This is a genomic window from Acinetobacter sp. YH12120 (genome assembly GCF_013418795.1).
GTDB classification, from domain to species: domain Bacteria; phylum Pseudomonadota; class Gammaproteobacteria; order Pseudomonadales; family Moraxellaceae; genus Acinetobacter; species Acinetobacter towneri.
The window spans coordinates 288,358-346,028 of record NZ_VPBI01000001.1; the positions used below are offsets into that span (position 1 = coordinate 288,358).

Annotated in this window: 48 protein-coding genes, 1 tRNA gene and 2 pseudogenes (2 of these 51 only partly in view); 33 read left to right on the forward strand and 18 right to left on the reverse strand. The window is 41.2% G+C overall.

The genetic code is table 11. The features are described 5' to 3' along the window. Nucleotides 1–1,027: the 5' portion of a tRNA 2-thiouridine(34) synthase MnmA gene (gene mnmA, locus FTU58_RS01420; RefSeq protein ID WP_004971657.1), read on the reverse strand. Its footprint begins 107 nt before the window's first position; the window shows 1,027 of its 1,134 coding nt (coding positions 1–1,027); it begins with the start codon at nucleotides 1,025–1,027; its stop codon lies off the left edge, out of view. A 4-nt stretch (nucleotides 1,028–1,031) separates the two neighbouring features. Next, on the reverse strand, nucleotides 1,032–1,517 hold the full coding sequence (locus tag FTU58_RS01425; protein ID WP_096901080.1) for an NUDIX hydrolase: 486 nt from the start codon (nucleotides 1,515–1,517) through the stop codon (nucleotides 1,032–1,034). A 133-nt stretch (nucleotides 1,518–1,650) separates the two neighbouring features. On the opposite strand from FTU58_RS01425, the gene FTU58_RS01430 reads away from it, so the two are divergent. After that, a complete protein-coding gene (locus FTU58_RS01430) occupies nucleotides 1,651–1,857 on the forward strand; it encodes a DNA-binding protein (protein ID WP_104851773.1) in 207 nt (68 codons plus the stop codon). Nucleotides 1,858–1,899: 42 nt separating this feature from the next. Here the strand turns inward: FTU58_RS01430 and FTU58_RS01435 are convergent, their stop codons facing one another. From FTU58_RS01435 to FTU58_RS01450, 4 genes are all read right to left on the reverse strand, one after another. Continuing rightward, nucleotides 1,900–2,430 carry a gamma carbonic anhydrase family protein gene (locus tag FTU58_RS01435; protein WP_004971648.1) on the reverse strand — a complete coding sequence of 177 codons (531 nt, stop codon included), beginning with the start codon at nucleotides 2,428–2,430 and terminating at the stop codon, nucleotides 1,900–1,902. Between the two features lie 106 nt (nucleotides 2,431–2,536). After that, complete coding sequence (dacC, locus tag FTU58_RS01440; RefSeq protein ID WP_004971646.1) at nucleotides 2,537–3,685, reverse strand: D-alanyl-D-alanine carboxypeptidase PBP5/6; 1,149 nt, start codon at nucleotides 3,683–3,685, stop codon at nucleotides 2,537–2,539. Nucleotides 3,686–3,802: 117 nt separating this feature from the next. After that, complete coding sequence (locus tag FTU58_RS01445) at nucleotides 3,803–4,195, reverse strand: MCR_0457 family protein (RefSeq protein ID WP_004971644.1); 393 nt, start codon at nucleotides 4,193–4,195, stop codon at nucleotides 3,803–3,805. Nucleotides 4,196–4,512: 317 nt separating this feature from the next. Continuing rightward, entirely contained in the window at nucleotides 4,513–4,884 is a 372-nt protein-coding gene (locus tag FTU58_RS01450; RefSeq protein WP_026438310.1) for an MCR_0457 family protein, read from the reverse strand. 211 nt (nucleotides 4,885–5,095) lie between these two features. On the opposite strand from FTU58_RS01450, the gene surE reads away from it, so the two are divergent. The 3 genes from surE (at nucleotide 5,096) to FTU58_RS01465 (ending at nucleotide 7,831) form a co-directional block, all read left to right on the forward strand. After that, nucleotides 5,096–5,872 (forward strand): 5'/3'-nucleotidase SurE, encoded by a 777-nt coding sequence (gene surE, locus FTU58_RS01455; RefSeq protein WP_096901077.1) that lies wholly within the window; start codon nucleotides 5,096–5,098, stop codon nucleotides 5,870–5,872. A gap of 106 nt (nucleotides 5,873–5,978) precedes the next feature. Further along, on the forward strand, nucleotides 5,979–6,806 hold the full coding sequence (locus FTU58_RS01460; RefSeq protein WP_096901076.1) for a peptidoglycan DD-metalloendopeptidase family protein: 828 nt from the start codon (nucleotides 5,979–5,981) through the stop codon (nucleotides 6,804–6,806). Nucleotides 6,807–6,901: 95 nt separating this feature from the next. After that, nucleotides 6,902–7,831 carry a LysR family transcriptional regulator gene (locus FTU58_RS01465; RefSeq protein ID WP_131261144.1) on the forward strand — a complete coding sequence of 310 codons (930 nt, stop codon included), beginning with the start codon at nucleotides 6,902–6,904 and terminating at the stop codon, nucleotides 7,829–7,831. Nucleotides 7,832–7,913: 82 nt separating this feature from the next. Here the strand turns inward: FTU58_RS01465 and FTU58_RS01470 are convergent, their stop codons facing one another. Beyond that, nucleotides 7,914–9,125, reverse strand: a complete 1,212-nt coding sequence (locus FTU58_RS01470) for an aspartate aminotransferase family protein (RefSeq protein WP_131261143.1) — start codon at nucleotides 9,123–9,125, stop codon at nucleotides 7,914–7,916. Nucleotides 9,126–9,286: 161 nt separating this feature from the next. Between FTU58_RS01470 and grxD the strand changes: the two genes are divergently transcribed. Then, on the forward strand, nucleotides 9,287–9,628 hold the full coding sequence (gene grxD / locus FTU58_RS01475; protein WP_019837647.1) for a Grx4 family monothiol glutaredoxin: 342 nt from the start codon (nucleotides 9,287–9,289) through the stop codon (nucleotides 9,626–9,628). 123 nt (nucleotides 9,629–9,751) lie between these two features. Here grxD and FTU58_RS01480 read toward each other — a convergent pair whose 3' ends face one another. Beyond that, a complete protein-coding gene (locus FTU58_RS01480; protein WP_180061946.1) occupies nucleotides 9,752–12,445 on the reverse strand; it encodes an ATP-binding protein in 2,694 nt (897 codons plus the stop codon). Between the two features lie 194 nt (nucleotides 12,446–12,639). Here FTU58_RS01480 and FTU58_RS01485 point away from each other — a divergent pair, with 194 nt between their 5' ends. From FTU58_RS01485 to rpmE, 4 genes are all read left to right on the forward strand, one after another. Continuing rightward, complete coding sequence (locus FTU58_RS01485; protein WP_180061947.1) at nucleotides 12,640–14,838, forward strand: MFS transporter; 2,199 nt, start codon at nucleotides 12,640–12,642, stop codon at nucleotides 14,836–14,838. 1 nt (nucleotide 14,839) lies between these two features. Beyond that, entirely contained in the window at nucleotides 14,840–15,241 is a 402-nt protein-coding gene (gloA, locus tag FTU58_RS01490; protein WP_004971627.1) for a lactoylglutathione lyase, read from the forward strand. Between the two features lie 190 nt (nucleotides 15,242–15,431). Further along, nucleotides 15,432–16,430 carry a bile acid:sodium symporter family protein gene (locus tag FTU58_RS01495; RefSeq protein ID WP_180061948.1) on the forward strand — a complete coding sequence of 333 codons (999 nt, stop codon included), beginning with the start codon at nucleotides 15,432–15,434 and terminating at the stop codon, nucleotides 16,428–16,430. A 203-nt stretch (nucleotides 16,431–16,633) separates the two neighbouring features. Next, complete coding sequence (rpmE, locus tag FTU58_RS01500) at nucleotides 16,634–16,858, forward strand: 50S ribosomal protein L31 (RefSeq protein WP_004971624.1); 225 nt, start codon at nucleotides 16,634–16,636, stop codon at nucleotides 16,856–16,858. Nucleotides 16,859–16,944: 86 nt separating this feature from the next. On the opposite strand, the gene FTU58_RS01505 is transcribed toward rpmE, so the two are convergent. The 3 genes from FTU58_RS01505 to epmB are packed head-to-tail and all read right to left on the reverse strand — an operon-like array spanning nucleotide 16,945 to nucleotide 21,826. After that, nucleotides 16,945–19,068, reverse strand: coding sequence for an EAL domain-containing protein (locus FTU58_RS01505; RefSeq protein ID WP_004971622.1), 2,124 nt, complete (start codon nucleotides 19,066–19,068; stop codon nucleotides 16,945–16,947). Then, nucleotides 19,050–20,795 (reverse strand): hypothetical protein, encoded by a 1,746-nt coding sequence (locus FTU58_RS01510; RefSeq protein ID WP_004971620.1) that lies wholly within the window; start codon nucleotides 20,793–20,795, stop codon nucleotides 19,050–19,052. Before FTU58_RS01510 ends, FTU58_RS01505 begins: the two co-directional genes overlap by 19 nt. A gap of 14 nt (nucleotides 20,796–20,809) precedes the next feature. Further along, entirely contained in the window at nucleotides 20,810–21,826 is a 1,017-nt protein-coding gene (epmB, locus tag FTU58_RS01515; RefSeq protein WP_096901068.1) for an EF-P beta-lysylation protein EpmB, read from the reverse strand. A 312-nt stretch (nucleotides 21,827–22,138) separates the two neighbouring features. Here epmB and efp point away from each other — a divergent pair, with 312 nt between their 5' ends. The 11 genes and pseudogenes from efp to FTU58_RS01570 all read left to right on the forward strand — a co-directional run bounded on the left by efp (nucleotide 22,139) and on the right by FTU58_RS01570 (nucleotide 33,464). Further along, nucleotides 22,139–22,708 carry an elongation factor P gene (gene efp / locus FTU58_RS01520; protein WP_004971615.1) on the forward strand — a complete coding sequence of 190 codons (570 nt, stop codon included), beginning with the start codon at nucleotides 22,139–22,141 and terminating at the stop codon, nucleotides 22,706–22,708. A gap of 266 nt (nucleotides 22,709–22,974) precedes the next feature. Next, nucleotides 22,975–25,074 carry a carbon starvation CstA family protein gene (locus FTU58_RS01525; RefSeq protein WP_180061949.1) on the forward strand — a complete coding sequence of 700 codons (2,100 nt, stop codon included), beginning with the start codon at nucleotides 22,975–22,977 and terminating at the stop codon, nucleotides 25,072–25,074. Nucleotides 25,075–25,084: 10 nt separating this feature from the next. Beyond that, complete coding sequence (locus FTU58_RS01530) at nucleotides 25,085–25,390, forward strand: YbdD/YjiX family protein (protein WP_004971610.1); 306 nt, start codon at nucleotides 25,085–25,087, stop codon at nucleotides 25,388–25,390. A gap of 157 nt (nucleotides 25,391–25,547) precedes the next feature. Then, the gene (locus FTU58_RS01535) at nucleotides 25,548–26,507 is read left to right on the forward strand and encodes a MoxR family ATPase (RefSeq protein ID WP_096901148.1); all 960 of its coding nucleotides are present in this window, start codon (nucleotides 25,548–25,550) and stop codon (nucleotides 26,505–26,507) included. 7 nt (nucleotides 26,508–26,514) lie between these two features. Further along, complete coding sequence (locus FTU58_RS01540; protein WP_004971606.1) at nucleotides 26,515–27,423, forward strand: DUF58 domain-containing protein; 909 nt, start codon at nucleotides 26,515–26,517, stop codon at nucleotides 27,421–27,423. 5 nt (nucleotides 27,424–27,428) lie between these two features. Further along, nucleotides 27,429–29,456, forward strand: coding sequence for a DUF3488 and transglutaminase-like domain-containing protein (locus FTU58_RS01545; protein ID WP_180061950.1), 2,028 nt, complete (start codon nucleotides 27,429–27,431; stop codon nucleotides 29,454–29,456). 32 nt (nucleotides 29,457–29,488) lie between these two features. After that, nucleotides 29,489–29,565: transfer RNA gene (locus tag FTU58_RS01550), tRNA-Val, on the forward strand. Nucleotides 29,566–29,790: 225 nt separating this feature from the next. After that, nucleotides 29,791–30,327 (forward strand): annotated as a pseudogene (locus FTU58_RS01555) (ABC transporter permease); the annotation flags it as partial. 116 nt (nucleotides 30,328–30,443) lie between these two features. Then, entirely contained in the window at nucleotides 30,444–30,623 is a 180-nt protein-coding gene (locus FTU58_RS01560) for a hypothetical protein (RefSeq protein ID WP_179989774.1), read from the forward strand. Nucleotides 30,624–31,040: 417 nt separating this feature from the next. After that, a complete protein-coding gene (locus FTU58_RS01565; protein ID WP_180061951.1) occupies nucleotides 31,041–32,363 on the forward strand; it encodes an NCS2 family permease in 1,323 nt (440 codons plus the stop codon). 99 nt (nucleotides 32,364–32,462) lie between these two features. Continuing rightward, nucleotides 32,463–33,464 (forward strand): adenosine deaminase, encoded by a 1,002-nt coding sequence (locus FTU58_RS01570; RefSeq protein ID WP_180061952.1) that lies wholly within the window; start codon nucleotides 32,463–32,465, stop codon nucleotides 33,462–33,464. 105 nt (nucleotides 33,465–33,569) lie between these two features. Here FTU58_RS01570 and FTU58_RS01575 read toward each other — a convergent pair. Further along, nucleotides 33,570–34,005: pseudogene (locus tag FTU58_RS01575) on the reverse strand (cytochrome b). A gap of 542 nt (nucleotides 34,006–34,547) precedes the next feature. On the opposite strand from FTU58_RS01575, the gene FTU58_RS01580 reads away from it, so the two are divergent. Further along, the gene (locus tag FTU58_RS01580) at nucleotides 34,548–34,934 is read left to right on the forward strand and encodes a hypothetical protein (protein ID WP_004971594.1); all 387 of its coding nucleotides are present in this window, start codon (nucleotides 34,548–34,550) and stop codon (nucleotides 34,932–34,934) included. 94 nt (nucleotides 34,935–35,028) lie between these two features. Beyond that, on the forward strand, nucleotides 35,029–35,610 hold the full coding sequence (gene rnhB, locus FTU58_RS01585; protein WP_004971591.1) for a ribonuclease HII: 582 nt from the start codon (nucleotides 35,029–35,031) through the stop codon (nucleotides 35,608–35,610). 138 nt (nucleotides 35,611–35,748) lie between these two features. On the opposite strand, the gene csrA is transcribed toward rnhB, so the two are convergent. From csrA to alaS, 3 genes are all read right to left on the reverse strand, one after another. Continuing rightward, nucleotides 35,749–36,003, reverse strand: a complete 255-nt coding sequence (csrA, locus tag FTU58_RS01590; RefSeq protein ID WP_004971589.1) for a carbon storage regulator CsrA — start codon at nucleotides 36,001–36,003, stop codon at nucleotides 35,749–35,751. A gap of 250 nt (nucleotides 36,004–36,253) precedes the next feature. Continuing rightward, entirely contained in the window at nucleotides 36,254–37,534 is a 1,281-nt protein-coding gene (locus FTU58_RS01595) for an aspartate kinase (RefSeq protein ID WP_004971586.1), read from the reverse strand. A 65-nt stretch (nucleotides 37,535–37,599) separates the two neighbouring features. Continuing rightward, on the reverse strand, nucleotides 37,600–40,293 hold the full coding sequence (alaS, locus tag FTU58_RS01600; RefSeq protein WP_179989323.1) for an alanine--tRNA ligase: 2,694 nt from the start codon (nucleotides 40,291–40,293) through the stop codon (nucleotides 37,600–37,602). A 462-nt stretch (nucleotides 40,294–40,755) separates the two neighbouring features. Here alaS and FTU58_RS01605 point away from each other — a divergent pair, with 462 nt between their 5' ends. The 6 genes from FTU58_RS01605 (at nucleotide 40,756) to FTU58_RS01630 (ending at nucleotide 46,442) form a co-directional block, all read left to right on the forward strand. Beyond that, nucleotides 40,756–41,790, forward strand: a complete 1,035-nt coding sequence (locus FTU58_RS01605) for a type I glyceraldehyde-3-phosphate dehydrogenase (protein ID WP_096901062.1) — start codon at nucleotides 40,756–40,758, stop codon at nucleotides 41,788–41,790. Between the two features lie 135 nt (nucleotides 41,791–41,925). Continuing rightward, nucleotides 41,926–42,240: a hypothetical protein gene (locus FTU58_RS01610; protein ID WP_004971580.1), complete on the forward strand. Its 315-nt coding sequence runs from the start codon at nucleotides 41,926–41,928 to the stop codon at nucleotides 42,238–42,240. A gap of 164 nt (nucleotides 42,241–42,404) precedes the next feature. Beyond that, the gene (locus FTU58_RS01615; protein ID WP_096901061.1) at nucleotides 42,405–43,571 is read left to right on the forward strand and encodes an ATP phosphoribosyltransferase regulatory subunit; all 1,167 of its coding nucleotides are present in this window, start codon (nucleotides 42,405–42,407) and stop codon (nucleotides 43,569–43,571) included. A gap of 69 nt (nucleotides 43,572–43,640) precedes the next feature. Continuing rightward, nucleotides 43,641–44,960 carry an adenylosuccinate synthase gene (locus FTU58_RS01620; protein ID WP_004971574.1) on the forward strand — a complete coding sequence of 440 codons (1,320 nt, stop codon included), beginning with the start codon at nucleotides 43,641–43,643 and terminating at the stop codon, nucleotides 44,958–44,960. Nucleotides 44,961–45,194: 234 nt separating this feature from the next. Continuing rightward, on the forward strand, nucleotides 45,195–45,503 hold the full coding sequence (locus tag FTU58_RS01625; protein ID WP_004971573.1) for a hypothetical protein: 309 nt from the start codon (nucleotides 45,195–45,197) through the stop codon (nucleotides 45,501–45,503). 156 nt (nucleotides 45,504–45,659) lie between these two features. Next, nucleotides 45,660–46,442, forward strand: a complete 783-nt coding sequence (locus tag FTU58_RS01630; protein ID WP_004971571.1) for a M48 family metallopeptidase — start codon at nucleotides 45,660–45,662, stop codon at nucleotides 46,440–46,442. 169 nt (nucleotides 46,443–46,611) lie between these two features. Here FTU58_RS01630 and FTU58_RS01635 read toward each other — a convergent pair whose 3' ends face one another. Both FTU58_RS01635 and crp read right to left on the reverse strand, forming a co-directional pair. Continuing rightward, complete coding sequence (locus FTU58_RS01635; protein ID WP_179995347.1) at nucleotides 46,612–47,661, reverse strand: NADP(H)-dependent aldo-keto reductase; 1,050 nt, start codon at nucleotides 47,659–47,661, stop codon at nucleotides 46,612–46,614. Between the two features lie 204 nt (nucleotides 47,662–47,865). Beyond that, nucleotides 47,866–48,570 carry a cAMP-activated global transcriptional regulator CRP gene (gene crp / locus FTU58_RS01640; protein WP_004971566.1) on the reverse strand — a complete coding sequence of 235 codons (705 nt, stop codon included), beginning with the start codon at nucleotides 48,568–48,570 and terminating at the stop codon, nucleotides 47,866–47,868. A 148-nt stretch (nucleotides 48,571–48,718) separates the two neighbouring features. Between crp and FTU58_RS01645 the strand changes: the two genes are divergently transcribed. From FTU58_RS01645 to FTU58_RS01655, 3 genes are all read left to right on the forward strand, one after another. Next, complete coding sequence (locus FTU58_RS01645) at nucleotides 48,719–49,141, forward strand: OsmC family protein (protein WP_004971563.1); 423 nt, start codon at nucleotides 48,719–48,721, stop codon at nucleotides 49,139–49,141. 312 nt (nucleotides 49,142–49,453) lie between these two features. Further along, on the forward strand, nucleotides 49,454–52,033 hold the full coding sequence (clpB, locus tag FTU58_RS01650) for an ATP-dependent chaperone ClpB (protein ID WP_004971561.1): 2,580 nt from the start codon (nucleotides 49,454–49,456) through the stop codon (nucleotides 52,031–52,033). 229 nt (nucleotides 52,034–52,262) lie between these two features. Continuing rightward, complete coding sequence (locus FTU58_RS01655; RefSeq protein WP_179995349.1) at nucleotides 52,263–53,546, forward strand: DUF945 family protein; 1,284 nt, start codon at nucleotides 52,263–52,265, stop codon at nucleotides 53,544–53,546. Between the two features lie 73 nt (nucleotides 53,547–53,619). Here the strand turns inward: FTU58_RS01655 and rlmKL are convergent, their stop codons facing one another. Continuing rightward, nucleotides 53,620–55,824, reverse strand: a complete 2,205-nt coding sequence (gene rlmKL, locus FTU58_RS01660) for a bifunctional 23S rRNA (guanine(2069)-N(7))-methyltransferase RlmK/23S rRNA (guanine(2445)-N(2))-methyltransferase RlmL (RefSeq protein ID WP_167845927.1) — start codon at nucleotides 55,822–55,824, stop codon at nucleotides 53,620–53,622. A gap of 327 nt (nucleotides 55,825–56,151) precedes the next feature. On the opposite strand from rlmKL, the gene FTU58_RS01665 reads away from it, so the two are divergent. Together FTU58_RS01665 and FTU58_RS01670 are read left to right on the forward strand one after the other, a co-directional pair. After that, the gene (locus FTU58_RS01665) at nucleotides 56,152–56,559 is read left to right on the forward strand and encodes a hypothetical protein (RefSeq protein WP_180061953.1); all 408 of its coding nucleotides are present in this window, start codon (nucleotides 56,152–56,154) and stop codon (nucleotides 56,557–56,559) included. Between the two features lie 305 nt (nucleotides 56,560–56,864). After that, nucleotides 56,865–57,671: the 5' portion of an aspartate carbamoyltransferase catalytic subunit gene (locus FTU58_RS01670; protein ID WP_004971550.1), read on the forward strand. 210 nt of this gene lie beyond the right edge of the window; only the first 807 of its 1,017 coding nucleotides appear in the window; its start codon is at nucleotides 56,865–56,867; its stop codon lies off the right edge, out of view.

Genomic DNA, 57,671 nt, shown 5'->3' on the forward strand with positions numbered 1-57,671 from the left:
GTGGCTCATCAAATTCCACACGTACACCGCCAGGCATGCTGTCATCATTGAAAATTACACAGTCCTGATCATCTTGGCGATAGCGAGTGCGACAAGTACAACGGAAGCCTGACGCTGGAATTTCTTGTTCACCTGCCACCCAATCAATTGCTTCGCTCCATAAAATAGTGCTTTGCATGAGTGGATGTTCATGACCTTGACCAATCACTAAACGATTGTTTTCAATATCTTTATGCAGGACAAACCATGCACCTTCAGCAACACCTTTTAAGCCGCCAATACCAATCCCGCCACGCTGACCGAGCGTATAGTACATTAAGCCGTGATGTTCACCAACCTCTTTGCCATCGTCTAAAACAATTTTTCCAGCTTGAGCAGGCAAATATTGTTTTAAGAAATCATTAAAGCGACGTTCACCAATAAAGCAAATCCCTGTCGAGTCTTTTTTCTTGGCAGTGACTAAATCTAGTTCTTCGGCAATTTTTCGGACTTGCGGCTTTTCAATTTCGCCCACAGGGAACAAGGTTTTATTGATTTCACGACCATGCACTGCATGTAAGAAATAGGTTTGATCTTTATTTTTATCTAAACCACGTAACAGTGGAGCGTATGCTTCACCTTTGGAGTTGTACTGCGTTCCACCACGACGAGCGTAGTGACCTGTGGCGATAAAATCTGCGCCTAAATTCATGGCGTGATCTAAAAAGGCACGGAACTTAATTTCTTTATTGCATAAAATATCTGGGTTTGGCGTGCGTCCTGCGGCATATTCGGCAAGAAAATGCTCAAAAACCCGATCCCAATATTCCATCGCAAAGTTGGCTGTATGCAACTTAATGCCTAGCTTGTCGCACACCGCTTGCGCATCGGCAAGATCTTCCATCGCGGTGCAATATTCAGTGCCGTCATCTTCTTCCCAGTTTTTCATGAAAAGCCCTTCAACCTGATAACCTTGTTGAAGTAGAAGTGCAGCAGAAACAGATGAATCTACACCACCTGACATACCGACGATGACACGTTGTTGCATAGGATTAGGCATCCAAACTAGAAATAAGGGGAGAATTTTGGTGCTCGTAAATGAGCGATAAAGGATAAGATTGACCACTGAGCGCATCTTGAACCGCTTTCAGTACCAACGGACTTCGGGCACGTGCTGATTCAGCCAGTTCGTCTGCAGACATCCATACTGTACCAATAATATCGGGATCGAGCTGGGCTTGCGCATCATGTTGCAGCGATTCGGCTAGAAAGCAGAAGCGATAATAGGTGCGGTCAGGAAACATAGGCGGAGTATAGCTATAAATACCGAGTAAGGCATTAATTTTCACCCGATGCCCAGTTTCTTCCATGGTTTCACGTATTGCTGCTTCAATTAAGCTTTCGCCAGCTTCAACATGCCCTGCAGGCTGATTAAACACGCTATGCGTCACACCTTCTGTATGTTCTTCAACAAACAGGAATTTTCCGTTTTTTTCGATAACGGTGGCGACAGTAACGTGAGCAGTCCAAGCGGTCATTGAAAAGCACCATGGGGTAAAACGCATATTCTACAAAATTTAGGGGGATGTGGCTATGTTGAAAGGGGATTTCTTTAAAACTGTAAATGTAGGTTTGTGTAGTTGTGGGAAGATGTGAGGGGTACTTTGTTCTTTGATTCATTTGGTGATGCTGGATGTGATCTCATTTGCGCTAGGTGTTGTTGCCAAAGTCAAAGCTATTGCACAAATAGAAAAAGAGGCAGATATTGACCGTAAAGCTTTGTATAAAACTCTAAGTCAAGATTCAGCCTCTCGATTTGATAAGATTAATCATGTCATTCATACACTGAGTTTAAAATTAACGGTGCAGAACGTGTAATCCCTCAAATTACAACAATCAAAAAGAACTTTGAGGGGTGGATTATTGATAATTCCCCGCCACTTTTACATAGTGCCGTGCAGAATAAGGCAAAAACTCTTTTTCCTTGTCGGTTAAAGGACGAACTTTTTGCACAGGGCTACCCACGTACAAATAGCCACTTTCCAAACGCTTACGCGGTGGCACTAAAGACCCTGCGCCAATCATTACATCATCTTCAATAATGACATCATCCAAAACAATTGTGTTGATGCCCAATAACACCCGATTGCCAATGGTGCAGCCGTGTAAGGTCACACCATGTCCAACTGTGACATCTTCGCCAATAATCAGCGGTGAACCTTCAGGTTTGTCGGCTTTTTTATGGCTAACATGCAGCATGGCATGATCTTGCACATTGGAATTTTGACCAATCCGAATATGGTTAACATCACCACGAATCACGGCAAATGGCCAAACCGATACATTTGCGGCCAAATGCACATCACCAATCACCACCGACAATTCATCTACATAACAGCTTGCGTCAATTTTTGGGGTTTGCTCTAAATAAGCACGCACATTTTTTTTCATGATGGACAAATCTTTAGCTTATAAATTTAGGATTGAGGACAGTATAAAATAAAAAAGCACACATGCGGGCATGTGTGCTTTGCGCTTTAGTCTAAGCTTATGAATCTTAGAATAAGTTGCTAAAGAATTGTTTGATATGGTCTAGCATACGTGCAAAGAAACCCGCTTCTTCCACTTCCTGCAACGCCACCAATGGTTTTTCAGCAATCACTTTACCATCTAAGGTTGCGACATATTTACCAATCACTTGACCTTTTTTCAAAGGAGCAGTCAATTTAGGTTGAACCACCAATTGAGTTTTAATTTGGTTGGCTTTGCCTTTTGGCATGGTCACGTTAAAGTTTTCTGGCAAACCAATTTGTGCTTCTTTGCTTTTACCGTACCATACTTTTGCTTTAGCTAAGACTTGGTTGGCAGGCTGTACACGTACAGTTTCGTAGTTTGCATAACCCCAAGCTAACAATTCACGAGTTTGAGTTGCACGAGCTTGCATGGTTGGCGCACCAAAAATCACCGAAATTAAACGCATTGGGCCACGTTTAGATGAAGTGGTTAAGCAGTAACCCGCTTCGTTGGTATGACCTGTTTTTAAACCATCCACGCTTGGGTCGGTATATAACAGGGCATTACGGTTGCCTTGTTTAATTCCATTAAAAGAAAACTCTTTTTCAGAATAAATTGGGTAGTATTTTGAGCTGTCATGGATGATGTGCTGCGCTAAAGTCGCCATATCTTTTGCGGTAGAAAAGTGACCTTCAGCAGGCATACCCGTAGAGTTCATAAACTGGGTATTGCTCATGCCAATACGTTTGGCTTCTTCATTCATCATGTGAACGAATGTGCCTTCATTACCTGCAATGTGCTCTGCCATGGCTTTAGATGCATCGTTGCCCGATTGCACGATAATTCCGCGTAGCATTTCAAGTACGGTTGCTGTGCCATTTAAAGGAACATACATACATGATTCTGTGCTGCTGCCACGACACCATGCAGACTCATTCATGCGGACTTGTTCATCTTCCGTGAGTTCGCCTTTTAATAACTTTTGTTCAATGATGAAACTAGTCATCATTTTGGTCATTGAGGCAGGGGCGAGTTTTTCGTTTTCATTTTTTGAAGCTAAAATTTGTCCCGTCTCATAATCCATCAAAACGTATGATTTGTTATTGAGTTCTGGTGGTGTAGCTAAGACAGTTGCTGCATAAGAAAAGCTTGGTAATAGTAATAATGCAGCAAGGGCGCTTTTTGGGGTCATTCTAAGAGGTTCCAATACTTGAGGTATGCACAAAAGAGCTAGCATTTTAGGGCAAAGCTCAGCCGACTTCTATGGGAGAAATCGGCTTATTGATAAAAGTATTGTAACCAAATTGTATTATCTGCTATATGCTGTCAATTCTTGGCAAATTGCTTGGTTTTTGGCTGTTCCAGCAGCTTTGGCATCGGCACGGGCTTCTTTTAAAATTGGCTGGAAGCTTTTTTGTTTGCTGAGTTTACTTAAGGCAGTAACAGCGTCTTTTTCTTTAGGCATATATTCTTGGGCAAGTTTTGTATAACCCTGATGAAATTGATCTTGTTCTTTGACTAGTGAAGGGCAAACTTCAGATAACACATAAATAGCGGCTAATTCTTGCTGAGTCACTTGTTGTAATGGCGTCACTTCAATATTTTCTTCTTGCGCAATTGCGGCTTGACTTAAACCCAAACTGAGCGCAACTGCGCCAAAAAAATGAACTGCACGTGAATTTTTTAAGCCAGAAAATTGCATATCAAGTACCTTAAATATTGTTTGAACTGAATCTACCGATTCATTTAAGTGCTTATAAGATGAATCATTTATTTGCGAATTGAAAGAGTGAAAATGTATTAAAGCTGTGTGATCTGAGCGCAAATCATGTATAAAAAGTGAAGATTAAAGTCTGAAATTTGAAAATCAGTGGCTTGATATAAAGCGTAAAATAATAGTGGAAAAATACCAGATATAAAAACTAAGCATAAAATTTAAGGCAAACTTTGAAAGTTTGCCTTAAAGGGTGAGTATGCAAAATTATTTACAGGCTCAAAATAGTATTTAAATCATGTGATTTAAAGTGCTAATTCTAAAGCTTCCTGACACACTACTTTTTGCTCTTCTTTGGCTGTATCTTTTGCTGCTTCACGCGCTTCAGCTAAAACGGATTGATATTCTGCGTCGGCTTGTAGTTTGGCAAGCGTCATGTTCGATTCTGAATAATCTTGTAGATAAGTTTGAATCAGTGCTTGAATATTGGCATCTAATTTTGCATTTTTTCCAATCAGTGCAGGGCACATTTCAGTCATGACTTGTGCCGCTGCAACATCTTCTTTCACAATCGTATTGGCTTCTGCTGCAGTCAAATCTTCTGCAATTACAGACTGCGTTAATACAGCAGCAAAACCTAGACCCAATAAACGACGAAATGACAAAGCTAAAATCATGAGAATCACATATATTTTTGGATGGATGTTAAGCGCTAAATATATATAATCTTTTGTATATTTCAATGAAATGTGCTGATCAGTCATTTTGTTGTCGTGTGCTTATTAAATGTGCTTAGGCATGAATCAGGCACAAACAAGTTTAAGATTGAACCGACGTTGCTATATTTTAGTATATAACCTTTATATTTGTTTTATCTGAGATTTTTCTGTGAATATTTTGATAGCCAATGATGATGGCGTGTTTGCACCTGGTATCCAAGCTTTGGCGAAAGCCTTAAAACCTTTGGGTCGCGTGGTGATTGTTGCACCCGAAAGTGAACGCAGTGGTTTTTCGAGTGCGCTGACTTTAGACCGACCATTACGTCCTGTGCAAATTGCTGAAGATGTCTGGGCAGTGAATGGTACACCTGCAGACTGTGTCTATTTGTCGATGAATGGATTGTTCGATTTCGAATTTGATTTGGTGGTCAGCGGCATTAACAGCGGTGCAAATCTAGGGGATGATGTACTGTACTCAGGCACAGTCGGTGCGGCATTTGAAGGACGTTTGATGAAACAGCCTGCGATTGCGGTATCACTTGCAGGGCATAATGTACGTGCTTATCAGCATCCGCAAGATTATATGCAGGCAGCGCAGTGGGTACATGACTTTATTGCTCAAGGTTTACCAAGTTTACCTGCACGACATATTTTTAATGTGAATATTCCAGATGTGCCAGTGTTGCAGGGCACAAAAATTACCTATCAAGGACAGCGTACCCAATCTAAGCCAATTACTAGTCAGGTCGATCCACGAGGGCGTCAAGTGTATTGGATTGGTTTGTCGGGCGAGGCAGTGGCTGCACCGAAAAAAGGCTTAACTGAAATTGAGTCTGATTTTTTTGCGGTAGCAAATGGCTATGTCAGCGTGACACCAATTCAGATGGATGCCACCAATTATGACGTTTTGCAATCATTGCACAGTCAATTTTCCCAAATTGGCTAACTAATGTTATAACTTTGTGAAAAAGTAGCTTGTAAGCCTCATTACAAGGACTTTTTTGCTACTCTTAGCGCAATAGAAAATATTTAGAATTTGTAGAGAGGAAAGAATGCCTGTGGTGTTTCAGTATCGTTTATTTAGCACACCAACAGCATTGTTGAAAACCTTAGTGTTATCAAGTGCTGTTGTGGCTACCGTCGTGTTGAGTGGTTGTGCCTCTAAACCTCAAGTGAATAATTCTGCGCGTTATGCAACAGCGCCGAATTTTTATACTGTGCGTTCGGGTGATACTTTAAGTGGTATCGCTGCACGTTATGGTTTGAGCTATCTCAGCATTGCAGAAATGAATGATATTGCACCGCCGTATCGTATTTATGTCGGGCAGTCGATTCGTTTGAAAGCGGGCAATGCACCACGTACAACAAGCACTCGCCCTGTAACACAGGCTGCACCAATTCAACGTCAAACAGTCACATTACCAACGACACCTGTGACACCTGCACCGGTAACATCGACTACAACCACGACCACTAGCTCAACCACACCAAGTACACCTGTGCGTAGCAGCACATTGCGCTGGGTGAAACCATCACAAGGTGCTGTGATTGCACAGTTTAATTTGGCAAGTAATATCAAAGGAATTCGTTACGGTGGCAATGTGGGCGATCCAATTTATGCCGCAGCAGATGGGCAGGTGGTTTATGCTGCAGATGGATTAAAAGAATATGGGAACTTGATTTTAATCAAGCACATTGATGGTTATATCACCGCCTATGCACATAACAGTAAGATGAATGTGAGCAGTGGTCAAAATGTCACAGCGGGTCAAAAGATTGCTGAAATGGGTTCTTCTGGTGCAACACGTACCATGTTGGAGTTTCAGGTACGTCTAGATGGCAAGCCAATCAATCCAACTAATGTTTTACCAATAAATTAAATATCACGAATACAAAGCATAAATTTCACCGTATAATACAATAAGTTGCTTTTATCGATAGATGAGGGCAACGATTATAATTTCAGAGGGAATTTATGTTAGATCAACTTCGAGCAATGGGTGTATTTGCTTGTGTTGTTGAAAAAAGCTCGTTTAGCGGTGCAGCACGTGATTTAGGGATCACCACCAGCGCCGTCAGTCAGCAAATCCGTTCACTAGAACAAGATATGGAAGTCACGCTTCTGCATCGTTCTACTAGAAAACTGAGTTTGACTGAAGCAGGACAAGCTTTTTTCCACAGTTGTCAAGAAATGCTCGCCGCTGCTGAGCGTGGTAAAATACGCATTAATGAGTTAAGAGATGATTTGGTCGGTGATTTAAGAATTGCCACCACTCCAGAATTAGCCGCGAACCATGTGATTCCCGCACTTTCTCATTGGCTGTCTGCCCATCGTGGCTTGTCTGTACATCTAGAAACCGACAATCAATACATTGACCTGATTGATGGTCGTATTGATATTGCGCTGCGTATGAGTCCAATAATTGAAGATCAAAACCAGCATGTGATTCCTATTGCACTTATTGACCAAGTTTTAGTCGCATCACCTAGTTATTTAAATCAAACCGCGCCCATTTCACGTCCTGAAGATTTAAAACATCACGAGTTAATTCCATTAACCATTATGAAGAATTTTCAGCAACTCAATTTTAAGCATATCAGCACTGCTGAAAATGTGGATGTAGAGTTGGGCTCGCGTCTATCGACCAATAATGTGTTGGTGTCTAAATCTTTGTGTATGCAAGGGCATGGGCTTGCGCGAATTTTGCATTTGGATATTCAAAAAGATTTGCTTAATGGCAGTTTGGTTGAAATTTTGCCTGAGTGGAAATTACCCGCATTTACCTTGTATGCAATCATTTCCAAACATGAGCAACAACCGATGAAAGTACATCGTTGTTTGGAAGCCTTAAAACAATATTTTTCTCAATTGCCGGGTGGGCGAGTGTTTCAAGAAGCATCTTAATTGAATGTTGATAATATACTGATCGACCATTTAGTTAGCAAAAAGCCGCAGTTCAAACTGCGGCTTTTTGTTAGGGATTTATTTAAGCCAAGAATTTTTTAATCATTGCTACAAGGCGTTCAATCAATTGATCTGCCTGGGCTTGAGTAATATTTAATGTTGGCAATAAACGCACTACAGAACCTGCAGTTACGTTAATAATCATTTTGTATTCATCGCGGGCAATATCGACCAACTCTGCACATGGTTTTGGTAATTCAATACCAATCATCAAGCCAAAACCACGCACGCTTACATTTTGGTCTGCGAGTTGTTGACGCAATTGTTCCACAATGTAGCCACCCATTTTTGCTGCATTTTCTACCAAGTTTTCTTTCTGGATGGTGTCAATAACAGTGTAAACCACGCGTGAACCTAACGCAGTACCACTGTAGGTTGAGCCATGATTACCAGCAGTAAGAACGCCCACACCACGACCTTGAGTCATGACTGCACCAATTGGGAAGCCATTGCCCAAACCTTTCGCTGTAGTCAATACATCAGGCACAATATTGGTGTGCTGATAAGCAAAGAATTTACCTGTACGACCATTTCCTGTTTGTACTTCATCCAGCATCATCAGCCAGTTGTGTTGATTACAAATACGGCGGATGTCTTCTAGGTAGCTAAAGCCTTGTGGTGCAGTATTCACACCGCCTTCACCCTGAATCGGCTCGACTAAAATAGCCACAATATCAGGATGCTGAATCGCAGCTTCTTCAATGGCTTCGACATCACCAAAAGGCACACGAATAAAGCCTTCAACCAAAGGTGCAAAACCTTCCTGAACTTTTTTATTGCCAGTTGCAGACAGGGTAGCCAAAGTACGACCGTGGAAAGAGTGATCTGCAACAATAATTTTAGGATTGGCTACGCCTTGCATATGACCGAATTTACGTGCAATTTTAATTGCACCTTCGTTAGACTCTGCGCCACTGTTTGAAAAAAACACTTCTTCCATGCCAGCAACTTGCGCCAATTTTTGTGCAGCAGCAGTCTGCCACGGCACTTCAAACAAGTTACTGGTGTGAATTAAGGTAGCCGCCTGATCTGCAATGGCTTCGGTAATTGCAGGGTGTGCGTGACCTAAACCACATACGGCAATGCCTGTAAGTGCATCTAAATATTCTGTGCCATCTTCAGTATAAAGATAAGAACCTCGACCGCGGACAAAGCTGATCGGCTGACGGCCAAATACAGGCATCAAATGTGATGGTTGATCAGTTTGCACAGGAGCAAGGGTAATGTTATTCATGACTAACTCTTATCTGTTAGGTTGGAGGGAAAAACTTATATAAGCAAAATCTACTGCAGATGAAAAGCCTAATTGTAAATAAAATTGGATTTATTGCTTTAGACGTACTGTTTTGCTCGGTTTTGGGTATAATGCCACACAGATGAGTTGAGGATTTACCAATGACTGAACAAGTACGCGATACCGAAGCGTTAATTCGTGAACAAATTGCTAAACATGCTGTTCTTCTTTACATGAAAGGCACACCACAATTTCCACAATGCGGTTTTTCTGCGCGCGCAGTAGAAGCACTCAGTCAAATTGGTCGTCCTTTTGCTTATGTGAATATTTTAGAAAATCAGGATATTCGTACCACTTTGCCAAAAATTGCCAACTGGCCAACTTTCCCACAATTGTGGATTAACGGTGAGTTGATTGGTGGTAGCGATATTATGTTGGATATGTTCCAGAAAGGTGAGTTAAAGCCTTTAGTTGAGCAATACAGCCCAGCACCTGAAGCTTAAAGTATTGGACTTGGGTCACACTAGACCAAAGTCATCCATACAAAAAAGTTGATATAAAAAAAGCGCCTTGGCGCTTTTTTTATATCTGGAATTCACTTGAATAGCTGATTTGAATCACTGCACTTAGTTTACCGCAGTACTTTTAGTTGCAAGTTCAGCAGTTTCAGCCGACTCAGCAGTGACTTCATCAGAAGTTGCCGCATCAGATGGTTCAGCCGATTTCTGTTTTTTCTTGGCTTTTTGCGCTTTGTCCTTTTTCTCTGGGTCTTTTTTGTCCTTTTCTTTCTTGGACTTTTTCTTTTTCTTTGGCTCTTCTTCAATTTCAGCACCATCTTCAATGGCTTGCCAATACTCAAGTTGTTCCATCACTGCAGCGTAAATTGAACCTTTACTGTAACGTCCTTTTTTAGTGAGTTTACCCACAGGACGCGCCATTAAAATTTCTAAGGCTTGGTCAATGGTATCAATGGCGTGAATGTGGAACTGACCTTGTTCTACCGCTTCAATCACATCTTTACGCAACATAAGGTGCTGCATATTTTGACGTGGAATAATCACGCCTTGCTTGCCAGTTAAACCTTGCAGTTTGCAGGCATCAAAGAAACCTTCAATTTTTGCATTCACGCCACCAATTGGCTGTACTTGACCAAGTTGGTTCATGGAGCCTGTAATGGCCCAAGATTGGTCAATAGGTAGTTGGCTGATTGCAGAAATCAAAGCAGAAAGCTCTGCCACTGTTGCACTGTCACCATCAACCTGACCATAACTTTGCTCAAAGGCAAGGGCAGCAGAAAAATGTAAAATTTGCTCACGGCCAAAATGTGCTTTGAGGAAACTGGCCATCAACAACACGCCTTTGGCATGTAAAGAACCGCCAAGTTCAACACTGCGTTCAATATCTAAAATATCGCCGCCGCCTTGATAGACTGAGGCGGTTAAGCGCGAAGGTAAGCCAAACTCGACATCGGCATAGTGAATGACCGACAGGGCATTAATTTGCCCTAAACGATGTCCGCGAGTTTCTATTAACTGCGTACCGCGTGATAAATCTTGCCAGTACAGTTCTCTTAAATAGCCTAAGCGATATTTGCGATGATCCAGTGCGGTATTGATATGCTGTTCGGAAACCGTTTTATCGCCCGCCTGTGCCGCATGGTGATGCGATTCACGAATTAAATCCCCCAAGGTGAGGGCATGTAAGGAGAGTGAGCTTTGATCTTCAGCTTGACGACTTGAGTCAGTAAGTAAAGCTGCCAAAGCAGAACGGTCAAATGGTAATAATTTGTCAGATTGCACATAGTCGGCAATCAGCTGCATATATGCCTGCTCGTTTTCGTCATTACGTTGTAATGTATCGGTAAAGTCGGCACGGATTTTAAACACGCTGCCAAGTTCGGGTTCTAGCTCTAAAATTTCATAATAAATTTCAGGCTCTGCCAGTAAAATCACTTTAATATTTAGTGGAATGGCTTGTGGTTCAATTGAAATGCTGCCTGTTAAAGTTAGCATGTGTTCCAAAGATGAAAGTTTCAATTGCCCCGATTTTAAAGCGCGTTTTAGTCCTTGCCATGCATAAGGCTGTTCCAGTAACTGCTCTGCTTCGAGCATCAAAAAGCCGCCATTGGCTTTATGTAAGCTACCTGCACGAATTAAGGTGAAGTCAGTGGTAATGGTGCCGTTTTGCGTGAGTTGTTCTACATGCCCCAATAAATTGTAATGGGTTGGAAAATCTTCAAAAATAACAGGTACACCGCTGTTGGGTTTGTGCGTCACAATAATATTGGCTTGGTAGCGCGCAGGAATACGGCTAAAGGTGCCAGGACGGAAATCATCTTCTTCCTGTTCTAAAACAAACTCGACATTATTAATAATATCTTCGGCATAGTATTGTAAATATTCAGTCAAACCTTCGACACTAGGATATTTATTGTGAATAATATCAATGCGTGGCATTACCACTTGTTTGGCAATATCACGGTTCAGGTCTTGTACTTTGTCACGTGCGTCATCTTCTAAATCGCCTAAATGCAAACCCAAACGCTCCAGTTTTTTATTCATATAACGAATATTGGACGCAATTTCTGCACGGGTTTTGCTGTCCAAGGCGTTAATATCTTCCTTAGACATTTCCTGCATTTTGTCATTTTTCAGATGCACGGGTACAAAGCAATGTTCATCTTCCTGCGCAATCAGTTTTAAATCGAGTTCTTCACCTTCACTGGTCAGCTCAATTAAGGCTTGTTGCTGTTCATCACCCGCTTGCTGACGAATCATTTCAATGCGGTTGTGATAGGTTTCTGCGGTAAAGCGACGTTCGAGTTGCTTTAAAATAGTTTGCCAAGTTTGATGTAACAAACTTTGAAATTTAGGCGCTTGACCTGCAGGCAGTTGCAAGGCAATCGGTTGGCGCGGGTGTTTGAAATTATTGACATAAACCCAGTCATTCGGTGTGGGCATGCTCTTGGCATGTTGCTGCAGCAAACGCTTGACCATGGTACGTTTGCCCAATCCCGCCGTACCCACTGCAAAAATATTGTAGCCAGAATATGGCAGGGAAATACCTGCTTCCACCGAAGCGCGTGCCCGATCTTGTCCTAAAAAATTATTCAGCGGTTTAATGCGTCGGGTCGAAGCGGGAATGTTATCGTAATTTGGAATATGGGTTAGTTGTGTTGCTTTGAGTCGTGTATTTTCTAAAGTCGTTTGTATTTCGCTTTGTTCAAAGGCAGAGCTGAGAAGCGGTTGTTGTTCATCTTGCGCTGCTGTTGTTGTGTTGGTTGTCATTGATGGGGTGATTTGATCAAGTCTTTGGGTCACTGTAGAAATCCAAAACGAAATATTGCAGTTAGAAGTTTAAAGGTATACAGGTTTAAGCGGAAAATTCAAGCTAAGCCGTAATTTTTACTACAAAATGACAAAGCTGTTGTGGATAATTTCATAAATACTGTTGAAACAGAAGCTATTCCGCGATTGAATAACAACAATTTGACTTGATAGAAAATAATAATCGAATGACCACACAACAGACTGGGCAAACTTCAGCACAAAATACAGGGTGGAAAGCTGCATTTACGGCATTTTTAGACCGTCGTGCGCTGATCATGCTGTTTTTGGGCTTCTCTGCAGGTATTCCAATTTTACTGATTTTTTCCAGTCTATCTTTGTGGTTGGGCGAAGCAGGCATTGACAAAAGTGCGGTCACTTTCTTTAGTTGGGCTGCTCTAGGTTATTCCTTTAAATTTGTTTGGGCACCATTGATTGATGAATTACCCGTACCCTATTTAACCAAAAAACTAGGGCGACGTCGGGCATGGCTGCTCATTGCTCAATGTTTAATAGTCTGTGCAATTGCAGTCATGGCATTTTCTGACCCAGCTTTGGGGCAGGCACATTTATATCAAATGGCATTGGGTGCAGTATTACTAGGCTTTTCTGCAGCCACGCAAGACATTGTGATTGATGCTTACCGTATCGAATTGGCTGAAACTCAAATGCAAACCGTGTTGGCATCGACTTATAACGCGGGCTATCGCATTGGGATGATTGTTGCAGGGGCAGGTGCTTTATTTTTGGCTGCATCTTTAGGTACTGCTAAAGGCAACTATATTTATAGTGCATGGAAAATTACTTATTTGGCGATGGCTACGGTGATGCTGATTGGCATTATCACGACTTTGGTGATTCGTGAACCGCAAGTGAATCGGGTCAGCAAGCATTATCAACGACGCGACTATTTTCGTCTGGTTACGGTGTTTTTTGTTGCGGTATTCAGTTTTGTATTGTGCTACGTCTTTTCGGGTAATTTTACCGAAGCCTTAAAACAACAATTCCAACTCAAAGATGCATTTTTATTATTTTCTATAGAAGCTTTACGTTTTATTGCATCGGGTGCGGCTGCTGTAGGCATGGGCACAATTTTGGTCAAATTGGGCGCAGTCAATAAACAGATGGCATTTGAAACATGGGTGCATCCTGTTGCAGATTTCTTTAAACGCTACGGCATGAAACTGGCACTGGTGTTATTACTCTTGATTGGTTTTTATCGAGTTTCAGACATTATTGCAGGTGTAATTTCCAATGTGTTCTATCAGGATTTGAACTTTAGCAAAGAACAAATTGCCGAAGCGGTTAAGGTTTATGGGGTCATTTTCAGTTTAGTGGGTGGCTTCTTGGGCGGTTTACTGGCACAGCGTATGAACATTATGAAATTAATGTTTGTTGGCGCGGTGTTGGCATCATCCACCAATCTTATTTTTATTGGTCTGGTGAAGTCAGGACAGCAACTGAGCGATGTGCAAGTTTCTGTGGGGCAGCAACAATATCAAACCCAGGCCGATGAAGTTGGATATTGGAAAGTGGCTGTGCCTAGTCAGGTTTTAGCAACACAGGATGAAATTCAGGTACGTGCGCAATACCAAACGGGCGATACGCCGTCACGTTTAGTGTCGATGCCGTATTTGCACCAAACTGAGATTGAAACTGCACAACTCCAGTTTTTACCACTGACTTCGGATAATCGTATTAGCGAAAATGAAGCCAGCAACAGTATTGTCGTACGTGGGCAATATGCAGGGCCTGCCTTAACCGAACAGCAAAAAATTGTACTGCAGCTAGATGGTCAAAATTTTGATGCAAAACTAGATGCACAAGGAATTTTTACAGCAGCGATTGCAGGGCAGCTTTTGGCAGACTCACCAAGTAAACAACTGCAAGCCGTATTATTGAATAGACAGCAAACAGTACAACAACACAGCCAAACCTATCAGGTCGATTTAAACACACATGAAGGCAATGCTTTGGATGTAGATATACAACCTTTGCAGATCGTTCAATCATCTTCAAACAATATGGTTGAAATTCAGGGCAAGGTGATTAAGCCATATAGCACAGCATGGTTATATTTTGCGATTATTGTCGATAACTTGGCTTCAGGTTTAGCGGGCGCGGCTTTTATCGCATTTTTATCCAGTTTAACCAGTGTGTCATTTACTGCTGTGCAATATGCAATTTTTAGCTCACTCATGACCTTGACTCCTAAGATTTTAGGTGGTTATTCAGGTACTATAGTGACCAATATTGGTTATCCAAACTTTTTCCTCATGACCACATTAATTGGAATCCCTATTTTAATTTTAGTGGTGTGGGTGGCGAAATTGTTACGTGACCATCAACACATACAAGCAAAACCGATTGAACAAAAGGATGAATGACATGCGCATGCTGCATACCATGTTACGTGTAGGTAATTTAGAGCAATCATTAAAATTTTATACAGAAGTTTTAGGCATGACTTTGCTGCGTAAGCGTGATTATGAAGAAGGTCGTTTTACCCTTGCTTTTGTAGGCTATGGCGATGAAGAAAATCACACCGTTTTGGAGTTGACGCATAACTGGGATACAGACAGCTATGATTTGGGCAATGGTTATGGTCATATTGCAATTGCGGTAGACGATGCCTACAAAGCATGTGAAGAAATTAAAGCGCGCGGCGGCAATGTGGTACGTGAAGCAGGGCCAATGAAAGGTGGTGTAACTGTCATTGCTTTTGTTGAAGACCCAGATGGTTATAAAGTTGAATTGATTCAGCAAGATCAGAACGCACGTAATAACTAAGTCTTCATCAGTGAAGCAGTAAAAACCAAACCTTTATGGCGCAATAAACTGAATGTTGTTCAGTATTCATTTTGAAAATATTGAACATCGCCTGAAAATGCTCGCTTTTTGAATATTGCTCAGTAATATACCTTTATCGAAAGGTAAAAATTGCTGGGCTTTTTTGCAACAGTAAAAGAATATACAGGATGTGTTTATGTTGAAGTTATTGGCATTGGATCGCTTTACCATTCTTTTGTTTGTGATGGTCATCCTCGCCAGTGTCGTGCCTGTGTCAGGGCAAGCAGCCGAAGTTTTTAGTGTGATTACGACAGTTGCCATTGCAATCTTATTCTTTTTGCATGGGGCGAAATTATCACGTGAAGCTGTCATTCAGGGCATGATGCATTGGAAATTGCATGCGTTGGTATTTACTTTTACCTTTGCGTTATTCCCAATTTTAGGTTTGCTGGCAAAGCCAATTCTAGTGCCAATGCTCGGGCAGGAGCTGTATTGGGGCTTTTTGTTCATGTGCTTTTTGCCTTCAACCGTGCAATCTTCAATTGCCTTTACGTCAGTGGCAAAAGGCAATGTTGCCAGCGCAGTCTGCAGTGCGTCATTCTCTAATTTAATTGGGATGTTTATTAGCCCAGTTTTAGTAGGCATCTTTATTTTAGGGCAGTCTGAACACGGTTTTGACCCGACAAATTCGATTATTCAAATTACTTTATTGTTATTGGTGCCATTTATTTTGGGGCAGTTATTACGTCCTTATGTTTTTCCTCAGATGTTGAAATTACCAAAGCTGGTCAAGGTATTTGATCAGGGTTCGATTTTGATGGTGGTTTATGGTGCATTTAGTGGGGCAGTGGTAGCAGGATTGTGGCATCAAGTTAGTGGTATGACTTTATTGCTGTTGATTATTGCTTGTTCCGTGTTATTGACCCTTGTGATGTGGTTGGCGTGGGTTGTGCCGCAATGGTTGGGTTTTGCACGTGAAGACCAAATTGCCGCATTTTTTTGTAGCTCCAAAAAAACCTTAGCCAGTGGTGTACCGATGGCGCAAATTTTATTTATTGGGCAGCCGTTGGGGGTGATTGTTTTACCGATCATGATTTTCCATCAAATTCAGTTGATGGTGTGCGGTGTGATAGCCAATTATCTCGAAAAGCAGCCTGATTCGACTGAACCTCAGGAATTAAATTCCTAAGAATAATTAGCTTTAAAATATTTTATTCCGTATAATATTGCCCAACTTGTTGTGCTTAGCTCTGACGGTATCCGTCTCGGTGGGCCAAAAGAATGGTCTGTTGTGGTGTTGGTCTGCTTTTAAAGCATGTCCTCATTTTTTTAATGAGAGTGACCAATTGCGATGACAGCTTAAGCCTTCTTAAATCTTAGGAGTAATCGACGATGCGCGCCGATATTCACCCAAAATATGAAAAATTAGTTGCAACTTGTTCTTGCGGTAACGTAATCGAAACTCGTTCAGCAGTTGGTAAAGAAACCCTTTATCTTGACGTATGTTCTGCATGCCACCCGTTCTACACTGGTAAGCAAAAGAACGTTGACACTGGCGGTCGTATCGACAAGTTCAAACAACGTTTTGCTGGTATGTCACGTTCTATCAAACGTTAATATCCAGTACGAAAAAAACGGGCAATTGCCCGTTTTTTTGTGCCTTAAATTTTAGGGTCTACAAATAGACCCTAATGCACAAGACCTTATTGGTCTTGCACATCAATTAAATGATCGAGTTTTTTCTGGAAATAATCACCCTGAATAAAGCGCGCATCGACATTCCACGCATTCGCAAACAGGTTCATATCATTTAAGTCACGCAATAACACTTCTACAGGTTTAATTTCACTATAAATGCTCAATTGTTCCTGTAATTCTTGCGTCGAGTCATCAGCAGCCAGTTTTTCAGTCAGTGCACTGTGCAAGGTCAAGTAGTGAATATCGACTTGTTTCAAGATAGATTCACTATAAATCGAATGACCAAAATCACGCAGAGAAATTTCAGCGCCGTGCTGACGTAATAAACTGATTTGTTTCTGCGCATCACCTAAGTTTTGGCTGATGTCTTCTTCAGAGAATTGCAAAATTAATGGATGGCTGAGGCGGCTACCAATAATCGTTATCAGTTTAGACACAAACTCAGGGAAGCTGCGGTCTTGTAATAAAACAAATTTGTTTAAATTGATAATCAGCTTCGCTTCAGGATATTGGGTGATGAAGTTGTGCAATTGTTTACAAGCTTCGACCAAAATCCAACGATCCAGTTTAATGGATAATTCTGGGTCTTCAGCCAAATCTATTAAGCCTGTCAGTGATTTCCATTCACTATTGAAAATAAAGCCACTAGTTACTTCATAGGTATATAAATTGGTGTCTTGCTTATCATAAAGTTGTTGATACTTCAGATGAATTTCACCACGATCAAGACTTTGACGTATCGCTGCAATAATCGCAGATTCACTATACGATTGTGGTACAGCTGCAGCAGATTCAATTACATTTAAGTTAGATTCACCAAAGGACAAGTCTAAGGTTAAACCTGAGTTATGTTGTTCTTGCTGTTGTGGTAATGCGTTGGCAAAACCTTGGCTAATCAGTTGCTCAAAACTGCTTTCATTTTGAATGTCTGGAGTGAATGGCACATAACCAATACGCAAATTAAGTGGGTAAGTATGTTGATCTACCGTAAGTAATTGCGGTTTCGTGAGTGAATTTAAGCCAATCAGTTTCGATTCTAAAATTGCAGGCGATTCTGCTTGGAACAAACCAACCACTAAACCATTACTCACATTAAATAATGGTACATTGGTCTGTTCTTTTAAAAAATTTTGAATGTTGGTAAAGTAATTTTTTGTGGTTTGCCAGTCGGCTTGGAAAATTGATTCAGGACAGTTCGCCAAAGAAAACACCACCAAAGCATTGGCACTAGAAGGCTGTTTGGCTAAAGTGCGATTTACCAATTGGTATGTGCTTGGTTTTGCCGCTGCTTTGTCTGCTGTCGTTTGAGCAGGGACAGTATTTTGCGCCGTATTTTCAATATCTATGGTGATTTGTATGGCGTCGTCAGCTGCTCCAACAAATTCAATTTTGAGTGGGTTTTGTTTTGCCAGAAGCGGGTTTTGGCTATGAATATCAAAACGGCCGTGTTCAAATTGTCCTTGACTGACTTTCTTAAAGCGGAATTTAAAATCTGTAATATCTTGCGGTTGCAATAAATCCAATAATGGCAAGCCAATAAGGTCATCTTCACTTTTTAAACCAAATAGCTGTAAATATTCAGCATTGGCTTGTGCATGAATTCCTTCCTGAATAATGGCTACTGCTTTGCTACTGTCTTCGACCAACGCCTGAGCTTGTGATTGTGCATTTTCCAGTTCAGTCATAAGTTGTTCTTGTGACTGCTGTAAGCGACTAAAAGACAGTGCGCGAATTAAGCCAAAATAGAAGCGTTCGGGGTAATCTAAATTGATAATGTCATAGATGCCTTTGCGCACATAACTGGTGTATTGCGTGGCATCGTAATCGTCTGGTTTGAGCAAAAGTAGCGGTAAATTTGGTTGCTGTGATGCACGAATTAAAGTGAGTGCCTGATCGACTTTTAGGTCATAAGCACGACCAAAGATCACCAAATCCCAAGTTAAATGTAATTGTTTTTCAAAGTTTTTAATGTCATCTAATAGATAAGCCTGAACACGGTGCTCATTTGCAGTGAGTTGTTCACAAATTTGATTAAAACGTATTTGGTTATCATCGATTATGAGTAAACGTGTTTCGGTACGTTTGAGCTTTTTAGACAATAATGGATTTCTCACTTTAATGCTTCCCATAAATCGTGATTTTTAACTTCATTCACTTGTTTCTGAATAAAACCATCAAGTAAAGGCTGTTGTTGGTCATTCAACAACTCAAAATCAAAGCGCATAAAGCTTTGGGTAATCAATAACGGCTTAATTAAGAACACTTTTAGTTCTTCTTCACCTAAACGTAGCTGTACGGTTTGTTTGTCACGTAATAATTGCAGACTTGGCAAAATCAATGAGGTATTGACTTCATTGACCTGCGTACTTTGTACCAATAATGCTGGATGATAATGTCCTGTATGCCGATCTGTTTTAACAAAAACAGCACAAGGGTAAATATCTTGGGTTAAAATTTCCAAGCCAAGTTCTAAGCTTTTTTCAGCAGATTGTTTAATCCAGCGAATGACACCACCACGCCACGGACTTTGGCTATTTTCCTGAACCAGAATAAATTCACCTGTTTTAAGGTTTTTCGGTGTTTCACCCGTCCATTTAATACGATAGCCATTGACACTAATATCTAAAACATCGGCATTGTAAATTTGTTTGGCTTCACGGTCTAAGGTTTTAACAGCGCTAATATCTACCGTAGAGTTGGTATGCATGGCATTGATAAACTGGCTTTCATTCTGGAATTGGTAGTTATCGCCCAAAGCCAGCGTTTCATTGAAGTTTTTACCATTAGACAGATAAAAATGTGCCACAGTCAAACCAAAGCAAATTTTAATTCGTGCCGAATATTCATAACGCTCATGCACACGTTCTGCTGTATTGGTCAAAATATTGTGCAAATGGAAATGCAAAGCAGGGGTTAAGAATAGCTTTTCATTGCGTGATAAATGTTCACCTTTACGACCTTGAACTTCATTTAAATGATCGAGTAGGGGTTGAGTTGCAATAAAAATATTGGCATGAAAACCTTGGCTTTGGTGCGTATTGTAAATAGGTGGATGATCTTTGCTTGCATCGACCACATAACGTGAAAGCGTCGTTTCTTTGGGTAAAACTTGAATCAGTTTTGCCCAATCAAAGCTACAGAGATATAAGCCTTGAATTTCTGCAGGTCGAATTTGATGGGTATTGAAAATTTCCAATAAAATCAGCTGTGCATAGGCTTGAGCAATATTAATCAGTTGATGTTGTGTGCCTTGTAACTGATTAATATTATTTAAATAATAATGTTGTTGAATGGCTGTATCTAAAAGTTGGTGTGCAATTAACCACTGATTTGGCAAGGCGTGGCTATAAAGCATGTGTTGTTGATAGCGCAGTAGAGCTAATTGTTGTAAAGCATAATAGCTAGATAGAACTCGTGCAGTTTGTAAGTTCTTTTTTAAATTAAAGGCAAATAAAGAAAATTTTTGTTGGGTGAGTTGTTGGTGGCTACGTCGGGAAATATTAATATAGACTTTGGCGAAATGACTGCGTAATAACAGCGCGAGTTCAATAATATGATCGTTGCGGTCATTACTAATCAAAGCCTGGTTGAAAAAATGCTTTTCCAGACTGGTAAGCACATTTTCAAGTGTCGGATGAATAGCTTGAATTAAGTCAAAACGTAATGTTTCCTGACATTTCAGTTCTGAAATTTCTAAAAGTGCATTAAATAGAGCTTGGGAAGAATCACCCAATTGTAAAATGGATAAATCCGCTGCCCATGCCTGAATGCTTTTAACCGTATTTTGACAAAAACTCAATTGCTCCAGCTTTAGTTCGCTGGGAACTAGAAAAAGATCTGAAGTATTCATATTCATGATTGTTATTTAACTCAATAAGTTGAAACCCCAAAAAGCGGTGTCTTGTTTTTTTCGCCCGCAATTTCCCTAACGAGTTTAGGAACTAAATAGCCAGGTAAGTTCGCTAAAAGCTCTTTATAGATGTGATCAATGTCTTGCGGCATTAAATCAAAATGATGCGCTCCTTTTACTTTATCTAACACGTGTAAATAGTAAGGCATCACCCCCGCATCAAAAAGACGATAGCTTAAATCGACCAAGACCTGAGCAGAATTATTGACCCCATTTAATAAGACTGCTTGATTCAGAACGGTGATGTTTTGTTCGACTAACTTGGCAAGTTGCGAACAGGTAAAGTCATCTAATTCTGATGCGTGGTTCGAGTGTACCACTAGAATAATACGCAGCCTACTATTTTTTAGTAAGGAAATCAGCGATTCATCGACACGGTTGGGAATAACAATCGGAACTCGTGAATGAATTCTCAAAAATTTTATTTGTGGAATAGACGCTAAACGCTCAATCCAGATATTTAATTTACGATTTGACAAAGTGAGTGGGTCGCCACCACTTAAAATCACTTCATTAATATCGGGCTGGCTTTCAATGTAATTACGGATATTGTCCCAGTCTTCAGTTTTTGGCAGATTTTCCTGATAAGGAAAGTGCCTGCGGAAACAATAACGACAATGTACTGCGCAAGCACCAGTCAAGGTCAGCAAAAAGCGTGATTTATATTTGTGTAAGACTCCAGGTTGTTGATTGGCTTGTTCCTCACCCAAAGGGTCGGTCACAAATCCAGGATGATCTTCCAGTTCTAAATGATGTGGCAGAACCTGTAACAGTAAAGGATCGAGTGGATTGCCTTTTTGCATTTTGGCCACAAATGCACGCGGGATACGCAATTTAAACTGATTGGATGCCAGTAAAGCACCTGACAGCAACTGCTGTTCAGACAGCTCTAAAATATTTAACAATTCGCGTGGGTCGGTGATCAAGTCACTGAGTTGAGATTGCCAGTTTTGTTCTTGGTACAGGTAGTTGATCATGCCAGAAAAGATTTAAATATGAGGTGAAAGGAACCAAGTACAGATCTATTTAGCGTAGATGAATTCTTTGTTCATTGAGCGTGAATGCCGCGAATGATTAATCGCTTTGAATCAGAATCATTACAAAACAGCTGATTTTACCGATATCTTGAGGTGATCGGTAGTGGATTTTCATTGCTTCGTTATGGCTTGCTCATTTACAATACGTCCGATGAAAAAAGATGTTGCAAGATGGCGAGCATCGCAAAGCTGCGTTGGTCATTTGCTTTGTAACATAAATAGTTAAGTTAGTCAGTTTGGAGTGTGCCAGTCATGGCCTATTATTCTACGAATGATTTCAAGTCAGGCCTTAAGGTTATGCTTGATGGTAACCCATGTTCAATCATGGAAAATGAATATGTAAAGCCAGGTAAAGGTCAAGCGTTTAACCGCGTAAAACTTCGTAACCTTCGTTCTGGTAAAGTTTTAGAAAAAACATTTAAGTCTGGTGATTCACTAGAAGCAGCTGACATTGTAGAAGTAGAAATGGAATACCTCTACAACGATGGCGAAATGTGGAACTTCATGGATCCTGTATCTTTTGAGCAAATTGCTGCTGACAAAACCGCAATGGGCGATGCTGCAAAATGGTTAAAAGATGATTCAAACGAAAAATGTACCATTATGTTGTTTAACGGTGTGCCTTTAACTGTAAACGCACCAAACTTCGTGGTATTAAAAATTGTCGAAACTGATCCGGGTGTACGTGGCGATACTTCTGGTGGTGGCGGTAAACCAGCGAAATTAGAAACAGGTGCAGTGGTACGTGTTCCTTTATTCGTACAGCAAGAAGAAAGCGTTCGTGTAGATACACGTACAGGTGAATACCTAGAACGCGCATAATGATTTATTGATAAATCATAAGTAAAAGAGGGGGATGATTCGCGTCATCCCCCTTTTTTGTTGATTTGATTATGTGGTAAAAGAATAGGTGAAAAGTATAGGAAACTGTTGGTGCTCCATTTAAGTGTACGGTAGCGCACACTATGGATGTAAGGGCAGCAGACATCAAAATAAAAGGAGCAGGATCAACCAAGGATTTAGGAAATAAAGCTACATCTCGACAATAAAAGTAACGCTTAAAAAATGTAACAAGAAGAGAGATTGACATGGAAACAGTTCAACCGAAGTCAGGTCTGACTTCAAAAATTATATGGCTTTTGGTCGCTATATTGGGTGCAGTATCTTTTGGGATATTGGCAGTCAGTAGAGGCGAACACGTCAATGCAGTCTGGTTAGTTTTAGCTGCGGTCTGTGTCTATAGCATTGCATACCGCTTCTACAGTTTATTTATTGCCACCAAAGTATTTGAGTTAAATGAGCGACGCTTAACGCCCGCACATCGTTTGGCTGACGGTTTAGATTATGTGCCCACCAATAAAAGTGTGTTATTTGGTCACCACTTTGCCGCGATTGCAGGTGCAGGCCCTTTAGTTGGGCCTATTCTTGCAGCACAAATGGGTTATTTACCCGGCACGATCTGGCTTTTAGTCGGGGTGGTGTTGGCAGGTGCAGTCCAAGACTTTTTGGTTTTGTTTATTTCTACACGTCGTGATGGGCGTTCTTTGGGAGAAATGGCAAAACAAGAGTTGGGTTCATTTGCTGGTGTGATTGTCATGCTGGGTGCGCTGGGCGTGATGGTGATTATTCTTGCCGTACTCGCTTTGGTTGTCGTGAAAGCTTTAACCAATAGTCCGTGGGGCGTATTTAGTATTGCAGCCACCATCCCAATTGCGATTTTCATGGGCATTTATATGCGTTTTATTCGTCCGGGGAAAATTGCTGAGGTTTCCATTATTGGTTTTGTCCTGATGATGATGGGTATTATTTATGGTGAAAATGTTGCACAGCATCCATTCTGGGGGCCTTTATTTACTTTAAGTGGCACAGAATTAACGTGGTGTTTAATTGCCTACGGTTTTATTGCTTCAGTTTTGCCAGTGTGGTTGTTATTGGCGCCACGTGATTATTTATCGACGTTCTTAAAAATTGGTGTTATAGCGGGTTTGGCTGTCGGGATTGTGTTTGCAATGCCTGAAATGAAGATGCCTGCGGTGACCCATTTTATTGAGGGTACAGGGCCAGTATTTGCGGGTTCATTGTTCCCATTCTTATTTATTACCATTGCCTGCGGTGCGATTTCAGGTTTCCACGCCTTAGTGTCTTCAGGTACGACGCCAAAACTAGTCAATAACGAAAAAGACATTCGGATGATTGGTTATGGCGGCATGTTGATGGAGTCTTTCGTGGCAATCATGGCAATGATTTGTGCCACGGTGCTAGACCCAGGCGTGTACTTTGCCATTAATGCACCCACTGCAGTTTTAGGTACAACGGTGGAAAGTGCAGCAGAAGCGGTACGAAATTTAGGCTTTGTAGTGACTCCTGAGGCTTTAACCATTTTGGCAAAAGAAGTCGGTGAAAGCTCGATTCTGTCACGTACGGGTGGTGCGCCAACGTTTGCAATTGGTATGGCACATATCATCACCGAGATTTTTAATAACCGCTCAATGATGGCATTCTGGTATCACTTTGCCATTTTATTTGAAGCCTTATTTATTTTAACTGCAGTAGATGCAGGCACACGTGCTTGCCGTTTTATGGTGCAAGATACTGTAGGTATTGTTATTCCTGCAGTGAAAAACTCACATAACTTCTTTGGTAACTTGCTTGGCACAGCAGTTGCGGTGGCTGGTTGGGGCTTCTTCGTCTATCAAGGCGTGGTCGATCCTTTAGGCGGTATTAATAGCTTATGGCCTCTATTTGGTATTGGTAACCAAATTTTGGCAGCGATGGCGCTCATTTTAGGTACAGTGATTCTGTTTAAAATGAAAAAAGAAAAATATGTTTGGGTGACGATTATCCCTACAGTTTTCTTGTTCATTACTTCAATGACTGCAGGTTGGCAAAAGATTTTCCACGACAATCCCAAAATTGGTTTCTTGGCGCAAGCAGATCGTTTCAATGCTGCAATTCAACGCAATGAAATTTTAGCACCTGCAAAAACAGTGACTGAAATGCAAACCATTGTCATGTCCAATCAAATTAATGCCGTGTTATGTGGTTTCTTTATGATTGTGGCATTTGTGATGTTGTTCGCTGCCATTGGGGTGATTCGTCGTGCCTTGGCAAGTCCAACACCAACTGTACATGAAGCTGAAGCGATTTATCGTGATCCTGAAACGATTCAGCCGAATAGTGGTCATTAGGAGTGAGCACATGATTAAGCTTAAATTTGCCCAACAGAGTAAAACGGTGATTTACAACATCATTAAAATGACCATCATGTCGCAAAAGGATTTGATTCTGAATCCGAAAAACTGGTCGCGTATCGCTACTTTATGGCAGCGTTTGCAACAAAGTTTTCGTTTAATGGTCGGTGTACCCGATTATCAGAATTATTTGGAACACATGCGTAAGCATCATCCAGATTTAGAAGCCATGGATCCGAAGACTTTTTATCGCTACTGTGTCGATGCGCGTTATCCATCGGCAAAAGGTGGTTTGAAAAAGTGTCCGTGTTAATCCCGTATCACGATGGAAACGTATAGAGATACGAGCTGTTTAAAACTTACTTTTTTAGGCAGTTTAGAATATCTCGAGGATTTCTTTGGAAATTTAGCAAAACGGTGTATGTTTAAACATGCGCCGTTTTTTATTGGGGATAAGGGGATTTACTGTGATTTGGGGTACAGAAAAAGTTCAAAAACAACAACTGACGCAAGCGCAGCAACAGCTCAATGCACAGATTGAATCTTATGCTGGAAAAATTCAGGCTTTTTTGACTGAAATTAATACCATTATTTTAGATAAAGAACAGCAGACCAAATTGGCGTTAAGTTGTTTGTTGGCGGGCGGGCATGTGCTTTTTGAAGATTTACCCGGATTAGGTAAAACGACTTTATCGAGTGCCTTATCGCACTTGGCGGGTCTGCAATTTCAGCGTATTCAGTTTACCAATGACATGCTGGCCAGTGATGTGATTGGCGTGAATATGTTTAATCAAAAAGAACATCAATTTGAGTTTAAGCAAGGCCCTATTTTTACCCAAATTTTATTGGCAGATGAAATTAACCGTTGTTCGCCTAAAACCCAAAGTGCCTTGTTGGAAGCGATGGAAGAAGGCGCGGTTACGGTGGATGGTGTGCGTTATAGCTTGCCGCAACCTTTTTGGGTGATTGCCACACAAAATCCACTGTTTCAAAGTGGTACTTATGCGCTGCCAGAATCACAGCTTGATCGTTTTTTAATGCGTCTGTCTTTGGGTTATCCATCGCGTTTTGCTGAAAAAATGTTGCTGCAACAAAACTCCAGACATGCGCTGATTGCCAGTTTGGCCCATATTTTTACTGAAACAGAAATTTTAAATTTACAGCAATTGGTCACGGAAATTTATGTGTCAGATACCGCGCTAGATTACTTACTCGACTTAGCCACAGAAACCCGTAAAGCGCGTCACGGATTATCTACCCGTGGTGTTTTGGCATTGAAAAAAGCAGCACAAGCACATGCTCTAATTGAGCAACGTAGTTTTGTCACTGCCGATGATATTCAAGCGGTATTTGTGGCAGTTGCTGCACATCGTATTGGATTGAGTGAGGCAGAAACTTTGTATGTGATGCAACAGGTTAAAGTGAGTTAGTACACGCATGTTTAAGCAGGCATGGCAAAACTGGATCAAGACACGTTTTAAATTTGATCGACACAAGGCCTTAAAACAAAAAGATATTTTGGTTTTTATTTACCAACAGGGCTATCTGTATTTAGTGCTGATTTTGATCACGTTTATTGCAGGCGTGAATTATGGCAATAACCTGATTTTAGGCTTTTGCTTTTTGATCAGTGCCATTTTATGTATCAGTTTTTATTTGACCTTTAAGCAGCTGCATGAATTAGAGATTGAAATTGTGACCACCGAAGTTGGGCAAGTAGGTGAAGTATTGCAATTACAATTGCATTTCAAACAAGAGGTCGCGCAGGCACGCTATTTATGGATTAAAGCCGATCATCAATTAGAAAAGGTTCTTATTCAAGACACTCAGCAGCAGTATGTGTTGACATTTTTTGCAGCGCAACGTGGGCAGTTTCATTATCCTTATTTACACATTTATTCGGTTTATCCTTTTGGCTTGGTACGTGCGTGGACTTATTTGAATTTGTCACGTACCGCGTGGGTGGCACCCAAAGCCGCCATGTATAGCGCAGAGAATAAACAGCATCAACACAGCTTTCAACCCGATTTAGACGAGTTTCGTGAGCTGCGTGATTTTCAATTGGGCGATTCCTTACAAGCCGTGTCGTGGAAGCAAGCGGCACGCGGTCAGGGCTTATATGTGAAAGTTTTTGAACAATATCAGGATCAACAGAGTATCGACATTCACTATGAACACATGCCTGCACCGACCCACGAAGAAAAATTAAGTTTGATGATGGGTTTGGCCGAGCAATGTGAACAACAACAGTTGAATTATGCGATGTTTTTGCCACATGCGACCCTTGAAAAAGGCGTAGGTGAGCGGCAGTTGAAACAGGCAAAAATTCTTTTGGCACAGGCTTGACGATCATGCACAATTCGATTCAGCAATCTATTCTGCTTAGCCTGATCTTAATTTTGGCTGCTCACATGCTGTTTAGCCCTGTGGCATTGAGTGTCATTTTCGGACTCATGTTGTTGCTGTTGTATCTTCACTATAAAAACAAGACAGCGCGTATTTCTAAAGTTTGGACTTATGGATTGACCTGTTGTGCCTTAGCCAGCATTTATTTGAGTTATAAAAGCCTGATTGGTGTAGAGGCAGGGGTTGCCTTATTAAGCACCTTTTTGTTTGCCAAAGCTTTAGAAAGTCATACTCAGCGCGACCTGATTATTTTATTTAATTTTGCGCTTTTTGTGAGCGCCAGTTCATTTTTATACAGCCAGAGCATGTGGATGACCGTGTTGGTCATTCTATGTTTAATCAGTTGTTTAATTGGGTTATATCGGATTCAAAAAAGTGCATTTTCAGATTATGCGTCGCGTCATTCGAGCAGGCAAGATGCAAAGCATGACCTTAAAAATGTCGCCAAGTTTATCGCATACGCTTTGCCATTCTTTTTATTATTGTTTTTATTCTTTCCACGTTTACCGCCATTGTGGCATGTACCTATTCCTGATGCCAAAGGCGTGACAGGTATTAGTGACACGATGTCACCGGGCGATATTGCCGAATTATCACAATCTTCTGCTTTGGCATTTCGTATTGTGGGGAATATGCAGCAACTGCCGCCACGTTCAAAACTATATTGGCGGGCGATGGTACTTGATCAATATGATGGTCGCACATGGACAAGCAATTTTAGCAATCAACAACCCGTTCAGGCAGCACAATTACAGCCAGAGCAAGTCGATTTTCAGTATCAATATATTGCAGCAGACCCACGTGCACAGTGGATTATGGCGCTGGAAAAATCTGTACCGAATCAACACGGTTATGTATTACGCCGTGATTGGAGTATGGTGCCACAGCGTCAAAATGGTCGGATTCAACCGATTGCTTTGCAGTGGGTTGGGGAATCCGCACGTATTCAAGGGGATGATGCACAGAACGAGCGTTATCGACGCTTTAGCCAGCGTTTAAATGTTCAGGTACAGACGCAATCTGACCCAAAAGCTCAGCAATTTGCCCTGCAGATGTTTGCTCAAAGTCAGCAACAACCTGAACGCTACGTGCAGAATGTATTGCAGTGGTATCGCAATAATGGCTTTAGTTATACCTTAAAACCTGGAATGCTCGGACAAAACCGAGTCGATGAATTCTTGTTTCAGAGTAAGCAAGGTTTTTGTGAACATTATGCCTCAAGTTTTGCCTTATTGATGCGTTATGTCGGGATTCCAGCGCGTGTAGTCGTGGGCTATCAGGGTGGGGAACTTGCACCCGATGGACAAAGCTGGGAAGTACGACAGCAAGATGCACATGCTTGGACAGAAGTGTTGCTCAATCAACAATGGGTACGCATAGACCCGACAGCCATCATTGCACCTCAACGTATAGATGATGGTATGCAAAACCTAATGGCAGATGATCGAGCCGTTTTGGGTGCTGACACACAAATGTGGCAATACCAACATTCTAATTTTATTCGTTCTTTACGGGTGTGGAGTGATTATGCAAGTTATCAATGGCAAAGCAAGGTCGTGGGTTATGATGCCGAGTCACAGCGTCACTGGTTTGGACGCTTAGGGCTGCACTCAAACTATGCTTTGGCAGCGGTGTTGGTTTCAAGTATTCTCATGATCTTAGCAGGGTATTTTGGCTGGATTTTTTGGAAAAAACGTCAGCAAGGTTCTCGCATAAATCGTGCCTTAGACAAATTTTCTAAAAGATTGCCCGCTCAGTTGCAAAAACAGGATGCAGAAACAGTGAGTGTGTGGATGCAGCGTTTAGCAGCGCACGTAGATGCAAATGAACAAGAGGCATTTAAGCGTTTAGGCGTGTGCTATCAACAATATTCTTATGCGCCTGAACATGACCGTGTTTCAGAGCAGGTGTTTTTTGATTTGCTTAAAACTTGCTCGGATGTGTTGAAAAAACACAGAAAGGACTTGTCTTAAAAATCAAAACTGAATATGATGCGAAGCACTTTAGGCGTATAGCTCAGTTGGTTAGAGCGCTACGTTGACATCGTAGAGGTCTCCAGTTCGAGTCTGGATATGCCTACCAATACATTAAAATTATATGTTGTTACATAACTTCATATAAGTAATAAAGCTCTGAATTATAACGATTTAGGGCTTTTTTATTGCTTTTCTTAAAGATACATAAATTCGCTTATAGTTTAAAAATATGTACACAGTGGTGTACACATGTAAGTTTTCGGCTTATTTTGCACTAATTGGTTTTTATTTTGCACTAGAGCTTTGAAGCCTCTTTCCACATTTCATCTGTGCACTGATTCGTGAGCGAGAACATGGCACCATTAAGCATTTAACGGTTATGCTAGTCACGGTTTTTGAAATTATGCTGGCAAAGGTTTTATCGATGAGCCTTGTGGTGCTTTTAGCAGCTTTTTTAGGCTTAAAAGTAGTGGTGCAGGGGGCATTACAGGTACCCATAGAAGGAAGTTTGCTGTTATTTTTCTTTGGAGCCTTGCTGACCTTATTTGCAACAACCTCAATGGGTATATATATGGCAACCGTGTCTAAATCGATGCCGCAATTCGGTTTGCTGATGATGCTTATTCTGATTCCCTTGCAAATGTTGTCTGGGGCAAGTACACCAAGAGAAAGCATGCCAGAAATCATTCAAAATATCATGCTGATTGCACCGACAACGCATTTTGTAACATTGGCTCAAGCAATTTTATACCGAAATGCAGGATTGGATGTGGTCTGGCCTTCGTTTCTATGGCTAATCGCAATTGCAACAATTTTTTTCTATGTATCTTGGAAACGCTTTAAAAATACCATCCATACAATGGCTTAATGTGATGAATTAAGTTTGATGGTTGAAGCAAAAATTTTGACTGGGGCGTATTAAGAGTTACACCGCGCATAATTTTTGCTAATATGTATGAAAATTGTTCAATAAAAGTAAATGACATGAAACACATTCTTGTGCCAGTTTTGGTGGTGTTGGTCGTTTTATTAGGTTATCTCGTTTACTTGGAAGAGGAAACGCGAAAGCAGGCAGAACTGAACCAAGTTTTGACTGAATCTGCAAATTTATCGCTAGAAAAAACAGAATCGGCTACACCACAGATTTTGCAAGTCACAGAATAAGCGTAGAAATTTCTAACATAATGTGTGGTAATTGCTTTATTCATCACACTTTTGTGTGCTTCACTTTATCGTAAAATTTTATCTTTAATTCAAAAACTAGAATTTTTAAAAAATCCCTATGGTATAATTTGCCAATTGAAACTGCTTCATCACAACTCAAAGGCATTACTTTTGAGAGTGACTGAAGTAAAAAAAAGATGAACAAAGCTGCATAAAATTTATGCGGCTTTTTTATTTAGCATTCCGAATTTTTGATTTTGATAAAATCAAATGCTTGATTGTGAATTAAGTTTATCTTTTTCATGTAATTTTACATGCTCATTGGGCAAATCCATTGCCGCAACTGACACAGGCTTTTAAGTGCTGACTTAAAATTGCGTCATGCTGCAAATTCAGTTTATTTACAGGGGCTAGGTCATGACGACTCCTAATCCATCCTCAGCGGGAATGCTTGAGCGCTTATTCAAATTAAGCGAAAACAAGACCACATTCCGTACCGAGATTTTGGCGGGTGTAACCACATTCTTAACCATGTGTTACATCATTATTGTCAATCCGATGATTTTATCTGAAACAGGAATGGATCATGGAGCTGTCTTTGTCGCCACCTGTTTAGCCGCAGCTATTGGCTGCTTGGTGATGGGAATTGTTGCCAATTACCCAATCGCACTCGCACCAGGCATGGGGCTAAACGCCTATTTCACTTACTCGGTTTGTTTAGGCATGGGTGTGCCTTGGCAAACGGCTTTGGCAGCAGTTTTTGTATCTGGGATTATTTTCATTGCTATTAGCATGTTTAAAATCCGTGAAGCAATTGTCAATGCTATTCCCATGTCATTAAAACTGGCAATTGGTGGGGGTATTGGTTTATTCCTTGCTTTAATCGCCCTAAAAAATGCAGGTATTATTGTTGATAATCCTGCGACTTTGGTGGGCTTGGGTGACTTAAAACAACCATCTGTACTTTTAGCACTATTGGGCTTTTTAATGGTAGTAGTAATGCATCACTTTAAAGTACGTGGTGCAATTATCATCAGTATTTTGGTGCTGACTGCGATTTCAACAGCTTTAGGTTTAAGCGAATTTAAAGGTGTGGTTGGTGAAATTCCATCTATTGCGCCTACTTTTATGCAAATGGACTTTGAAGGTCTATTTACAGCAAGTTTAATTGGCGTAATTTTCGTATTTTTCTTGGTCGATTTATTTGACTCTACAGGCACTTTGGTGGGTGTTTCGCACCGTGCAGGCTTGTTGCAAGATGGTAAATTACCCCGTTTGAAAAAAGCACTTTTTGCCGATTCTTCTGCAATTGTAGCAGGTGCGGCATTGGGTACATCTTCAACAACACCGTATATTGAATCATCTGCAGGGGTTGCAGCGGGTGGTCGTACTGGTTTAACAGCAGTGATTGTTGGTTTGTTGTTTATTGCCTGTTTATTCTTGGCACCGCTTGCGCAATCGGTACCTGGTTTTGCGACTGCTCCTGCCTTGTTATTTGTGGGTGTGTTGATGATTCAAGGCATTGTGCATATTGATTGGGATGACATCACCGAAGCCGTACCTGCATTCTTAACCGTCGTGTTCATGCCATTTACTTACTCTATTGCCGATGGTATTGCCATGGGCTTTATTAGCTATGCGCTGATTAAACTACTCACTGGCAAAGCGAAGTCTGTACCTTATATGGTGTGGATTATTGCTGCACTTTGGGCATTAAAATTTGCCATGTTTGGCGGTTAATATTCTTAAACTAAAAAGGGGTGTAAACTCAGTTTACACCCTTTTTTATTTTGATCAATTTTTTAAAATTCTCCCATAAAATAGCAAAAAGGACAGAATATGAATCAACTTGAGTTAATCCGTGCATTACCTAAAGCAGAATTGCATGTGCATATTGAAGGTACTTTTGAACCTGAATTGATGTTTGCCATTGCGCAGCGCAACCAAATTGACATCCCTTATCAGTCCGTAGAAGAAGTCAAACAAGCCTATAACTTTCATAACTTGCAGTCTTTTTTAGATATTTATTATGCAGGTGCACAAGTGTTGGTGCATGAGCAAGATTTTTACGATTTGGCTTGGGCATATTTTGAAAAATGTGCTGAAGACCGTGTAGTACATACCGAAATGTTTTTTGACCCGCAAACCCATACCGAGCGCGGTGTGGCATTTGCAACCGTGATTAATGGCTTACAACGCGCTTGTGACGATGCGCAAACAAAATTAGGCATCAGTTCGCATTTAATTATGTGTTTCTTGCGTCATTTAAGCGAAGATGCTGCATTTGCTATACTTGAACAGGCTTTGCCTTATAAAGATCAAATTATTGCTGTGGGTTTGGATTCAAGTGAAGTCGGGCATCCACCTTCGAAGTTTGAACGTGTCTTTGCCAAAGCACGTGAAGCAGGCTTTTTAGTCGTGGCACATGCAGGCGAAGAAGGGCCAGCCGAATATGTTTGGGAAGCGTTAGATTTACTGAAAGTAAACCGTATTGATCACGGTGTGCGTTCTGAAGAAGATCCTGTATTAATGCAGCGTTTAATTGCAGAAAAAATGCCGCTCACGGTATGTCCACTAAGTAATTTAAAGCTATGTGTGGTAGATGATATGGCACAGCACAACATTCGCCGTTTATTGCAGCAGGGTGTTAAAGTGACAGTTAATTCAGATGACCCATCTTATTTTGGTGGCTATATGAATGATAACTTTGTTGCAATTAGTCAAGCTTTAGACTTGAGCAATGCTGAATTAAAACAATTGGCAATCAACTCTTTTGAAGCTTCATTTATTTCGACTGAAGAAAAGCAAAAATGGATTGAGCAAATTCAAGCATTGGGATGAGTTAAACTGAATTTAGATTAGCTTAGACTACAAAAAAGCAGCTTAATTTAAGCTGCTTTTTTGTGGGAGAACGATTTGAATCGCTTTAAACTCAAGCTTTAAAAATTATTTACCTTGTTGCGTCATACTACGCAATACACCGTCTTTATCTATAAAGTGATGTTTAAGTGCTGCAAGCACATGCCCAACCACCATTGCCCCTGCAAACCATGACAAATAAGTATGCACAGGTTTAACAATTGCTAATAGTTCGGGGTTCTTATCCACCAAGGCTGGAATTTCAAATAAATACAACACAGGCACAGGTTTACCCACGCTCCAGCTAAACAAACAGCCCGTGATTGGAATCGCAATCAGCATAAAATACAGACCTAGATGTCCTAAATGCGCTAGTGTTTTCATCAACGGTGACATGCTGTCAGGCAGTTGTGGCGCAGGGTGGGTGTAACGCCAAAATAAGCGAATCACCAATAAAAATAATCGCCATGAGCCAATGTAAAACTTGTGCGGTACGGGTGTAATATGAATGAGAACTGTTCATGTTGTGTTTCAGGCGAATAGTGTGCTTGCATGCTAAACAACAGCATGTAGCGAAAAAAGTATCCACCTGCAACGGAGTGTTGAAAATCTGCAACGCTGCAAAAAAAATAGCGTTCTTGAGGGGGCTGTTGATATTTCATAAATAGTTTGCGCTGTGGGCTAAAACTGAGCAGATCAGGCATGAAACGCAGGGAATAGCGAGACTATTGCCAAGTTTCATAACGCAATCTGAGAAAGTTTTAGCCACATGAGCAAGAACAAAGCACTGCTTTGTTTGCTGCGCAAGGGGACAAGCATATTTTTTGCTGCTATTGCGTTATGAGTCAGTCATTTAGAATGACTAAATTTCCTACCTCATGCCTTATATCAGCTAAAAAATATGCGTTGTCGCAAACATAGAAAAATTGTCAGCAGCCCCTAGCCTTAAGCCTAAGCACATGAATGTAGAAATTGCAAAAAGCTATTCCTTCGTCAAACAAGTTTAGGCACAATAGCGACATTGTTTCACTCAAATGACTTGAATATTAAATACAGGAAATATCCATGAAAAAACTACTCGCTGTATTGGCACCTATCGCTTTGGTTTTATCTGCATGTACCACCACTACAGGTACTACTACAGGAACGACAACTGCACCGACAGCAACTCAACAATTGGGTATGGCGGCGATTAAAATTGCAATTAATGCCAAGTGTGTGACTGAATTAAACAACATTCCTGCATGGCACACTGCGACACGTGTTATGACACCAACGCAAAAGCAAAATGTTCAAGCGGAAATTTGTGGTTGTGTTAGTGAAAAAGCACCACAAAATGTGACTGCAGTAGATTTAGCCACTGCAGCAATTGACCCTGCTGCACGTGCAACCATTGTGAGCAATGCAGTATCTCGAACCATTAATGCATGTGTGGCAGAAGCAGTAAGATAAGTTTTACCGATTCTGTAAAATTAAAAATGGTGCGTTGTGACTCGCATCGTAAGATAGGCTGAAGATTTCAGCCTATTTTTTCTGGAAAAAGATGATGAAAATTGCAGGTGTAGATGAAGCAGGGCGTGGGCCTTTAGTGGGTTCTGTTGTCGCTGCGGCAGTTATTTTAGATCCGAATAACCCGATTGAAGGTTTAAATGATTCTAAAAAACTGACAGAAAAAAAGCGTGAAAAGTTATTTGTTGAAATTCAGGAAAAGGCTTTGGCTTGGGCAATTGCAGAAGCATCTGCAGCCGAAATTGATGAACTGAATATTTTGCAAGCGTCGTTATTGGCGATGCGTCGTGCGGTGGAAGCCTTATCTATTCAACCTGAGCATGTCTTGGTCGATGGCAATAAAATTCCGCAGGGTTTAGCGATGTCTTGTGATGCCGTTGTTGGGGGTGATGCATTGCATGCAGAAATTTCAGCAGCTAGTATTTTAGCTAAAGTGGCGCGTGACCGTGAAATGGTATTGCTTGATCAAGCATTTCCACAATTTGGTTTTGCTAAACACAAAGGTTATCCAACCAAAGCACATTTTGAAGCCATTGCACAGCATGGTGTAATTGCGGCACATCGACGTAGTTTTGCACCTGTGCGTAAGGCTTTAGAGTTAATGGAAAACTCACAGTAATTTTCATGCAAAACTTGTGCTGAGTTGCCTGTAAAATAGCTTTTACATGATTTGAATCAGGGCAAGTTTTTAAAAAGCATTCAGCAGAAAAATTTAAAGCGGCAAATGAGCCGCTTTATATTCAATTACCTTAATCGTTTAACGATTAAAGTCATTTTGCGAGTAGTTATCTTCTTCAAATGAAGGTTGATAATCTTGATCTAAGTGTTGCAAATGCTCGTGCATGGCACGTTCGTGTTGAATACGTTGATAGATTTCTTCACGATGAACCGATACTTCTTTCGGGGCATTTACACCAATACGAACTTGGTTACCTTTGACACCAAGCACAGTCACGCTGACTTGGTCCCCAATCATTAATGTTTCTCCGACACGTCGGGTCAGAATCAGCATGTTTATCTCCTTGCAAAATGCTAAACCTGCATTGATTTTTAAAGCAATTTAAAAGTCACAACCAAATAAAAACCAGTAAATTTTAACGGAACGTATCATTATTTATTTTATAAGATACAGCGCTGCCAAAATTTATGAAAGCATGTTGCTCAATATAACAGAGCCACTATAAAAAAAACTATAGTGGCTCTATTTTTTTGTACTTTTTCGCAAAATTTGTCAGACAATTACATTTTCTGACAGGGGCGTATTAAGCGCGTGCGCTAGACTCACCGCTTTCACGATCTAGACCAAATACAGTGTGTAAAGTACGTACTGCAAGCTCTAAATAGTTTTCTTCAATAATGACTGAAATTTTAATTTCAGAAGTAGAAATCATTAGAATGTTGATGCCTTCATCTGCAAGTGCAGTAAACATTTTGCTTGCAACACCTGCGTGTGAACGCATACCTACACCTACGATAGATACTTTCACGATGTCACCACGTGTAGCGACTTCACGTGCACCAATTTCTTTGGCAGTTGCTTCAAGAATTGATTTTGCTTTGGCAAGTTCGCCACGGTTTACAGTAAAAGTAAAGTCGGTAGTACCATCTTCTTCTACGTTTTGGATGATCATGTCAACTTCAACATTGGCAGCGCCAATAGGTGACAAGATTTTAGATGCAATACCTGGCTCATCAGGCACACCTAAAATAGTTAATTTTGCTTCGTCACGGTTAAACGCGATACCTGAGATGATAGGTTGTTCCATGTTGTCTTCCAATTCAGTAGTAATGAGTGTGCCGACATTTTGTTTAAAATCTTCGTCGAATGCGCCATCATTGTCATTATCAAAACTTGATAATACACGTAAAGGTACTTGGTATTTACCTGCAAATTCAACCGCACGAATTTGCAATACTTTAGAACCTAAAGAAGCCATTTCTAGCATTTCTTCAAAAGAAATACGATCTACTTTTTTGGCTTTTGGTGCAACGCGTGGGTCTGTGGTGTAAACGCCATCTACGTCAGTGTAAATTTGACATTCATCGGCTTTCAATGCAGCAGCAAGTGCAACGCCAGAAGTATCAGAACCGCCACGACCTAAAGTCGTGGTGTTACCTTCAGCATCAAACCCTTGGAAACCAGCAACCACAATCACACGGCCTGCGTCTAGGTTTTCAGTTAACACGTCAGTATTAATCGCTTCAATACGTGCTTTGGTAAATGCGCTGTCAGTTTGAATACCAACTTGGCGACCAGTTAGTGATTTTGCTGCAACGCCAATAGAATTCAGCGCCATCGCTAACATCGAAATCGTCACCTGTTCGCCTGTAGACACCATTTGGTCTAATTCACGCGGATCAGGGGTTTCGGTAATGGCTTTCGCGAGAGCGAGTAGGCGATTGGTTTCGCCACTCATGGCAGAAACGACAACCACTACTTTGTGGCCATGATCATGCCAGCGCTTCACACGACGAGCAACATTTAAAATGCGCTCGGGAGTACCCATTGAGGTACCGCCATATTTTTGAACGATTAGTGCCATAGTTGTTCCATATAAGCCATGACCCCGAATTTACCTGCTCAGGGTCAGTTACACAAAAAGTGAGATTATTTTGCCGCAAGCCAAGCAGTTAAACCTGCCATCACCGTTGCAAAGTTCTCGTTAAGTGGCGCGCCACCTTGTGCCAAATCAGGTTTACCACCACCTTTACCACCTAGTTCTGTAGCCAAGTGTTTGATGATGTCTCCTGCTTTAATCGTAGCAGTAAAGTCTGGTGCAACAGAAGCGATTAAGCTGACTTTATCGCCTTCTACACCTGCAAGTACAATCACTGCTTGGTCGAGTTTGGATTTTACACCGTCGTGCAAATTACGCAGTGATTTTGCATCCATATTTTGTACAGTGGTAATGAGCGTGGTACGTCCAGCAAGTTCTTGTACTTGACTTAAAAGTTCAGCTGCTTGGAAGTGCGCTAATTTTTGATTGAGCTGTTCAATCTGCTTTTGAAGGCTAGATGCTGTATCGACCAATGTATTCACTTTTTCTAAAGTTTGGTCTTTTTGTGCTTTCAACAAAGCATTGATGCTGTTGATATCGCGTTCAGTTTTTTGAACGGCTTCAACGGCTTTGCTGCCTGTAATTGCTTCAATACGACGTACACCAGCTGCAACACCACCTTCAGAGATGATTTTGAACAGACCAATATCACCTGTACGTTTCACGTGAATACCGCCACAAAGTTCAATGGAGAAGTTTTTATCTTCAATGATTGAACCCATAGAAAGTACGCGAACTTCATCGCCATACTTTTCACCAAATAGCATCATTGCGCCTTTGGCTTTGGCTGCTTCAATATCCAGTAATTCAGTAGAAACTGCGGTATTGGCAATGACTTCTGCATTTACCAAACGCTCAATTTCTTGCAATTGTTCAAATGACACAGGTTGGTCATTGGCAAAGTCAAAACGTAAAATATCAGAAGCAACCAACGAACCTTTTTGCTGTACGTGTGCACCTAAAACTTGACGTAGGGCAGCGTGCAATAAGTGTGTTGCAGAGTGGTTGCGTGCAGTAGCTTCGCGGATGTCTGCTTTTACAATCGCTTCCACCGCTTGCGCAGCTTTTAAACTGCCCATGGTAACAATACCTTGATGAACAAAAGCACCGCCAGATTTTTTGGTGTCTTGAACTTCAAAAATACCTGTTTCGTTTTTGAATAGACCTGTATCACCAATCTGACCACCGCTTTCTGCATAGAACGGGGTTTGATTGAGTACGATTAAAGCTTCATCGCCTTCAACTACTTCATCGACTTGTTCGCCATCTTTATAAATAGCCACAATTTGACCCTGACCAGTCGTTGCGTCATAGCCATCAAATTGAGTTTCACCTTCAACTTTTACAATTGAGTTGTAGTCAACTGCAAATTTACCTGCATCGCGTGCACGTTGACGTTGCGCTGCCATTTCAACTTCAAAGCCTGCTTCGTCAATGGTCAAGTCGCGTTCACGTGCAATATCTGCCGTTAAATCTGTTGGGAAGCCGTAAGTGTCATATAGTTTAAATACCACTTCACCAGGAATGACCGAGCCTTTAAGCTGTGCCAATTCACCTTCAAGCAATTTCAAACCTTGCTCAAGCGTTTTGGCAAATTGTTCTTCTTCTTTTAGAAGTTGCGCTTCAATACGCGCTTGATTTGCTGCAAGTTCAGGATAAGCTTGACCCATTACTTCAATTAAAGGCTGAAGCATTTTGTGGAAGAATGAACCTGTTGCGCCAAGCTTGTTGCCGTGACGTACTGCACGACGAATAATACGACGCAATACATAACCACGACCTTCATTCGATGGATTCACGCCATCGGCAATTAGGAAGCAGCAAGAACGAGCGTGGTCAGCAACTACTTTGAGTGAAGCAGGGTAGTCTACAGGCTTGCCAGTTTGCTGTGCAGTTACTTCAAGAGCAGTCGTGTCTAAACCAATAATCTGTGCTGCATTTTTGAGTAAGTGCTGGAACAGGTCAATTTCGTAGTTTGAATTCACATGTTGCAATACTGCAGAAATACGCTCCAAGCCCATACCTGTATCTACAGAAGGTGCTGGAAGCGGGTGTAATACACCATCTGCAGTGCGGTTGAACTGCATGAATACGTTGTTCCAAATTTCAATGAAACGGTCGCCATCTTCTTCAGGTGTGCCTGGTAAGCCACCCCAGATATGATCGCCATGATCATAGAAAATTTCAGAACACGGACCGCAAGGACCTGTATCACCCATTGCCCAGAAGTTGTCTGAAGCATATTGGCCGCCTTTGTTATCGCCAATACGGATAATACGAGAAGCATCTAAACCAATTTCTTTGTTCCAGATGTCAAATGCTTCATCATCGGTGTGGTAAACCGTGGCATATAAACGGTCTTTTGGTAGCGCTAACCATTGTTCACTGGTTAAAAATTCCCAAGCAAATTTAATTGCATCACGTTTGAAATAATCACCAAACGAGAAGTTACCTAACATTTCAAAGAAAGTATGGTGACGTGCGGTATAACCCACATTGTCTAAATCGTTATGTTTACCGCCTGCACGCACACATTTTTGTGACGATACAGCACGTACATAATCACGTTTTTCTAACCCAAGGAAACAGTCTTTAAACTGGTTCATACCTGCATTGGTAAATAACAGGGTTGGGTCATTGGCGGGTACTAGAGAACTCGATGCGACACGTGTATGCCCTTGCGATTCAAAGTAACGCAAAAATGCTTCACGAATTTCAGCTGATGTCATAAAACGAGTACTCACAACCAAGTCACTCCATAATTTCCGATTGGGCTAAACGCAAGACAGTCTGACAAAAATAATTCTTTTGCTGTCATGCAGGCTTAAAATTTTAAAAACGCCAAATTATAACGGAAAAAGCCATTATCACCAATCATTTTAGTGTGAATAGATGACAATTCTGACGCAAACTTGGTTGCGATTACGCAGAATAAATCTTTGCAATAGAAGATGATGAACATTTACATTCAAAATAAGCGTTTACTGTAGGTCACGGAGTATGCCGAACTGCCATAAAGTAGAATACAAAATTTAAGAAAACGTAAATGTAAGCTAGAAAGTCAAAGCTGATATTTTTGATTTGCCGAATTAAACAACAAATTGCGTGAAAATTCGCAGAATTGATCTGATTTTTTTCAGTAAGGCCTCAAAATCTATTAACATAGTCTGTGCTTAAATTTTGATTTCATTATGAAAGGATCAGTCATGCAACGAGTGGCAATCAATGGCTTTGGTAGAATCGGGCGCAATGTGCTGCGGGCTTGGTTTGAAAATCCCAAAGACTTTCATTTTGAAATCGTCGCCATAAATGACATTGCCGATGTAGAAACCTTGGTTCATTTATTTAAATATGACAGTACCCATGGTCGTTTTAAAGGACAGGTGGAAATTAGCCTCGAAAATGAACAGATTTTTTTGAATATTTCTGCAGGTTTGGCGCAATTAAAAGTTCAGGTGTTGAATCAGGCTCAACCTGCGCAATTACCGTGGCAAGCCTTAAATGTTGATGTGGTATTGGAATGTACAGGGTTGTTCCGTTCCCGCGAGGCGGCAACGCAGCATATTACTGCGGGCGCCAAACGTGTAATTATTGGTGCTGCACCATTCGATACTGTAGATGCTGCGATTGTTTATGGTGTGAATCATCATGAAGTCAAAAGTACCGACCAAATTATTTCCAGCGTATCTTGTACCACGCAGGCTTTAGTACCATTAGTTAAAATCATTGATGATGCTTTCGGAATTGATACCGCATTAATGACTGAAATTCATGCAGTCACAGCCGATCAAACTGTATTGGATCAAGCACACCGTGATTTACGTCGTGCGCGTGCATCAGGGCAAAATATTATTCCTACAACTTCATCTGCCTTGGGTGCATTAAAACAAGTCATGCCAAAAATGGCAGATCGGATTGATGGTTACTCGATTCGTGTACCGACCATTAATGTTGCAGCTATTGATTTAACTTTTATTTCTCAGTCACCAATTACGGTGCACAAATTGAATCAGGTGTTGTGTGCTTCGGCAGCGCATGATTATGCCGAAATTATGCAAGTGACCGATGAGCCTTTGGTATCGAGCGACTTTAACCATTCACCTTATTCTTTAATTGTCGATTTAAGTCAAACCATGGTCGTGGGTCATCAAGCCAAAGTTTTTGCGTGGTATGACAACGAGTGGGGTTATGCCAACCGTTTACTAGATTTGTGTGAATCTTTTAGTCAGCGGGCGGTGTAAGCGGCTACTTTTTAAGACATATACAAAGTGTGAAAAGCGTGTAATAGTGATGACAGATTTTACACTTCGTATTCACGGTTAATTTACTGATTGATATAACAAAGTTTGCATAGAAAATTTGAATAGAGTAGTGGCATGATGATTATTTTATTGTGGGGATTTATTTTTTTGCTGGCACTTGCTGTCATTTTTCTGATTTGGTTGCAATTTAAAAATCAGGCAGACAGCAGCAGCGACGTGCAACATCAACAGCAAGTCGAGCAAAAAGTATTACATTTAGAAGAGCATCTAAAAAAGACGTTGGAGATCATGCAGGATTTGGCTAAAAAGATGCAGGTTCAGCAAGATGCGCTAGATAAAACCGTGCAAAAAACCGCACAGCTTGAAATGCAAAATGCTGAGTTGGTCAGTTTATTGGCAAAGGCGGTCAAATCAAATCAGGACTTTTAAATGACGGCTTTGAAAGATGTGGTGTATTCATATTTTTTACCGCATATTTCAGAAAAAGTCAGGTGCATGAGCAAAAGTATCATGCTAAACTAGGAGAAATCGGGTGTGCTCCCGATTTTTTTATGCGGATTCGTTCCGCGCAAACAAGAATTTAGGTTTACAACATGCCCATTTCAGAGACATGGTTATTACCTGATGGTGTAGCTGATGTATTACCAGAACAAGCGCAAGTGATTGAAAGCTTGCGTCGTAAGTCACTGGATTTCCTCGCATCTCGAGGTTATCAGTTGGTGTACACGCCATTCATAGAATACATTGAATCTCTATCTTCTCTTTCAGAATCGAATCAAGATTTAGACCTTGCCACATTTAAAGTCATCGACCAGCTTTCAGGTCGTTTGCTGGGTGTGCGTGCCGATATGACACCCCAAGTGGCGCGTATTGATGCGCATGTACATCCTGTAGATGGCATTGCACGTTACTGCTATGCAGGTACGGTTTTACATACCAAACCACAAGGTTTTAATACCACACGTGCACCATTGCAATTGGGTGCAGAGTTATTTGGTTCAGACAGCATTGATGCCGATGTAGAAATGGTTGATCTGATGCTCAGCTTGCTAAAAGAAGCAGGTTTGGCAGAAGGTGTGCATTTAGACTTGGGTCATGTCGGCTTGTTCCGTAGCTTGGTTAAACAAGCAGAATTAAGCAAAGCCACTGAACGTCAATTGTCAGATTTATATCAGCGTAAAGCATTGCCTGAATTGGCAGAATTTACCCAAGATTTAAATTTCGGTTCAGATTTTTATGCTTTAGGTCGCTATGCCAGTGATTTAACTGCTTTACAGGCTCATTTAAGTGCTGATGTGTTGGAAAATACCGAATTTAAGCAAGCGTTTGAAGCCGTGAAAGCAACACAAGCTGAAATTCAGGCACGTTGGCCAAACTTGCATATTGGTATTGATGTGGTTGAGCTGCGTTCTTATCACTATCACACAGGTTTAATGTATGCAGTGTATGCGCCAAATCGTGCTGCACCATTGGCACAAGGCGGTCGTTATGATGGCATTGGTCAGCATTTCGGACGTGCGCGCCCTGCAACAGGTTTCTCTTGTGACTTGTTTGTATTAAGTGCAGGTCGTTTTGAATCATCGTCTGTTGTTGTTGCGCCTAAAGGCTCACAACCTGATTTAATCGCGGCTATCCAAAACACACGTGCGCAAGGCTTTAGTGTAATTCAATTGTTGGGTAATGATGATTTAAACTCGGTTCCATACGCAACGCACCAATTGGTTCTTGCAAATGGTGAGTGGACAGTCGAAAAAATTTAATCGCCAAGGCATGTTTCATGTTACAGGTCTTGGTTTTCAATTTTAACAGCATGATGTAATGAGGCTATTATGGGCAAGAATGTTGTGGTACTTGGTACCCAATGGGGCGACGAAGGTAAAGGTAAGATCGTCGACCTGCTCACAGATCAGGCGGCGGCAGTCGTTCGTTATCAAGGCGGACACAACGCAGGCCATACTCTCGTGGTTGGTGGTAAGAAAACTGTATTACACCTCATTCCATCAGGTATTTTACGTGAAAACGTACTGTGCTTAATTGGTAATGGTGTAGTACTTTCTCCTGAAGCACTCATTAAAGAAATGGGTATTTTGGAACAAGAAGGCGTGCCAGTGAAAGAGCGTTTACGTATTTCACCAAACTGTCCGCTTATTTTGCCGAACCACATTGCACTTGACCAAGCACGTGAGAAAAAACGTGGTAATGCCAAAATTGGTACAACAGGTCGTGGTATTGGCCCAGCTTATGAAGACAAGGTTGCACGTCGTGCGATTCGTGTTGCTGACTTGGTTCGTGGCGGTGAAGCACTACGCGCTCAATTGACTGAATTATTGGACTATCACAACTTCCAATTGACACAATACTACGGTGTTGAAGCAGTTCAGTTAGATGAAGTTTTAGCGCTATGTGACCAATGGCGTGAAGTGATTGCACCATTAGTGGTTGATGTAACGACTGAAATTCATAATTACCGTAAAAACGGTGACAACATTATGTTTGAAGGTGCGCAAGGTTCATTACTTGATGTTGACCACGGTACTTATCCGTATGTGACTTCATCGAATACAACTGCGGGCGGTGTAAGCTCTGGTTCAGGCTTAGGTCCATTACATTTAGACTACGTTTTAGGGATTACCAAAGCTTATACCACACGTGTAGGTGCAGGCCCATTCCCAACTGAGTTGGTGTATGACGCAGCAAATGACGTAGGTGATGCGATTGGTAAACACTTAGGTACTGTGGGTCACGAGTTCGGTGCTTCTACAGGTCGTCAACGTCGTTGTGGTTGGTTTGATGCCGAAATTTTACGTCGTTCAGTCGATGTAAACTCACTGTCTGGTATCTGCTTGACCAAGTTAGACGTATTGGACGGTTTAGAAGAAATCAAAATCTGCGTAGGTTATGAAAATACCGATTCAGGTTGTGTAGGTTCTTCTGATGCGCTTGCATACGAAAACTTAAAGCCAATTTATGAAACAATGCCAGGTTGGTCTGAATCAACTGTGGGCGCGACCAGTGTAGAACAATTGCCTGAAAATGCAGTGAACTACATCAAACGTCTTGAGCAGTTAATTGAATGTCCAATCGACATTATTTCTACAGGTCCAGACCGCGCAGAAACTATCGTATTACGTCATCCATTTGATGCTTAAGTCGTTGTTAGCATAGCATTTAAGCTCTGATGATGTATTCAGCCCTGTCTAAATGATGGGGCTTTTTATTGCTGTTGTTTCAGTTTCAATAGCGACTCATTTTTGGAAACATTATAGATGATGCTGAGTGAGTTGTTTTTTCAAGACTAAAGTTGCAGATGACTGGCGCTGTGCAGAGCAGGGTGGCTTGTTACAATGGCTTTAGAAAATTAAATTTAATTAAGGTTATGCAGGATGCATAAAAATATTACCAGTACGATTTTTTATTCTTTATTGTTTGCGATGGGCGGCGCACCGACCATTGCCATGATGCTGATTTTATCGCAAAAGCATGATCCGAATATTATGTATCAGGCATTTATTGGTTTAAGCGTTATTTTTGCCTGTATTTTGGTGCCACTGATTCTGATTCAAAATGCTTACCTACTCTACAAACGCAAAAATCCAGAAATGGAAGAAAAAGTAGAAGTAGTGTCTAAAATTTACTTGGGTTTAAATGTTTTCTGTTTAGTATTTTGGTTGTGTTATCAATTTCTTTACTAGGGTAGTGATTGATCGCTCAGACATACAATCTGTACACAGCTTAGGCGTTGTTTACATAAATGATATGTTTATGAAGTGATTATAGATTTAAAGCCTTGAATTGATTTCATATAATTGATTGGTATGAAGATAGCTCGCAAGGCGGAGATTATTATAATGAACAAAAAACTGATGTTAAGTTTATGTGCCGCAGGCGCAATCACAGTTTCAGGGTGTACGACTGTTGCAGACATGGCGGGTGCAGATACTGCGACCTTAAATGCAACTGCAACCAAAAGCTATAATGAAATGGTGCAAGACGCACGCAATAAAAATCAGTTAGACACAAGCTCCACCACGTATAAACGTATCAATACTGTGTTTCAGCGTTTGATTCCACATGCCAATCAAATGAACCAAACAGGTCAGCCTTTCCAGTGGCAATTGGCGGTACTTAAGTCTGATCAAGTCAATGCTTTTGTCGCACCTGGTGGTAAAGTGGTGTTCTACACTGGTATTGTGAATAAACTGAATTTAACTGATGCTGAAATTGCCGCAATTATGGGGCATGAAATGGTGCATGCCTTAGAAGAACACGCGAAAAGTAAAATTGGTGCACAGGCTTTAACCAATATTGCCTTGAACGTAGGTTTAAGTGCGGCAGGCAATAACGTTGGTCAATTGGGTGCAGCAGCAGCGCAATTGGGTACCCAAATTGGGATTGGCTTGCCATATTCACGTAATTTGGAAAGTCGTGCCGATCAGGGTGGTTTAATGCTGATGGCGCGTGCAGGTTATAATCCACAAGCTGCAATTACCCTTTGGGAAAAAATGAACAAGCTTGAAGGTGGCGGCGGTGCGTCCTTCTTATCGACTCACCCATCGAACAGTCAGCGTATTGAAGCAATGCGTAAAAACTTGCCAGCAGCACAAGCGCTATATAACCAAAGTCGTCGTTAAGATGACCTCAGCCAGTTCAACTGGTTAAGATAAAACACAAAAAAGATGCGCATGGTTTTATGCGCATCTTTTTTTATGAAGACTTTTTGACTTTAAACAGCATAAAAATGATGAGTTATTGCTGAGTTCATATTTTTAATTTCATTTTAAAGCAGTGCTTAAAATAAAATTAGGGCGCTGGATTGGGTTGTTGACGATGAATGGCTTCAATGCCTTGTAAAATTTCATCTGATAAGGTGATGTCAAAGGCATCAATATTTTCTTTGAGTTGCGCCATATTCGTCGCGCCAATAATGGTACTTGTCACAAAAAATTGCTGCTTGATAAATGCCAGCGCCAGTTGCGTCAAACTCAAGCCGTGTTGTTCTGCAAGTTGGGCGTATTGCTCGGTTGCCCATTCGCTTTGTGGATTACTGTAACGGCTAAAACGTGAATATAGCGTGACACGTGCATTGGCAGGGCGTGCGCCATGACGGAATTTACCAGTTAAATAACCAAAAGCCAAAGGTGAGTAGGCGAGTAGTCCAACACCTTCATAATGGGCAATTTCAGACATACCAATTTCATAAGTACGATTCAGCAGGTTATACGGATTTTGTACGCTAACAAATTTGCTTAATCCTAACTGTTCTGCCAAGTGTAAAAACTTCATGGTGCCCCACGGGGTTTCATTCGACAGCCCAATATAGCGAATCCGTCCTTTTTGAATTTCTTGTTGCAACGCGGTTAAGGTTTCAGCAAGGTCGGTTACTTCTTGCGTATTTTGTGCTTCTTGGTTGCCATAACCGAGTTTGCCAAAAAAGTTGGTTGGGCGTTGTGGCCAGTGTAGTTGGTATAAGTCGATATAGTCGGTTTGCAGGCGTTTTAAATTGCCATCCAGTGCAGAATGAATATCCTCTGCGTTAAAGCGGGTTTTGCCGTCTCGAATATGACTGCCGCCTTGCGAAGGGCCTGCAATTTTAGAGGCTAAAAATAATTTGTCACGTCCGCCACGTTGCTGTAACCAATTGCCAATGATGGTTTCGGTTGCACCTTGAGTTTCTACTTTTGGTGGTACGGGATACATTTCTGCGGTATCCCAAAAATATAAGTCTCGTTCTAGCGCATAATCGAGTTGTTGAAATGCTTCTTGCTGGGTATTTTGTTCACCAAATGTCATGGTGCCTAAACAGATTTCTGGAACTAGGATGCCTGTTTTTGCCAATGGTTTAAATTGCATATTGTCTCTCGCTCAAGATTATATGTATATATTGATGTTACAAGAGCTGAAACCATTTTGCGCCACTTGTGGCTGCGAAAATTGCTACTTCATTGTAGTGACAGCAATAATGGTATTTTGATAATTGAAAATGGTAAAAAGTTAACAGCTGGTAATAAAAAAGCAAATCCGAAGATTTGCTTTTTTAATGAGCATATAGATGGTTTACTCGTCATCAAAGTTGCCATCAGTGGATTCATTTTGCTCCAAAGAAGCATCAAAAATCAGAATGGCTTTACCATCAGTTTCAATCATGCCTTGTTCTTCAAGTGTTTTTAGAACACGCCCGACCATTTCACGTGAACAGCCGACAATACGACCAATTTCTTGGCGTGTAATACGAATTTGACGACCGTTTGGCAAAATCATGGCTTCTGGTTGCGCAGAAAGATCAATCAAGCAACGTGCAATACGACCAGACACATCTATAAAGGCAAGGTCAGTTACCTTACGTGTAGTATTTTTTAAACGACGTACCAGCTGTGCAAAAACGGCATAGCTTAAGTCAGGATATTGTTTGCTGAGTTCGTGGAAGTTTTCATAAGTAATTTCTGCAATTTCACAGACATCACGAGTACGAACTTCTGCAGTACGTTGTGGATTCGATTCAAACAGACCCATTTCCCCAAAAAAGTCGCCTGGATTCAAATATGCCACAACAATTTCGCGATCATCATCTTCGCGAAGAATAATTGATACTGAACCTTTTAAAATCAAATATAACGATTTAGATTCAGTCCCTGCATCAACAATAGTTGTCCGTTTTGGATAACGGTTGATGTATGCACGTTTTAATAATGCTTTGACTGAGTCAGGCAGTTGTCCAGGGGACAATGCATCAGTGCTCAGCTGTGAAAAGTTTGAAGTCATGCTAACGGTTCCGAAAATGGATAAATAATAGATCGCACAAGACCTAGTCTGAACTTGTCACACAGTAGAGATGAAATTCCTTATCAACTCAAGTTATGTTAGTGTACAAATACCCATGTCAATTTATAGTTTTTTTTAGGTAGTTGCAATGCAAACAAGTGTTCAGTGGTTAGAGAACGTTGCTTTTGAAGCCAAATCGGAAAGTGGTCATTCTGTGGTGATGGATGGATCTGCAGAATATGGCGGTGAAAACCGTGGTCCACGTCCTATGGAGTTAATCTTAATGGGACTTGGTGGTTGTGCTTCATTCGATATTGTGACTATTTTAAAGAAATCACGCCAAGAAGTGACGCATGTTGAATGTCAGTTAAAAGCAGAACGTGCCGATAGCATCCCTGCCGTGTTCACCAAAATTCATTTGCATTTTGTGGTCAAAGGCAAGGCTGTCAAGGAAAAGCAGGTTGCGAAGGCGGTTGAACTTTCAGCAGAAAAGTACTGTTCTGCCAGTAAAATGCTATCTGATGGTGGTGTTGAAATTAGCCATGATTTTGAAATTATTGAACAAGATTAAGCGTTGACTGATAGGTCATACAATGGTTGGTATATTTGCCAATCATTGTAACTAAATATTTCTATTTGCATGAATAATAATCAGAAGCCTTTAATTTGTTGATATACAAGTGTATGTCAATAATTCAACTCACTATAAAAAAATTACCAGATTAAACTTGAAATTTACTTTAATCAGTCCAATATTATAATTGAAATCTAACCGTTAATTTTAATTAAGATTTTGAAAAATATATAAAAAATTTAATTGAAATTTACGCCTGCGTTCCCATATATCCATCAAGTACACAATTTGTTGTGAGGAATAACAAGAATGCGTTTTGAAAAGTTTACCAACCGCCTACAGCAAGCTTTATCCGATGCCCAATCTCTCGCGATAGGGAAAGATCATACTGCCATTGAAGGCATTCACTTATTGGCGACTTTGCTCGAAGAAGCTTCCAATGTCAGTTTATTACAACAAGCAGGCGCAAACCTACGTGATTTGCAAAGCAAATTACAGCAAGCGATTGCTGATGCACCGACTTTGGCCAATCCAACAGGCGATATCAACTTAAGTCCAGATGCGGTTAAAGCCTTGAATTTGGCTGACAGTTTTGCCCAAAAAGCAGGTGATGAGTTCTTGTCAACCGATTGGTTGATGCTGGGTTTGACCGAAGTGGGCGCGACCAAAACACTACTGAACAGTGTAGGCGTGACCTCAGATAGTTTGCGTAGCGTGATTGACAAAATTAGAGGGGATGAAAAAGTCATGAGCAATAATCACGAAGATCAACGTGACTCACTCAATAAATATACCATCGATTTAACCGAACGTGCGTTGGCGGGCAAGCTAGACCCTGTAATTGGTCGTGATGATGAAATTCGCCGTACCGTTCAGGTGTTGTCACGCCGTACCAAAAACAACCCAGTACTCATTGGTGAACCTGGTGTGGGTAAAACTGCGATTGTTGAAGGTTTGGCGCAGCGTATTGTGAATGGTGAAGTGCCAGAAAGCTTAAAAGGTAAACGTGTTTTATCTTTAGATTTGGGCTCATTGTTGGCAGGTGCGAAATATCGCGGTGAGTTTGAAGAACGCCTAAAAGCGGTCTTAAAAGACTTGGCGAAACAAGAAGGTGAAGTCATCTTATTTATTGATGAATTACACACACTTGTGGGTGCAGGTAAAGGCGATGGTGCCATGGATGCAGGCAATATGTTGAAACCTGCATTGGCGCGTGGCGAATTGCGCTGCGTCGGTGCCACTACTTTAGATGAGTATCGTCAATATATTGAAAAAGATGCGGCTTTAGAGCGTCGTTTCCAAAAAGTATTGGTCGATGAGCCAAGTGTAGAAGACACCATTGCAATTTTACGAGGTCTGAAAGAACGCTACGAAGTGCACCACGGGGTTAAAATTTTAGATTCGGCGATTATTGCCGCCGCTAAAATGTCGCACCGTTATATCACTGACCGTCAACTTCCCGACAAGGCAATTGATTTGGTGGATGAGGCAGCGTCACGGATTAAAATGGAGCTAGATTCTAAGCCTGAAGCCTTAGATAAATTAGAGCGCCGTTTAATTCAATTAAAACTGCAACTTGAAGCCGTGAAGAAAGATGAAGATGCAGGCAGCCGTGCTGAAGTTGCACATCTGGAAAAACAAATTATTGAAGTTCAAAATGAATACAATGATTTGGAAGAAGTTTGGAAAGCGGAAAAAACCTTGGTTGAAGGCACTAAGCAAATTCAGACTCAGCTTGATCAGGCACGTATGGCATTGCAAAAAGCGCAGCGTGAAAATGACTTGGCGGAAATGTCACGTTTACAATACGGTGTGATTCCTGAGTTGGAAAAACAACTGGCACAAGATGAGTTGGTTGAAGAGAAAGAAGAACCAAAATTATTGCGTAACAAAGTGACGGACAATGAAATTGCTGAAGTCGTGAGTGCTGCAACGGGCATTCCTGTATCGAAAATGCTGCAGGGTGAACGTGAAAAATTGCTACACATGGAAGATTTCTTGCATAACCGTGTGGTGGGGCAAGATGAAGCTGTGGTGGCGGTGTCGAATGCGGTACGTCGTTCACGCGCAGGTTTGTCTGATCCTAACCGTCCAAGTGGTTCGTTCCTGTTCCTTGGCCCAACAGGGGTAGGTAAAACAGAATTGACCAAAGCGTTAGCGAACTTCTTGTTTGACAGCGATGACGCCATGATTCGGATTGATATGTCTGAATTTATGGAAAAACACTCGGTCAGCCGTTTGGTCGGTGCGCCTCCAGGCTATGTCGGTTATGAAGAAGGTGGTGTATTAACCGAAGCAGTACGTCGTAAACCGTACAGTGTGGTGCTGTTTGATGAGGTGGAAAAAGCCCATCCAGACGTATTTAACATCTTGTTGCAGGTGTTGGATGATGGACGCCTAACCGACTCGCAAGGTCGCGTGGTGGACTTTAAGAACACTGTAATTGTGATGACTTCTAACTTGGGTTCACACGAAGTACGTGAATTGGGTGACAATCCAACACGTGAAGAAGTGCGTACCGTAGTCATGGCCGCAGTTTCACAACATTTCCGCCCTGAGTTTATTAACCGTATTGATGAGTTGGTGGTGTTCCATTCACTGGAAAAAGCACAAATTCGTGGCATTGCCGATATTCAATTGGATCGTTTACGTGCGCGTTTAAGCGAACGTGACTTGAGCTTGTCGATAGACGATACTGCATTTGATCAATTGATTGAAGCAGGTTTTGACCCAGTCTACGGTGCGCGTCCATTGAAACGTGCAATTCAGCAACAAGTGGAAAACACATTGGCGCAAAAAATCCTCGCAGGTGACTTTGTTGCAGGTGATACGATTTTAATTAAAGCTGAAAATGGTCATTTGCTGTTTGAAAAAATGAAACTCAGCTAATTGGCTATGTGTAAGCAACTTTTAAGAAACCCAGCTTCGGCTGGGTTTTTTTATGACTGACAATTTAGGTCACATAAGTAAAATTTTTGGTAAAAAATGACAGCTATTTTTAATATTTTGTGATGAATATTGTATTTAAGTGATTTATTTGCAAAACAATTATCTTTTTTAAAGAAGATTAATTATAATTTATTGTTCAATAAGAATAGATAAATTCTGAGCAGAATCTATGTCAAAAATAGTATGGGGTGGAATGGGGGTTGCAGTGTTGGCAGGAGCTGTCACTGCAGGAAATTTATATGCAGATAAGAGCCTGCGTGAGCATTATCAACAAAATTTAAATCCTGTACCCAATGTGAGCGTCCAATATACGGACTACGACATGGGGACTTTAACAGGTACTGCCAAATGGAAAATGACCATTATTGCAGACCCATGTAATGCTAAAGAAAAACTGGTGTTTCACGGACAAGATCAAATTCAGCGGACATGGAAAGGTTACCAAATTGATTCTAAAATGAATCTGGAACAAGGGCAGGGACAATTTTCCGAGTTCTTTCAGCAGCCTCTAAATGTGACAACGCAAGTGAATTGGTTGGGTGTATCGACCACGAAATTGAGCATACCTGCTATAGAGAAAAAAGAAGCAGGACTTGAAGCTAAATTTTCTCCTATGCAGATTGAGTTTCAGGCGAAACAAAGTCAGGGGCAGCAGAAAATTGTAAATATGAGTTTTGATGTGCCTCAATTGACGGTGCTGGATCAATTTGGACATCTTCAAGTAAAAGGCATGCAGTTTAAAACCAATCAGGCTTTGAATGTGCAGTCTTTAGAGCCGGGCTATTTCCAATTCAGTATTGCAGAAATGCAGCGTCAAGACCCAAAAGCAGTGGGTTCAGGCAAAATGAAAGACTTCAGTTGGCGTATGGATACTCAACTGCATGAGCGCACGGTAGATATTCAATCGAAATTTAAAATTGCCGAGTTAGGTTTAAATAATGTGCCTGCCATGCAAGACCTGCAAGTGAATTGGGATGTTAAAAACTTGCAGCGCAGTAAAATGCAGACGTTTCTTGATATTGTGCAAAAACAAAACAACTCATGCCTAGAAGCGGAAAACTTTGAGAAAGAAGTTCAACAAGCCTTGTTGGCTGTGATTAATGAGGGCTTTCAGTTCGAATCCAAGAAGAATCAGTTGAAATTAGGCACAGGCAGTATTCGGGCAGATTTGGTTGGTAAAGTGATGCCAGGGCATCAAACCACTGTAGAAGGCTTAGCGAAAATGTTCCCAAGTTTATTGGAAATGCAAACCGATGTGAGTTTTAACAAGCAAGTGGTCAAAACCATTATGAATAATTATATGAATGCTGCAGGTAAAAGCATGTCTGATCAGGAGTTGGAACAGATACTCAGTGCGATGCAAAGCAATCAGCAAATTCAACGTGATGGTGATGAATTTAAACTGTCGATGCATTATCAATATGGTGAAAAGAAGTTTTTAACTGGTCAATAATCTAGATACTGATCTACGATAAAACAAAGCCTGTTCAAATGAACAGGCTTTGTTGTATTGCCATATCGTTTATTTAAACAGGCGGGTGTTGAATTTTCCAAGCACGGTGGATTTTGGTGTTGCGTTTGAAATCTTGCCCAATGGTTTCATGGCTAATTTCCTGCACATCAAACATGGCTTCAATTTCTTCATCCATTTCAAAACCACGGTAGTTGTTGGAGAAGTACAGCGTTCCGCCTGTGGTTAAGCGGTTCATGGCACGCTTAATTAAAGAAACGTGGTCGCGTTGTACGTCAAATGTTCCGTAGAACTTTTTAGAGTTTGAGAAAGTTGGTGGGTCAATAAAGATCAGATCATATTGTTCATGACCTTCTTTGAGCCATTCAAAACAATCACTGGCAAAGAATTGATGTTGTTCATCGGCATGGTCTACCGTTAAACCATTCAATACAAAGTTTTCTTTAGACCAATTCAAATAAGTATTGGATAAATCGACGCTGGTGGTACTTGCTGCACCGCCAAGCGCGGCATGTAAACTTGCAGTTGAGGTATAACTGTATAAATTCAGGAAGTGCTTGCCACGTGCTTCTTTGGCAATACGTAAACGCATTTGACGATGGTCAAGGAACAAGCCTGTATCTAGGTAGTCGGTGAGGTTAACCAAAATTTTAGCCTGACCTTCTTGCACAATAAAACGCTTCGAGGCGGTACTTTGTTTGGTGTACTGGTTTTTACCTTCCTGACGGGCACGGGTTTTAATAAATACCGCATCGCGCCCTAAACCTGTGACAGCGCGAATGGCTTGTAAGGCAAGGTTAAAACGCTTTTTGGCTTTTTCAGGATCAATTTTTTTCGGCGGCGCATATTCCTGCACGTGCAAACGGTCGCCGTATAAATCGACTGCGACATTAAAGTCAGGTAAGTCTGCATCGTATAAACGCAGGCAATGCACATTTTCTTTCACCGCCCATTTTTTCAGGCTCTGCATGTTTTTTTGCAAACGGTTGGTGAAATCTTCTGCGCCTTCAATGGGTTCAAACTGTTGCGGTTGCCAATCTGCTAAGAATGGACGCGCGACTGTTGCAGGTTTGATCGTACCAAAACGGACATAAATTGGCAGTTTACCGTTCATCAAACGTAAAATTTGTGGGTCATTGAAAGCCAGCACATCGGCTTGTTCAACTTGGGCTGCAATGACGGCTGCTTTTTGATTTGGGAAATGCTTTTGCAAAAGGGCAGACAGACCCAAATATAAGGCACGGTTTGAGGCTTTATCGCCCAAACGTTCACCATAAGGTGGGTTGGTTACAATAAAGGCCTTTTTACCTTCGGCTTGAAAGTCGGGCCAGTCAGCCAAAGTACGTTCTTCAATTTGAATCTGATCGAGCAGACTTTCAAAACCTGCCGCAATAATATTTTGCTTGGTGGCTTTGACTGCTTCCCAGTCGGCATCGAAAGCATAGAATTTTGGCAAGGGCTGTTGTAATGCAGTTTGATGGCGTTCTGCCGCTTCTGCTTTAATGCTCATCCATAATTCATGGTCGTGACCTTGCCAACCGTTAAAACCAAAACGACGTACCAAACCCGGTGCACGGTCAGTCAGCATCATCAATGCTTCAATAATAAACGTGCCCGAACCACACATTGGGTCTAAAATAATGTCGGGTTGAATTTGTTGTAATTGACCTTTTTGCAGAATCGCTGCGGCAAGGTTTTCTTTAATTGGGGCATCGGTCATAAAACGACGATAGCCGCGTTTATGCAGTGAATCGCCAGATAAATCTAGGCAGTATGTATGTTCTTTTTTACCTGCCAACACGTATAAGGTAATTTCAGGCTGTTTGATGTCAATGCTTGGACGTTTGCCCACTGCATCCATAAATGAATCGACCACACCATCTTTAACGCGCAAGGTCGCAAATTGGCTGTTCACTTTAATGTCACGCTCTATATGCAAACGCACTGCAAAAGTACTTTGTGGCGCAAAAATCAGTGACCAGTCAAAGCTCAGCGCACCTTCATAAAGCTCTTCGGCTACATCGCGCGCGTCGTGACTAAATTCAATTTCGTGTGTGTGAATTGGTGTAAGGACACGTGAGGCTAAACGTGACCACATGCAGACACGATAGGCATTTTCGAGTGTGCCTTTGAAAATTAAACGACCCGGTAAACGTTCGATATTTTGAATACCTAAACCTTGCATTTCTTCTTGCAATAAGGTTTCAAGTCCATCTGCACAGGTGACCCAATATGTAGAAAGACGGGGTTTCGAATTCATGAAAATTTCCAAAAGCAATTCAGCAATCGGCTATTTTACCGTATTTTGTGCTAGAAAACTTAGTGATTTAGCGTGAATCGTGCAGAATTTTAAAGGTCTAGGTTTGAAGAGCTTCAGGGCATTTTTTACTGTTTTTTTCTAAAAAGGCAATGAGGATGTAATGACATCTCTAAAAAATTTTGAGTGATTGTATTGCGGAAAAATAAAAACCTGAATATTCACATGATTGGTATGTATTTTGCTCATACATTGTTGTGATGGTGAACATTTTGCAGATGAGCATCAAACACTGCAAAACAACAATGAAGCGATAAGGGGAATATTTAAATGACCACGGCTACTTTAAACACGGCACAGGCTTTAACAGCAAATAACGAGATTTTTTCAGTTGCCACTTTAATTTATACGCGATTAAGACGGGTCAGTGGACGTGTGATTGATGTCATGTATCTGGTTGAAAATTCAGACTATGCACGTGCTGTGCTGCAATTGGCGCTCGCTACACACGATGAGGAATTGTGCCGTTATGCGCTGCGCTTAAACAGTATATTGGCTAACTTAATGGATGCTGATGCAGAAATAACGTCGCCACAGACTGAAGCGCAGCAATTAGATGCAGTAGAAAATATAGAAAATATAGAAAATATAGAAAATATAGATGACTTGACTGAACCTACAGCTGAAGAAATTTATCGGGCGCAGGTGTCCCATCATTATATAGGGGCACTGCGTTAAACGGTGAATTGTACAGACTATGCCTACATAGCCTGAAGGTTGCGTAGGCAGTTGTAGGCGAAGATTGACCCACCAGATGTTCATCAAGCTCATATCAAGATGATTGGCTAGCAGAGCAGTTAAATATAAATGCCATCCTTTCACATCGCTTTGTAGAGTATTAAGCATGAAAGAAAGTGTAGATGAGTCTGCATGACTTAATTTTTAAAATCATAAGTTTCTTTTGACTAAATCATGCCAAGTTACACTGCTTTGCCAAATCAATTTCTGTATAATGCGTTAACTTAACGTATAAGGAATCTCTCATGCATTTGGCGGCATTGCATACTCCGAGCCAGATTCAATTGAATAAAGATGGGCATTTAAAACACTTTTTAACCATCGAAGGTCTTTCCAAAGAAACCCTCACCCAAATTCTGGACACAGCACAGTCCTTTTTCAATGAACAAAACCAACTGATCACCAATAATTTGCTCGAAGGGCGCACGGTGATGAATTTGTTCTTCGAAAACTCTACTCGTACCCGCACCACATTTGAAGCCGCAGCCAAGCGTCTTTCTGCCAATGTACTCAATATTGATATTGCCCGTTCAAGTACCTCTAAAGGTGAAACTTTGCGTGACACTTTGTGGAACTTAGAGGCGATGGCTGCTGACATTTTTGTGGTGCGTCATTCATCTTCAGGTGCAGCACATTTTATTGCTAAAACGGTTTGCCCAAAGGTTGCCATTATTAATGCGGGTGATGGCCGTCATGCACATCCAACGCAAGCGATGTTGGATATGCTGACCATTCGCCGTGAAACCCAACGACCTTATGAAGAATTAAGTGTTGCGATTATTGGTGATATCAAACATTCACGCGTGGCGCGTTCCGATGTGGCTGCCTTGCAAACACTGGGCTGTAAAGACATTCGCGTGATTGCACCGAACACCTTGTTGCCCTACGGTTTTGATGAATATGGCGCAGGCGTGCGTTTATTTAACAAAATGGAAGAAGGCATTAAAGATTGCGACGTGATTATCACCCTGCGTATTCAAAATGAACGTATTGATTCGCCAGCACTTGCCTCACAAGCCGAATTCTACAAAATGTACGGTTTAAACAAAGAG

Bases quoted from the DNA above. Each gene is read 5' to 3' on its own strand.
- FTU58_RS01425 (WP_096901080.1), bottom strand. From the start codon at position 1,517: ATGACCGCTTGGACTGCTCACGTTACTGTCGCCACCGTTATCGAAAAA.
- FTU58_RS01435 (WP_004971648.1), bottom strand. From the start codon at position 2,430: ATGAAAAAAAATGTGCGTGCTTATTTAGAGCAAACCCCAAAAATTGAC.
- dacC (WP_004971646.1), bottom strand. From the start codon at position 3,685: ATGACCCCAAAAAGCGCCCTTGCTGCATTATTACTATTACCAAGCTTT.
- FTU58_RS01445 (WP_004971644.1), bottom strand. From the start codon at position 4,195: ATGCAATTTTCTGGCTTAAAAAATTCACGTGCAGTTCATTTTTTTGGC.
- FTU58_RS01450 (WP_026438310.1), bottom strand. From the start codon at position 4,884: ATGATTTTAGCTTTGTCATTTCGTCGTTTATTGGGTCTAGGTTTTGCT.
- FTU58_RS01460 (WP_096901076.1), top strand. From the start codon at position 5,979: ATGCCTGTGGTGTTTCAGTATCGTTTATTTAGCACACCAACAGCATTG.
- FTU58_RS01465 (WP_131261144.1), top strand. From the start codon at position 6,902: ATGTTAGATCAACTTCGAGCAATGGGTGTATTTGCTTGTGTTGTTGAA.
- FTU58_RS01470 (WP_131261143.1), bottom strand. From the start codon at position 9,125: ATGAATAACATTACCCTTGCTCCTGTGCAAACTGATCAACCATCACAT.
- grxD (WP_019837647.1), top strand. From the start codon at position 9,287: ATGACTGAACAAGTACGCGATACCGAAGCGTTAATTCGTGAACAAATT.
- FTU58_RS01485 (WP_180061947.1), top strand. From the start codon at position 12,640: ATGACCACACAACAGACTGGGCAAACTTCAGCACAAAATACAGGGTGG.
- gloA (WP_004971627.1), top strand. From the start codon at position 14,840: ATGCGCATGCTGCATACCATGTTACGTGTAGGTAATTTAGAGCAATCA.
- rpmE (WP_004971624.1), top strand. From the start codon at position 16,634: ATGCGCGCCGATATTCACCCAAAATATGAAAAATTAGTTGCAACTTGT.
- FTU58_RS01505 (WP_004971622.1), bottom strand. From the start codon at position 19,068: ATGGGAAGCATTAAAGTGAGAAATCCATTATTGTCTAAAAAGCTCAAA.
- FTU58_RS01510 (WP_004971620.1), bottom strand. From the start codon at position 20,795: ATGAATATGAATACTTCAGATCTTTTTCTAGTTCCCAGCGAACTAAAG.
- epmB (WP_096901068.1), bottom strand. From the start codon at position 21,826: ATGATCAACTACCTGTACCAAGAACAAAACTGGCAATCTCAACTCAGT.
- efp (WP_004971615.1), top strand. From the start codon at position 22,139: ATGGCCTATTATTCTACGAATGATTTCAAGTCAGGCCTTAAGGTTATG.
- FTU58_RS01525 (WP_180061949.1), top strand. From the start codon at position 22,975: ATGGAAACAGTTCAACCGAAGTCAGGTCTGACTTCAAAAATTATATGG.
- FTU58_RS01530 (WP_004971610.1), top strand. From the start codon at position 25,085: ATGATTAAGCTTAAATTTGCCCAACAGAGTAAAACGGTGATTTACAAC.
- FTU58_RS01540 (WP_004971606.1), top strand. From the start codon at position 26,515: ATGTTTAAGCAGGCATGGCAAAACTGGATCAAGACACGTTTTAAATTT.
- FTU58_RS01545 (WP_180061950.1), top strand. From the start codon at position 27,429: ATGCACAATTCGATTCAGCAATCTATTCTGCTTAGCCTGATCTTAATT.
- FTU58_RS01560 (WP_179989774.1), top strand. From the start codon at position 30,444: ATGAAACACATTCTTGTGCCAGTTTTGGTGGTGTTGGTCGTTTTATTA.
- FTU58_RS01565 (WP_180061951.1), top strand. From the start codon at position 31,041: ATGACGACTCCTAATCCATCCTCAGCGGGAATGCTTGAGCGCTTATTC.
- FTU58_RS01570 (WP_180061952.1), top strand. From the start codon at position 32,463: ATGAATCAACTTGAGTTAATCCGTGCATTACCTAAAGCAGAATTGCAT.
- FTU58_RS01580 (WP_004971594.1), top strand. From the start codon at position 34,548: ATGAAAAAACTACTCGCTGTATTGGCACCTATCGCTTTGGTTTTATCT.
- rnhB (WP_004971591.1), top strand. From the start codon at position 35,029: ATGAAAATTGCAGGTGTAGATGAAGCAGGGCGTGGGCCTTTAGTGGGT.
- csrA (WP_004971589.1), bottom strand. From the start codon at position 36,003: ATGCTGATTCTGACCCGACGTGTCGGAGAAACATTAATGATTGGGGAC.
- FTU58_RS01595 (WP_004971586.1), bottom strand. From the start codon at position 37,534: ATGGCACTAATCGTTCAAAAATATGGCGGTACCTCAATGGGTACTCCC.
- FTU58_RS01605 (WP_096901062.1), top strand. From the start codon at position 40,756: ATGCAACGAGTGGCAATCAATGGCTTTGGTAGAATCGGGCGCAATGTG.
- FTU58_RS01610 (WP_004971580.1), top strand. From the start codon at position 41,926: ATGATGATTATTTTATTGTGGGGATTTATTTTTTTGCTGGCACTTGCT.
- FTU58_RS01615 (WP_096901061.1), top strand. From the start codon at position 42,405: ATGCCCATTTCAGAGACATGGTTATTACCTGATGGTGTAGCTGATGTA.
- FTU58_RS01620 (WP_004971574.1), top strand. From the start codon at position 43,641: ATGGGCAAGAATGTTGTGGTACTTGGTACCCAATGGGGCGACGAAGGT.
- FTU58_RS01625 (WP_004971573.1), top strand. From the start codon at position 45,195: ATGCATAAAAATATTACCAGTACGATTTTTTATTCTTTATTGTTTGCG.
- FTU58_RS01630 (WP_004971571.1), top strand. From the start codon at position 45,660: ATGAACAAAAAACTGATGTTAAGTTTATGTGCCGCAGGCGCAATCACA.
- FTU58_RS01635 (WP_179995347.1), bottom strand. From the start codon at position 47,661: ATGCAATTTAAACCATTGGCAAAAACAGGCATCCTAGTTCCAGAAATC.
- crp (WP_004971566.1), bottom strand. From the start codon at position 48,570: ATGACTTCAAACTTTTCACAGCTGAGCACTGATGCATTGTCCCCTGGA.
- FTU58_RS01645 (WP_004971563.1), top strand. From the start codon at position 48,719: ATGCAAACAAGTGTTCAGTGGTTAGAGAACGTTGCTTTTGAAGCCAAA.
- clpB (WP_004971561.1), top strand. From the start codon at position 49,454: ATGCGTTTTGAAAAGTTTACCAACCGCCTACAGCAAGCTTTATCCGAT.
- FTU58_RS01655 (WP_179995349.1), top strand. From the start codon at position 52,263: ATGTCAAAAATAGTATGGGGTGGAATGGGGGTTGCAGTGTTGGCAGGA.
- rlmKL (WP_167845927.1), bottom strand. From the start codon at position 55,824: ATGAATTCGAAACCCCGTCTTTCTACATATTGGGTCACCTGTGCAGAT.
- FTU58_RS01665 (WP_180061953.1), top strand. From the start codon at position 56,152: ATGACCACGGCTACTTTAAACACGGCACAGGCTTTAACAGCAAATAAC.